The organism is Aeromonas sp. R6-2 (genome assembly GCF_040908155.1).
Lineage (GTDB): Bacteria > Pseudomonadota > Gammaproteobacteria > Enterobacterales > Aeromonadaceae > Aeromonas > Aeromonas schubertii.
The window spans coordinates 1-55,684 of sequence record NZ_JBFODE010000027.1 but is presented as its reverse complement, the minus strand read 5'-3'; the positions used below and the strand labels follow the sequence as shown (position 1 = coordinate 55,684).

Annotated in this window: 58 protein-coding genes and 1 riboswitch (1 of these 59 cut by a window edge); of the genes, 21 read left to right on the top strand and 37 right to left on the bottom strand. The window is 62.0% G+C overall.

The window, feature by feature from the left end:
• From sctN to AB5Y48_RS03915, 10 genes are all read left to right on the top strand, one after another.
• On the top strand, positions 1-507 hold the final stretch of the coding sequence (gene sctN, locus AB5Y48_RS03960; protein WP_136613382.1) for a type III secretion system ATPase SctN. 816 nt of this gene lie to the left of the window's left edge; only the last 507 of its 1,323 coding nucleotides appear in the window; its start codon lies off the left edge, out of view; the stop codon is at positions 505-507.
• Positions 504-971, top strand: coding sequence for a type III secretion protein (locus AB5Y48_RS03955; protein WP_368163795.1), 468 nt, complete (start codon positions 504-506; stop codon positions 969-971). Before sctN ends, AB5Y48_RS03955 begins: the two co-directional genes overlap by 4 nt.
• Positions 968-2,011, top strand: coding sequence for a type III secretion system needle length determinant (locus AB5Y48_RS03950; protein WP_368163794.1), 1,044 nt, complete (start codon positions 968-970; stop codon positions 2,009-2,011). Before AB5Y48_RS03955 ends, AB5Y48_RS03950 begins: the two co-directional genes overlap by 4 nt.
• The gene (gene sctQ / locus AB5Y48_RS03945) at positions 2,011-2,925 is read left to right on the top strand and encodes a type III secretion system cytoplasmic ring protein SctQ (protein ID WP_368163793.1); all 915 of its coding nucleotides are present in this window, start codon (positions 2,011-2,013) and stop codon (positions 2,923-2,925) included. The genes AB5Y48_RS03950 and sctQ overlap by 1 nt, the downstream gene beginning before the upstream one ends.
• Positions 2,922-3,578, top strand: coding sequence for a type III secretion system export apparatus subunit SctR (gene sctR / locus AB5Y48_RS03940; RefSeq protein ID WP_060585684.1), 657 nt, complete (start codon positions 2,922-2,924; stop codon positions 3,576-3,578). The genes sctQ and sctR overlap by 4 nt, the downstream gene beginning before the upstream one ends.
• 1 nt (position 3,579) lies before the next feature.
• Positions 3,580-3,846 (top strand): type III secretion system export apparatus subunit SctS, encoded by a 267-nt coding sequence (gene sctS / locus AB5Y48_RS03935; RefSeq protein ID WP_050666230.1) that lies wholly within the window; start codon positions 3,580-3,582, stop codon positions 3,844-3,846.
• Positions 3,843-4,634, top strand: a complete 792-nt coding sequence (gene sctT, locus AB5Y48_RS03930; protein ID WP_136613378.1) for a type III secretion system export apparatus subunit SctT — start codon at positions 3,843-3,845, stop codon at positions 4,632-4,634. Before sctS ends, sctT begins: the two co-directional genes overlap by 4 nt.
• Positions 4,631-5,689, top strand: coding sequence for a type III secretion system export apparatus subunit SctU (gene sctU / locus AB5Y48_RS03925; protein ID WP_050666232.1), 1,059 nt, complete (start codon positions 4,631-4,633; stop codon positions 5,687-5,689). Before sctT ends, sctU begins: the two co-directional genes overlap by 4 nt.
• 143 nt (positions 5,690-5,832) lie before the next feature.
• Positions 5,833-7,941, top strand: a complete 2,109-nt coding sequence (locus tag AB5Y48_RS03920; protein WP_368163792.1) for a hypothetical protein — start codon at positions 5,833-5,835, stop codon at positions 7,939-7,941.
• Between the two features lie 2 nt (positions 7,942-7,943).
• On the top strand, positions 7,944-8,669 hold the full coding sequence (locus tag AB5Y48_RS03915) for a DUF3142 domain-containing protein (RefSeq protein ID WP_368163791.1): 726 nt from the start codon (positions 7,944-7,946) through the stop codon (positions 8,667-8,669).
• On the opposite strand, the gene AB5Y48_RS03910 is transcribed toward AB5Y48_RS03915, so the two are convergent.
• Complete coding sequence (locus tag AB5Y48_RS03910) at positions 8,666-9,886, bottom strand: MalY/PatB family protein (RefSeq protein ID WP_368163790.1); 1,221 nt, start codon at positions 9,884-9,886, stop codon at positions 8,666-8,668. The two genes, AB5Y48_RS03915 and AB5Y48_RS03910, sit on opposite strands and share 4 nt — an antisense overlap.
• Positions 9,887-9,948: 62 nt before the next feature.
• Entirely contained in the window at positions 9,949-11,535 is a 1,587-nt protein-coding gene (gene malX / locus AB5Y48_RS03905; RefSeq protein WP_368163789.1) for a maltose/glucose-specific PTS transporter subunit IIBC, read from the bottom strand.
• Between the two features lie 248 nt (positions 11,536-11,783).
• Here malX and malI point away from each other — a divergent pair, with 248 nt between their 5' ends.
• The 3 genes from malI (at position 11,784) to AB5Y48_RS03890 (ending at position 13,705) form a co-directional block, all read left to right on the top strand.
• Positions 11,784-12,809 (top strand): Mal regulon transcriptional regulator MalI, encoded by a 1,026-nt coding sequence (gene malI, locus AB5Y48_RS03900; protein ID WP_368163788.1) that lies wholly within the window; start codon positions 11,784-11,786, stop codon positions 12,807-12,809.
• A gap of 126 nt (positions 12,810-12,935) precedes the next feature.
• Positions 12,936-13,199 carry a hypothetical protein gene (locus AB5Y48_RS03895; protein ID WP_368163787.1) on the top strand — a complete coding sequence of 88 codons (264 nt, stop codon included), beginning with the start codon at positions 12,936-12,938 and terminating at the stop codon, positions 13,197-13,199.
• A 38-nt stretch (positions 13,200-13,237) separates the two neighbouring features.
• Positions 13,238-13,705: an ASCH domain-containing protein gene (locus tag AB5Y48_RS03890; protein WP_060585667.1), complete on the top strand. Its 468-nt coding sequence runs from the start codon at positions 13,238-13,240 to the stop codon at positions 13,703-13,705.
• 139 nt (positions 13,706-13,844) lie between these two features.
• Here the strand turns inward: AB5Y48_RS03890 and AB5Y48_RS03885 are convergent, their stop codons facing one another.
• From AB5Y48_RS03885 to AB5Y48_RS03870, 4 genes are all read right to left on the bottom strand, one after another.
• Positions 13,845-14,387 (bottom strand): DUF3332 domain-containing protein, encoded by a 543-nt coding sequence (locus tag AB5Y48_RS03885; RefSeq protein WP_224161176.1) that lies wholly within the window; start codon positions 14,385-14,387, stop codon positions 13,845-13,847.
• A 183-nt stretch (positions 14,388-14,570) separates the two neighbouring features.
• On the bottom strand, positions 14,571-14,849 hold the full coding sequence (locus tag AB5Y48_RS03880) for a SelT/SelW/SelH family protein (protein WP_368163786.1): 279 nt from the start codon (positions 14,847-14,849) through the stop codon (positions 14,571-14,573).
• Positions 14,846-15,967 (bottom strand): adenosylhomocysteinase, encoded by a 1,122-nt coding sequence (locus AB5Y48_RS03875; protein WP_060585665.1) that lies wholly within the window; start codon positions 15,965-15,967, stop codon positions 14,846-14,848. The genes AB5Y48_RS03880 and AB5Y48_RS03875 overlap by 4 nt, the downstream gene beginning before the upstream one ends.
• A 202-nt stretch (positions 15,968-16,169) precedes the next feature.
• Positions 16,170-16,577 (bottom strand): hypothetical protein, encoded by a 408-nt coding sequence (locus AB5Y48_RS03870; protein WP_050666241.1) that lies wholly within the window; start codon positions 16,575-16,577, stop codon positions 16,170-16,172.
• Positions 16,578-16,658: 81 nt separating this feature from the next.
• On the opposite strand from AB5Y48_RS03870, the gene AB5Y48_RS03865 reads away from it, so the two are divergent.
• Complete coding sequence (locus AB5Y48_RS03865) at positions 16,659-18,380, top strand: formate--tetrahydrofolate ligase (protein WP_368163785.1); 1,722 nt, start codon at positions 16,659-16,661, stop codon at positions 18,378-18,380.
• Positions 18,381-18,435: 55 nt separating this feature from the next.
• Here the strand turns inward: AB5Y48_RS03865 and AB5Y48_RS03860 are convergent, their stop codons facing one another.
• The 3 genes from AB5Y48_RS03860 to folE form a co-directional block, all read right to left on the bottom strand.
• On the bottom strand, positions 18,436-20,088 hold the full coding sequence (locus AB5Y48_RS03860) for a methyl-accepting chemotaxis protein (protein WP_050666243.1): 1,653 nt from the start codon (positions 20,086-20,088) through the stop codon (positions 18,436-18,438).
• Positions 20,089-20,283: 195 nt separating this feature from the next.
• Positions 20,284-22,371 carry a methyl-accepting chemotaxis protein gene (locus AB5Y48_RS03855; RefSeq protein WP_368163784.1) on the bottom strand — a complete coding sequence of 696 codons (2,088 nt, stop codon included), beginning with the start codon at positions 22,369-22,371 and terminating at the stop codon, positions 20,284-20,286.
• A gap of 201 nt (positions 22,372-22,572) precedes the next feature.
• Complete coding sequence (gene folE, locus AB5Y48_RS03850) at positions 22,573-23,235, bottom strand: GTP cyclohydrolase I FolE (RefSeq protein ID WP_050666245.1); 663 nt, start codon at positions 23,233-23,235, stop codon at positions 22,573-22,575.
• A gap of 164 nt (positions 23,236-23,399) precedes the next feature.
• Here folE and moeA point away from each other — a divergent pair, with 164 nt between their 5' ends.
• Together moeA and AB5Y48_RS03840 are read left to right on the top strand one after the other, a co-directional pair.
• Positions 23,400-24,638, top strand: coding sequence for a molybdopterin molybdotransferase MoeA (moeA, locus tag AB5Y48_RS03845; protein ID WP_368163783.1), 1,239 nt, complete (start codon positions 23,400-23,402; stop codon positions 24,636-24,638).
• Positions 24,635-25,390, top strand: a complete 756-nt coding sequence (locus tag AB5Y48_RS03840) for a molybdopterin-synthase adenylyltransferase MoeB (RefSeq protein ID WP_368163782.1) — start codon at positions 24,635-24,637, stop codon at positions 25,388-25,390. Before moeA ends, AB5Y48_RS03840 begins: the two co-directional genes overlap by 4 nt.
• Positions 25,391-25,442: 52 nt before the next feature.
• Here AB5Y48_RS03840 and AB5Y48_RS03835 read toward each other — a convergent pair whose 3' ends face one another.
• The 17 genes from AB5Y48_RS03835 to moaA form a co-directional block, all read right to left on the bottom strand.
• Positions 25,443-25,697, bottom strand: a complete 255-nt coding sequence (locus tag AB5Y48_RS03835; protein ID WP_060585652.1) for a hypothetical protein — start codon at positions 25,695-25,697, stop codon at positions 25,443-25,445.
• A 22-nt stretch (positions 25,698-25,719) separates the two neighbouring features.
• Positions 25,720-26,508, bottom strand: a complete 789-nt coding sequence (locus AB5Y48_RS03830) for an alpha/beta fold hydrolase (protein WP_050666249.1) — start codon at positions 26,506-26,508, stop codon at positions 25,720-25,722.
• Positions 26,508-27,560, bottom strand: a complete 1,053-nt coding sequence (gene modC / locus AB5Y48_RS03825) for a molybdenum ABC transporter ATP-binding protein (RefSeq protein WP_153006701.1) — start codon at positions 27,558-27,560, stop codon at positions 26,508-26,510. Before modC ends, AB5Y48_RS03830 begins: the two co-directional genes overlap by 1 nt.
• Positions 27,557-28,240, bottom strand: a complete 684-nt coding sequence (gene modB, locus AB5Y48_RS03820) for a molybdate ABC transporter permease subunit (protein WP_005359422.1) — start codon at positions 28,238-28,240, stop codon at positions 27,557-27,559. The genes modC and modB overlap by 4 nt, the downstream gene beginning before the upstream one ends.
• Before the next feature lie 3 nt (positions 28,241-28,243).
• Positions 28,244-28,969: a molybdate ABC transporter substrate-binding protein gene (gene modA, locus AB5Y48_RS03815; RefSeq protein WP_368163781.1), complete on the bottom strand. Its 726-nt coding sequence runs from the start codon at positions 28,967-28,969 to the stop codon at positions 28,244-28,246.
• Positions 28,970-29,017: 48 nt separating this feature from the next.
• Positions 29,018-29,476, bottom strand: a complete 459-nt coding sequence (moaE, locus tag AB5Y48_RS03810; protein WP_368163780.1) for a molybdopterin synthase catalytic subunit MoaE — start codon at positions 29,474-29,476, stop codon at positions 29,018-29,020.
• Position 29,477: 1 nt separating this feature from the next.
• Complete coding sequence (moaD, locus tag AB5Y48_RS03805; protein ID WP_050666252.1) at positions 29,478-29,723, bottom strand: molybdopterin synthase sulfur carrier subunit; 246 nt, start codon at positions 29,721-29,723, stop codon at positions 29,478-29,480.
• Entirely contained in the window at positions 29,720-30,235 is a 516-nt protein-coding gene (moaC, locus tag AB5Y48_RS03800; RefSeq protein WP_050666253.1) for a cyclic pyranopterin monophosphate synthase MoaC, read from the bottom strand. The genes moaD and moaC overlap by 4 nt, the downstream gene beginning before the upstream one ends.
• Positions 30,232-30,753 carry a molybdenum cofactor biosynthesis protein B gene (moaB, locus tag AB5Y48_RS03795; RefSeq protein ID WP_368163779.1) on the bottom strand — a complete coding sequence of 174 codons (522 nt, stop codon included), beginning with the start codon at positions 30,751-30,753 and terminating at the stop codon, positions 30,232-30,234. Before moaB ends, moaC begins: the two co-directional genes overlap by 4 nt.
• Positions 30,754-30,930: 177 nt before the next feature.
• Entirely contained in the window at positions 30,931-31,521 is a 591-nt protein-coding gene (locus AB5Y48_RS03790; protein ID WP_050666255.1) for a cytochrome c3 family protein, read from the bottom strand.
• A gap of 11 nt (positions 31,522-31,532) precedes the next feature.
• A complete protein-coding gene (locus tag AB5Y48_RS03785) occupies positions 31,533-31,991 on the bottom strand; it encodes a nitrate reductase cytochrome c-type subunit (RefSeq protein ID WP_050666256.1) in 459 nt (152 codons plus the stop codon).
• Positions 31,988-32,872, bottom strand: a complete 885-nt coding sequence (gene napH, locus AB5Y48_RS03780) for a quinol dehydrogenase ferredoxin subunit NapH (protein WP_368163778.1) — start codon at positions 32,870-32,872, stop codon at positions 31,988-31,990. Before napH ends, AB5Y48_RS03785 begins: the two co-directional genes overlap by 4 nt.
• The gene (gene napG / locus AB5Y48_RS03775; protein ID WP_050666258.1) at positions 32,869-33,609 is read right to left on the bottom strand and encodes a ferredoxin-type protein NapG; all 741 of its coding nucleotides are present in this window, start codon (positions 33,607-33,609) and stop codon (positions 32,869-32,871) included. Before napG ends, napH begins: the two co-directional genes overlap by 4 nt.
• Positions 33,610-33,612: 3 nt before the next feature.
• The gene (napA, locus tag AB5Y48_RS03770; protein ID WP_368163777.1) at positions 33,613-36,102 is read right to left on the bottom strand and encodes a nitrate reductase catalytic subunit NapA; all 2,490 of its coding nucleotides are present in this window, start codon (positions 36,100-36,102) and stop codon (positions 33,613-33,615) included.
• Complete coding sequence (locus AB5Y48_RS03765; RefSeq protein WP_050666260.1) at positions 36,099-36,377, bottom strand: chaperone NapD; 279 nt, start codon at positions 36,375-36,377, stop codon at positions 36,099-36,101. The genes napA and AB5Y48_RS03765 overlap by 4 nt, the downstream gene beginning before the upstream one ends.
• Positions 36,367-36,879, bottom strand: coding sequence for a ferredoxin-type protein NapF (gene napF / locus AB5Y48_RS03760; protein WP_082177973.1), 513 nt, complete (start codon positions 36,877-36,879; stop codon positions 36,367-36,369). Before napF ends, AB5Y48_RS03765 begins: the two co-directional genes overlap by 11 nt.
• Positions 36,880-37,107: 228 nt before the next feature.
• Positions 37,108-38,088, bottom strand: a complete 981-nt coding sequence (moaA, locus tag AB5Y48_RS03755; protein WP_050666285.1) for a GTP 3',8-cyclase MoaA — start codon at positions 38,086-38,088, stop codon at positions 37,108-37,110.
• Positions 38,076-38,220: riboswitch (molybdenum cofactor riboswitch) on the bottom strand. Its footprint overlaps the gene before it by 13 nt.
• 76 nt (positions 38,221-38,296) lie before the next feature.
• Here moaA and narQ point away from each other — a divergent pair.
• The 3 genes from narQ to AB5Y48_RS03740 all read left to right on the top strand — a co-directional run bounded on the left by narQ (position 38,297) and on the right by AB5Y48_RS03740 (position 41,329).
• The gene (gene narQ / locus AB5Y48_RS03750; RefSeq protein ID WP_224161162.1) at positions 38,297-40,009 is read left to right on the top strand and encodes a nitrate/nitrite two-component system sensor histidine kinase NarQ; all 1,713 of its coding nucleotides are present in this window, start codon (positions 38,297-38,299) and stop codon (positions 40,007-40,009) included.
• Complete coding sequence (narL, locus tag AB5Y48_RS03745; protein ID WP_050666263.1) at positions 40,009-40,647, top strand: two-component system response regulator NarL; 639 nt, start codon at positions 40,009-40,011, stop codon at positions 40,645-40,647. Before narQ ends, narL begins: the two co-directional genes overlap by 1 nt.
• Positions 40,648-40,753: 106 nt before the next feature.
• Entirely contained in the window at positions 40,754-41,329 is a 576-nt protein-coding gene (locus AB5Y48_RS03740; protein WP_050666264.1) for an LON peptidase substrate-binding domain-containing protein, read from the top strand.
• Between the two features lie 207 nt (positions 41,330-41,536).
• Here the strand turns inward: AB5Y48_RS03740 and AB5Y48_RS03735 are convergent, their stop codons facing one another.
• Complete coding sequence (locus tag AB5Y48_RS03735) at positions 41,537-43,624, bottom strand: ATP-binding protein (RefSeq protein WP_060585622.1); 2,088 nt, start codon at positions 43,622-43,624, stop codon at positions 41,537-41,539.
• A gap of 13 nt (positions 43,625-43,637) precedes the next feature.
• Positions 43,638-44,819 (bottom strand): FIST signal transduction protein, encoded by a 1,182-nt coding sequence (locus AB5Y48_RS03730; RefSeq protein ID WP_050666266.1) that lies wholly within the window; start codon positions 44,817-44,819, stop codon positions 43,638-43,640.
• A 75-nt stretch (positions 44,820-44,894) separates the two neighbouring features.
• On the opposite strand from AB5Y48_RS03730, the gene yvcK reads away from it, so the two are divergent.
• Positions 44,895-45,812: a uridine diphosphate-N-acetylglucosamine-binding protein YvcK gene (gene yvcK, locus AB5Y48_RS03725; RefSeq protein WP_050666267.1), complete on the top strand. Its 918-nt coding sequence runs from the start codon at positions 44,895-44,897 to the stop codon at positions 45,810-45,812.
• Here yvcK and AB5Y48_RS03720 read toward each other — a convergent pair.
• From AB5Y48_RS03720 to AB5Y48_RS03680, 9 genes are all read right to left on the bottom strand, one after another.
• A complete protein-coding gene (locus AB5Y48_RS03720) occupies positions 45,795-46,136 on the bottom strand; it encodes an Hpt domain-containing protein (protein WP_050666268.1) in 342 nt (113 codons plus the stop codon). The two genes, yvcK and AB5Y48_RS03720, sit on opposite strands and share 18 nt — an antisense overlap.
• Positions 46,137-46,320: 184 nt before the next feature.
• Entirely contained in the window at positions 46,321-47,085 is a 765-nt protein-coding gene (locus AB5Y48_RS03715) for a Nif3-like dinuclear metal center hexameric protein (protein WP_368163776.1), read from the bottom strand.
• 73 nt (positions 47,086-47,158) lie between these two features.
• Entirely contained in the window at positions 47,159-48,502 is a 1,344-nt protein-coding gene (locus tag AB5Y48_RS03710) for a sigma-54 dependent transcriptional regulator (RefSeq protein WP_050666270.1), read from the bottom strand.
• Positions 48,499-49,530, bottom strand: a complete 1,032-nt coding sequence (locus AB5Y48_RS03705) for a PAS domain-containing sensor histidine kinase (protein ID WP_050666271.1) — start codon at positions 49,528-49,530, stop codon at positions 48,499-48,501. The genes AB5Y48_RS03710 and AB5Y48_RS03705 overlap by 4 nt, the downstream gene beginning before the upstream one ends.
• Positions 49,531-49,637: 107 nt before the next feature.
• Positions 49,638-51,053 carry a sigma-54 dependent transcriptional regulator gene (locus AB5Y48_RS03700; RefSeq protein ID WP_168929879.1) on the bottom strand — a complete coding sequence of 472 codons (1,416 nt, stop codon included), beginning with the start codon at positions 51,051-51,053 and terminating at the stop codon, positions 49,638-49,640.
• Between the two features lie 139 nt (positions 51,054-51,192).
• Positions 51,193-51,825, bottom strand: coding sequence for a YceH family protein (locus AB5Y48_RS03695; RefSeq protein WP_368163775.1), 633 nt, complete (start codon positions 51,823-51,825; stop codon positions 51,193-51,195).
• A gap of 156 nt (positions 51,826-51,981) precedes the next feature.
• On the bottom strand, positions 51,982-53,604 hold the full coding sequence (locus AB5Y48_RS03690; RefSeq protein WP_368163774.1) for a Wzy polymerase domain-containing protein: 1,623 nt from the start codon (positions 53,602-53,604) through the stop codon (positions 51,982-51,984).
• Positions 53,605-53,737: 133 nt separating this feature from the next.
• Complete coding sequence (locus AB5Y48_RS03685; protein ID WP_368163773.1) at positions 53,738-54,820, bottom strand: LPS O-antigen chain length determinant protein WzzB; 1,083 nt, start codon at positions 54,818-54,820, stop codon at positions 53,738-53,740.
• A 1-nt stretch (position 54,821) separates the two neighbouring features.
• Entirely contained in the window at positions 54,822-55,259 is a 438-nt protein-coding gene (locus tag AB5Y48_RS03680; protein WP_368163807.1) for a dTDP-4-dehydrorhamnose 3,5-epimerase family protein, read from the bottom strand.
• 3 nt (positions 55,260-55,262) lie between these two features.
• On the opposite strand from AB5Y48_RS03680, the gene AB5Y48_RS03675 reads away from it, so the two are divergent.
• Positions 55,263-55,684, top strand: a 422-nt coding sequence (locus AB5Y48_RS03675; RefSeq protein ID WP_368163772.1) for an ISAs1 family transposase, incomplete at its 3' end; no start/stop codon positions are given.

Sequence of the window (55,684 nt, the reverse complement as noted above, 5' to 3'; positions counted from 1 at the left end):
GGTCTGGCGGCCGGTGAGCCGCCCACCCGACGCGGCTATCCCCCCTCCGTCTTCGCCGCCCTGCCACGCCTGATGGAGCGGGCCGGACAGTCGGACAAGGGCTCCATCACCGCCCTCTATACGGTGCTGGTGGAGGGGGATGACATGACAGAGCCGGTGGCCGATGAAACCCGCTCCATCCTCGATGGCCACATCATCCTCTCGCGCAAGCTGGCGGCGGCCAACCACTACCCGGCCATCGACGTACTGCGTTCGGCCAGCCGGGTGATGAATCAGATAGTGAGCGACGAGCACAGGCAGTGGGCCGGCACCTTGCGCCGCTGGCTGGCCAAATACGAAGAGGTGGAGCTGCTGCTGCAGATTGGGGAGTACCAAAAAGGGCAGGATCGGGATGCGGATCTCGCCATCGAGCGGATGGAGGCGATCCGTGCCTGGCTATGCCAGGGGACCCACGATCCCTGTCACTTCGATGAGGCGCTCGCAACCCTCTCGGGCCTCACCCGATGATCCGCCGGCTGCAGCGCATCAAGCAGCTGCGCGTCGAACGCGCCGAGCAGGCCCTGAGCGCCCAGCAGGGGCGGGTACAGGCGGCCCACCGACGGCTCGAGCAGGCTCGCAAGGCGGTGCTCGATTACCACGCCTGGCGCCTCGACGAGGAGGCTCGCCTGTTTGCCCTGTGCCAGGGGACCCCCCTTAACCGCAAGGAGCTCGAGGCCTGGCAGCAGCAGGTTGCACTGCTGCGGGAGAAAGAGGCGGCCCTCGAGCAGGAGGCGGCCCGCATGCAAGAGCTGTTGGCCCAGGAACGCCAGCGCCTGAGTGCCTGTCAGGAGCGCCTCAATCAGGCTCGGCGCCAGGCAGAAAAGTTTAGCGAGCTGGCTCGTCGCGAGCAGGAAGACGAGCAGGCTCAAGCCCAATATCAGGAAGAGCAGGAACAAGAAGAGTTCCGCCAGCATCACAGGAAAGCATCATGACCAAGCCAGTCTCCCTCCTCGAGCCGCAGCGGCCACAGAGCGTTGTCGCCGTGCCGTCGCCCGATGAGCAGACGCGCCGCCAGTTTGACGAGGCGATGAAGAAAAAGAGCGCCCCCGAGCCCCAACGGGAGAGCCGGGAGCCACGCATCCCGCCAAGGCCGGTCGCGGCAAGGCGCCCGCAGACTCGCCAGGGTGATGAGCCAGCCATGGAGCCGGCTCCCCCTCTACAAGGGGAAGCGCAGGAGGAGGCCATCCGAAAACAGGGCAAGGCCGACGATGAGGCGAGCCAGGCTGCGCAGAGCATGATGCCTGCCGCCTCCCTTCCGCCCTGCGCGCTCTCCCTGACGGCGCAGCCTGGCACTGCCATCGGGCAGGCGGCCACCCAGGCCGCAGACCCCGAGCCGTTCGATCGTATCGACGGGCGCGAGCCCCTGCTCAGCCCGGAGCCTGCGCACCGTCAGGCAGAGGGGAGCGCTTCGCGCCTCCCCGACAGCCAATCCGACCAAGGGAGTGAGGCCAGCTCACTCCCTGCCTTTAGCCCTGCCCTCATCACTGCCGACGCCCGTCATGAGAGTGAGCCTGCCGATATGCCGGCCCTGAACGAGGTGGCCGAGGAGCCTGCGGCCCCGCTGCCACCACCACTGCCGCCGCTGACCCCGGGGGATCGCCTGCTCGCCACCCTGCCCCACGCCCCGACCCGGTACAGGGAGGCGCTGGCCAGCGTGATGGAGCGCCTCGAGGCGGTGCTCGAGATCCACCTCAAGGACCCCACTCGCCCGCCCCAGCTGCAGGTACAGCTTCCCACCCTGGGGGCCGTCACCATTCGCGTCAGCGAGGAGGCGGGCCGGCTGCAGGTGACCCTGTTGGCCGGCAAGGAGGCCCTCACCCAGCTCGGCGCCGGCCAGGGGGATCTGCTCGAGCGACTGCAACGTCTCGATCCGGCCCGGCCGGTGAGCCTGGGTTTCGAGCAACATCAGGAGAGCGGCCAGGGTTCACGCCAGCGCCGCCATGTCTATGAAGAGTGGCAGGAGGAGGTGTGATGCATCTGCCCAAGGTAGCCCAGGGCGAGCTTGCCCTGCGCCAACGTCTGAGTCATTACCGCCAGCGCTACACCTGGCCCGGCGGCGATCTCCATATTACCGTCGACCAGCCAGGCACGACGCTGGATCGCGCGATCACCCTGCAGTGGCGGGGAGTCAGCCTCACCGCTTACTGCAACGGAAGCGATCTGGCCCACTGGCTCGCCCCCGAATTGCAGGGCGCCGCCCTCTTCACGCTGCCGGGCGAACTCGCGCTGGCGCTGCTCGAGCGCAGTGCGGCCCCGCTTCCCGGCCTGACCTGCCAGGGGATCACCCCGGCCACGCCACTGGCCCCGAGGGCCAGGCTCACCGTGCGCCTGCAGCGCCCGGATGCGGCCCTCACCCTCTGTCTGGACGAGGGAGAGGCCCTGCTTTCCCTGCTGGCTGCCCGTGGTCAACATGAGCGCCTCCCCCTGGCCCTTCCCCTCTCCCTCTGCTGGGGGGATATCCCTTTAAGCGTCGCCGAGCTGGCCAGCCTGATGCCGGGGGATGTGCTGCTCTACCCGGAGGGGATGACCCCTCAGGCCCCCCTGCGGGGCTGCGCCGCCGGGCGCACCTTTGGACTGTTTCAACTCAATGGGAATCAACTGGAGTGCCTCACCATGGATCACACTGACGCCGACATCGGCCACGACACCGCCCACGACCTCGACACCCTGCCCCTGCCGGTGAGTGTCGAAGTGGGCCGCCAAACCCTGGAGTGGCATACCCTGACCAGCCTGGAGCCGGGCGCCGTGATCGACCTCGACACCCCCGTCGAGGGGGAGGTCAGGCTGCTGGTGCACGGCAGACAGGTCGCCAGCGGGCGCCTGGTGGAGATCCAGGGTCGTCTCGGGGTGCGCATCGAGCGCCTCACCGAGGTGCCGACCCCATGATCCAGTTGCCGGACGAGCTCAGCCTCATCGTCGCCCTGGCGCTGCTGGCCCTGCTCCCCTTTATCGCCGTGATGGCCACCTCGTTTGTGAAGATGGCGGTGGTCTTCTCCTTGCTGCGCAACGCCCTGGGGGTGCAACAGATCCCCCCCAACATGGCCATGTATGGTCTGGCGATCATTCTGAGTCTCTACGTGATGGCGCCGGTCGGCTTCGCCACCCAGGACTATCTGCGCAAGAACGAGGTGAGCCTGGCCAAGGCCGAATCGGTGGAGAAGTTTCTCGATGAGGGCCTCTCACCCTATCGCACCTTCCTCAAGCAGCAGATCCAGCAGCGGGAGCACGACTTCTTCGTCGAGAGCACCCAGCGCCTCTGGCCACGCCAGTATGCAGAGCGGCTCGAGCCCGACAGCCTGCTGATCCTGCTCCCCGCCTTCACGGTGAGCGAGCTGACCCGCGCCTTCGAGATAGGCTTTCTCATCTATCTCCCCTTTATCGCCATCGATCTCATCATCTCCAACATTTTGCTGGCGATGGGGATGATGATGGTCTCCCCCATGACCATCTCGCTCCCCTTCAAGCTGCTGCTGTTCGTGTTGCTCGATGGGTGGACCCGGCTGACCCATGGTCTGGTGATCAGCTACGCGGGAGGTTGAGATGAGCCACGCCGATATCATCCACTTCACCAGCCAGTGCCTCTGGCTGGTGCTGGTGCTCTCTCTCCCTCCCGTGCTGGTGGCGGCACTGGTGGGCACCCTTGTCTCCCTGATCCAGGCCCTCACCCAGATCCAGGAGCAGACCCTGGGCTTCGTGGTCAAGCTGGTGGCGGTCATCATCACCCTGTTTGCCACCGCCGCCTGGCTCGGTAACGAGCTCTACAGTTTCGCCGACATGACGCTGCTCAAGATCCCGGAGATCCGATAATGGCCGACGAGTTGCAAGGGGTTCTGCTCGCCTATACCCTGCTGCTGCCTCGCTTCATGGCCTGCTTCGTGATGCTGCCTGTGCTGGGCAAACAGATGCTGGGGGGGACCCTCATTCGCAACGGGGTGATCTGCTCACTGGCGCTCTACGCCTACCCCACCGTCACGGTGCAACCCGAGCTGCAAAGCGATGCCGTTACCCTGATGCTGCTCATCGGCAAAGAGGTGGTGCTGGGGCTGCTCATCGGCTTTGTGGCCACCATACCGTTTTGGGCCATCGAGGCGGCGGGCTTTCTTATCGACAACCAACGGGGGGCCGCCATGGCCTCTCTGATCAACCCCAGCCTCGGCAGCCAGAGCAGCCCCACCGGCCTGCTGCTGACCCAGGCGCTGGTCACCCTCTTCTTCTCCGGCGGGGCCTTTCTCTCCCTCCTGGCGGCCCTGTTTCACAGCTATGCCACCTGGCCTGTGGCCAGCTTCTTTCCCGAGGTCGGCAGCCAATGGGTGGATTTCTTCTACGGCCAATTCAGCCAAATGTTGCTGCTGGCCGGACTGCTGGCCGCCCCGCTGCTGATCGCCATGTTCCTGGCCGAGTTCGGGCTGGCGCTCATCAGCCGCTTTGCCCCCTCTCTTAACGTCTTCGTGCTGGCCATGCCCATCAAGAGCGCCGTCGCCAGCCTGCTGCTGGTCATCTACTGCGCCCTGATGATGGACCACGCCTACGAGGCGGTACAGCTGGCCATGGAGCCCGTGCTGATCTTAAAACCCGTGCTGGAGATGGGCCGATGAGCGGTGAGAAGACCGAACAGCCCACCCCCAAGAAGCTGCGCGATGCGCGCCAGAAGGGGCAGGTGGCCAAGAGCAAGGAGGTGGTCTCGGCGGCCCTGATCCTCACCATCATGGCGATGCTGATGGGGCTCTCGGATTACTATCTGGAGCACCTGGGCAAGCTGATGCTGATCCCGGAGCAGGCGAGCGCCCTTCCCTTTCAACAGGCCCTGGACGTGATGGGAGAGAACCTGTTTCAGGAGCTGGTCTATCTGTTGCTGCCCCTGCTCTCGGTCGCCGCCCTGATGACCATCCTCTCTCACGTGGGCCAGTACGGATTTTTGCTAAGCGGTGAGTCCGTCAAGCCGGACATCAAGAAGATCAACCCGGTGGAGGGGGCCAAGAAGATCTTCTCCATCAAAAACCTGATGGAGTTTGTCAAATCCCTGCTCAAGGTCTGCCTGCTCAGCCTGCTGGTATGGGTCACCATAGAGGGCAACCTCAAACCCCTGCTGCAACTCCCCCGCTGCGGCGCCCTGTGTATCATGCCCTTAGTCGGTGACATGCTGGGCCAACTGATGGCCGTCTGCGCCCTGGGGTTTGTGGTGATCGCCATCGCCGACTACGCCTTCGAGCACCATCAGCACATCAAGCAGCTCAAGATGAGCAAGGACGAGGTGAAGCGGGAGTACAAGGAGATGGAGGGAAGCCCGGAGATCAAGAGCAAGCGGCGACAGTTCCATCAGGAGCTGCAATCGAGCACCATGCGCGCCGACGTGAAGCGCTCTTCGGTCATCGTCGCCAACCCGACCCATATCGCCATCGGCATCCGCTACGAGAAGGGAGAAACCCCCCTCCCCCTGGTCACCCTCAAGTACACGGATGCCCAGGCCCTGATGGTGCGTCGCATCGCCGAAGAGGAGGGGATCCCCGTGCTGCAGCGTATCCCCCTGGCCCGAGCCCTGCATCGGGATGCCCTGATCGATCACTACATCCCCGCCGAGCAGATAGAAGCCACCGCCGAGGTGCTGCGTTGGCTCGAGCAGTGGCGGCAAAAGGAGGAGGCCGGGTGGTAACCAACCGGCCCCGCCAAGGTCGGCCGTGAGCACATCATGAGGTTGTCGAACGCAGCCTGCTTCCGTACCATGGCCAACCTTATACATTGTGCGCCAGGCCACTGCGGCCTGGACGCTCCACAGGCACTGGGTGACCTTTTTTGATGACACGATTTCACTATGGCTCGCTAGCCGTGTTACTGCTGGCCTCCTCCCCTCTGTTCGCCTCTGGAGATGGCGATGGCTGCAGTTTCTGGCTGACCGAGTGTGCACTCCCCACCTACCCCCTCTTTCTCAACGAGAATGACACGCGCAGTAATCTGATGTTGCTGCTGGCCGATCAGCAGCACCTTCTCCTCCCCTTCGAACTTCCCAAAGATCCCATCAATGAACGAGACATGCCGCTCTTCTCCCTCCAACGCCTGCCGCTGCCCGGTGAGCAGGAGACCTCCGCAGAGCGCCAACAGCTGGAGGCACGTTTGAGCGCCTATGATCCGGCCCTGCCCAAGCTGCTCGAGCCCTACGCGGGTCATGACAGCCTTTATGGTCGCACCATCTCCAATTCCCTCTCCTCCGTCACCCGATTTATTGATGGCCTGGAGCAGAGCGAGTTGGCACAAGACGAGCGGGCCGGCCTCATCAAGGCTCGCCTGCAACTGCTTGGCGATGCTCCAATCACTCCCCCGGCGGCTCCTCACCACACCAAGCCATGGTGGAGCTACCTGGCTGGTGCCAGCCACTTCTACGCAGGCGCCTTCGAGCAGGCTCTGAGCATCTTTGGCCCATTGCAACGTGCCGACGAGCCCTGGGTTGCCGAGAGCGCCACCTATATGGTGATGCGCACTTACCTCAACATGGGAATGGAGAGTGCCAAGGATGAGTATGGGGATACGGATATCACCAAGGGTGACAAGACGCTGCTTGGCAAGGCTCTGGCTCAAGGTGAAGCCTATTTGAATACCTACCCACAGGGTCGTTACGCTGCCTCGACCCGGGGACTCTTTAGACGCATCCACTGGATGTCGGGCAATCGGGATGCCTTGCGCGATGCCTATCAGGACGCCATGGCCATACCTCGACCCGTGGCCGAGCTCGAGGCCCTGGTTAACGAGATCGATCAAACGCTGCTCAGCGCCGATACCACACCACCCTTTAGGGACATGCAGCAACCCGAGCTCCTCTTTATCAACACCCTGCGCGATCTGCGCCTGACTTACGATGAGAAGAAGAGCTGGAACGATGAGGATCTTTCCACCGCCATCACACACCTGCAAAGCATGGGCAAACCGGATCAAGCCAACTATTTGCGCGCCTATGCCCTGTTGCTTGAGAAACAGTTCGAAGCGGCCCTGGCACTGCTGCCAGCAGCAGCGACCCCCGCAACCACGCTGGATTTTAGTCGCCAGATCCTGCGAGTCTGGGCCTTGCAGGGAGTGAAGGCCAACAACCAGGTTGAGAGTGAACTAAAACGGTTGATCGCGGCGCCTCTGACCGAGGTCCAGCAGGCCTTCATACAAAATCTGCTGGCTGATCACTGGGTTCGTAGCGGCAACGTGGCCGCCGTCTTCGCCAAGGGGAGCCCCATCACCCAGTTGCGATTGCGGGCTACCGTGCTCAAGCAGGCAACCCCACCCACAGTGCTGCGCCAGCAGGTCGGCCAGGGAATGAGTCAGATAGAACGGCAACTGGCCCTGCACACCCTGCTGGTTCGGGATCTTATCAGCCAGAACTACACCGCTTTTCTGGAGGACGTCACCCGCATTCCCACCGACTACAAGGAGGTATCACCGCCAGCCGATGCTCCCTGGGAGCCGGTTCCGAACCAGGATATACCTCTGTCACAATTTCAGTGGCATGGTGACGGCACACCCGCCGGGTACTTCTGTCGGGATCTCGCCACCACCCTCGGCACCTTGATTACCCGCCCGGACGATGGCCATGCCCTCAACTGCCTGGGGGAATACATTCGACACAAGGAGCCGCAGATCGATCTTTGGTATGACAGCAGCCTGATCTGGGGTCTGCCCGCAGCTCGGGTCACCACAGCCCCAAGCCGGCTCGCGCTCTATCAGAAGGTGATCGACAACCCCAAGGCAGAGCCTGAGGACAAGAGCTATGCCCTCTATCGAGCCATCAACTGCTATGCCCCGTCAGGCTACAATAGCTGTGACGATCAGGAGATCGCCAAACAGACCCGTCAACAGTGGTTTAACACCCTGAAAAAGCGCTATGGCAACTCGGTATGGGCCCAGTCGCTCAAGTACTACTGGTAACCATGTGCGTTCGCCTCACCGCCATCCTGCTTGCTCTGCAGCTCTCGTTGTTGGCGCCACAGGCCCTGGCCGGAGTCGATGGCGCTGACTACGACGCCTTCTGGCTATGGTCGGGCACCCGCTCGCAGTCCCTGCTCTCCAGGGCCAACATCCTTTATCTTCATCAAGGTGAGATACTGGCAAGACCCTCGGGAGCACGCTTTATCAAACTGGGACGCTCCCCCACCCCACTGTTCGGTAAACGGCTCTGGCTGGTGGTACGGGTCAACGCCCTGCCCCTCTCAGCCGAGCATGAGAAGATGCTGGAACGCCTCTACCGAGCATGGCTCAATCAGGGCGCCCAGGTCATTGGCATTCAGATCGACTTCGATGCGGCCACCCACAGGCTCGATCGCTACGGACATGCCCTGACGCGGCTGCGTCAGGTGCTCCCTAAAGCCTGTCGTTTGAGCGTGACGGGCCTGCTCGACTGGGCCAAGACTGGGGACATAGCGCAGCTTAACCGTCTGCCCGTCGACGAGCTGGTGATCCAGACCTATCAAGGTACCCAAACGGTCAATGACTATGAGGCGTACTTGCCCGCCATGGCGCACCTCACCCTCCCTTTCAAGGTCGGGCTGGTACAGGGAGGGCAATGGGACCGACGCTGGCAGCGACGCCTCGCCGCCTCGCCCTACTACCGGGGGGAAGTGGTGTTTCTGCTCAACCCCCCGCGCCCATCTTCCTAGAGGTGTGCGGGCGTTTCGATGGACAGCCACTCCCCCAGCGCGCCAATCAGGGCATCGAGCCCCTGCTCCAGCTTGTGGCGCGGACAACCGACGTTAAGACGGATAAACCCCTTCCCCTCGGGACCATAGGTGTCACCGCGCATGATGGCGACCCGGTACTTCTCCACCAGCAAGGTTTGCAGCGCATCCATCCGCTCGGCCGAGTCGATGCCAAGGCCGCGCAGATCGATCCAGGCGAGATAGGTCCCCTCCGGTACCCGATAGTCGATGGCGGGGAAGGCGGCGTTGAGCCGCGCCGCCACCAGCGTCAGATTGCCGTGCAGGTAGGCATTGAGGGCGTCGAGCCAGGCATCGCCCTCCCGATAGGCGCTCATATGGGCCAACACCCCGAGGATAGGGGGAGACGAGAGGCCGTGGGCAGCCTTGAGGCGACGCAGATACGCATCCCGGCTCGCCCTCTCGGGAATATATCCATAGCCCCCCCCCAGGGCCGGGATATTGAAAGATTTCGACCCCGAGCTGACCAGGGCCCACCCCTCATCTTGTGCCACCTCGCTCCAGGGAAGATAGGGGGTAAAGCTCACGTCCATATGGATGTCATCCGAGATCACCCTCACCCCGTGACGCCGGCAGATAGTGGCCATGCGGACCAGCTCATCCCGGCGCCAGACCCGCCCCGTGGGGTTGTGGGGACTGCACAGCAGCAGGATGCGGCAATCGGGGCGGGCTGCCTGACGCTCGAAGCCATCCCAGTCGATGTGATAGCTCCCCTCTCCCTTGATAAGTGGAGAGGGAAGCAGGAGCCGGTCGTTGGCGCCCAGCATATTGCCAAAGGCATCATAGGCCGGGGTGTGTACCAACACCCCCTCTCCGGGGGCCGACCAAAGGCTCACCAGCTGGGCGATGATGTAGATGACCGAGGGGCCATAGATGAGGCGCTCGGGGTCGAGGCGTGTCCCGTGGCGACGGGCGAACCAGCCGGTGACGGCCCCCTTGAAGTCGTCGTGGCTCCAGCGGCTGTAGCCAAAGACTCCGTGCTCGAGGCGCCTGGCCAGGCACTCACGAATACAGGGAGCGGTCTCAAAGTCCATGTCGGAGATGGTGAAGGGGAGCAGGTCGGCATGACCAAAGCGGTCGGCCACATAGTCCCACTGGGTGCAATAGGTGCCGTAACGGTCGATGTGGCGATCGAAATCAAACGGGGTTGAGCCTGGCATGGCGTCTCTCTTGAAGTGGTGAAGTAACGAGGGGGCATGACGCCCCCTGCCTCTGTGAGTAGTCAGGTTGCCATCAGGCTCTGTAGCTGGTTCTTCACCAGATGGACCTGGGGCCCTATCACCACCTGCAAGTTGTGCTCGTCGAGCTTGATCACCCCGATGGCACCGTTGGCCTTGAGCACCCTCTCATCGACCCGACTCATGTCCTGCACCGACATGCGCAGGCGGGTAATGCAGTTATCGAGCGCCAGTATGTTGTCGGCCCCCCCCAGGGCATTGAGGATCACCTCGCCGTTGTAGCCACTGCTCCCCGCCTTCTTGCCTGTCGGCTCTGCGGCATCGCTGGCCTCGAGCTCGCGGCTCTCCGTTTCACGGCCCGGAGTTGTCAGGTTGAATCGCACGATGGCAAAACGAAACACGCTGTAGTAGACGGCGAACCAGATCCCCGCCACGACGGGCACCAGATACCACTTGGTGGCGGTGCCCTGCAGCACGCCGAACACCAGGAAATCGATGAGATTGCCATCCGTGTTACCGATGGTGACCCCCAAGAGCCCCATGGTCATAAAGCCAAGGCCGGTCAGGATGGCGTGTACCAGATAGAGTGCGGGCGCGACGAACAGGAACAGAAACTCCAGCGGCTCGGTGATGCCGCCGATGACGCAGGCCACCACGCCGGAGACCAGCAGCGCCTTGATCTTGCCGCGATTCTCCGGCCGGGCACAGTGATACATGGCGAGCGCCGCCCCCGGCAGGCCGCCGAGGAAGGCCGGCATCTTGCCCTGGGAGAGGAAGGAGGTAGCCGACACCGAGAAGTGGGTGGTGTCGGCGCAGGAGAGCTCGGCATAGAAGATATTAAGGGCACCGCTCACCTCGTTGCCGCACACCAGCTGGCTGCCACCGGCCTCGGTGAAACGAATGAGGGCCACCAGAATATGGTGCAGGCCAAGGGGCAGCAGCAGGCGCTCCCCGGTACCAAACAGGAAGGGGCCAAAGGGGCCGGCATGGGAGATGAGCGCGCCTATCCCGTTGATCCCGGCGGCAAACCAGGGCCAGACGAAGGGAACCACCAGACCCGTCACCCCCAGCACCAGGGCCGTGATGATGGGCACGAAGCGGGCACCACCGAAGAAGGCGAGCGCATCGGGCATCTTGCAGGTGTAGAAGCGGGCATGGAGCCTCGCCACTATCACCCCGACGATGATGGCCCCCAGAATACCGGTATCGATTGAGCCGATGCCGAGGACAGACTTCACCCCGTAAGCCTTCTCTGCCGCACCATCGCCGATGACATTGACCACCGTGAGGTAGAAGTTGATAGAGAGGTTGAGCGCGGCGTAACCGACGAAACCGGCGAAGGCCGCCACCCCCTTCTCCTCGCGGGCCAACCCCAATGGAATGGCGACCGCGAACATCACCGGCAGGTAGATAAAGGCTACCAGCCCCACCTTGGTCATCCAGAGAAAGAGTAGCTGCAGTACCCGGTTATCGAGTAAGGGCAGGCTCTCTTTGACCGCATCGCTGGTAAGAGAGCTGCCGACACCGAGCAGGATGCCGGAGAAAGCAAGCAGGGCGACCGGCAACATAAAGGTCTTGCCCAGGCTCTGCAGAAACTCCCACAGAGTCGTTTTCGCGTGGGGCTTGGCCATGGAGTGGCTCCTTGTGCGTGGAGGGGATATCCACCATCCCATGGCAAGCGCGATGGGGTGGTGCTTAGGTTGGCAGGATGATAAAACGTTTTACCAACCATCACTTGCCAACAGGATCACAAAACCGCCCTCCTCACCCCATGGCGCACCAAATCTGTGAGGCAGATCGGCCTGTGGGTGATGTAACGTTTCACTTGCCTCTCCCCGAGGCTATGCTGACCCCCTGCATCCTCTCTGCCCGTGCCCCTATGTCCGCCCCAAAAGCTCCCAAGATCACCGACGTCGCCCGGCAGGCCGGGGTCTCGGTCACCACCGTCTCCCTGGTTCTGCGCGGCAAGGGGCGCATCTCTGCGGCCACCAGCGAGCGAGTGCAGCAAGCCATCAAGGCGCTGGGATACGTGCCCAACGGCGCCGCCGCCAGCCTGCGCAGCCAGCACTCCAACCTGGTGGGGCTGATCCTGCGCGACATCACAGACCCCTTCTACACCGAGGTGACCGCCGGAGTCAGCGAGGTGCTTGAGCAACAGGGTTATCTGCTCTTTTTGACCCAATGCGGTCACAGTCAGGAGCGGCTGCAACAGAGCATGCAGGCCCTCTCGCGCCAGGGGGTGGCGGGCATCATCTTCAATCCGGTGCGGGGTGCCGTCACCCGTCCGGAGCAAGGGGTACCCGGGGCCGAGCTGCCCCTGATCTGCGCCGCCCGCTCCTACTATCGTGACGACGTGGACTTTATCGGCCCCGACAACGGCCACGCCGCCCAGCAGGCAACCACCTACCTTATCGAGCAGGGACATCGCCATATCGCCTATGTCGGGGGACGGACCGACTCCCTGACCCGTGCCGAGCGGATCGGAGGCTACTGCGCCAGCCTGCTGCAATATGGCCTCCCCTTTAAGCCCGAGTGGGTAGTCGAGTGCGAGCGCACCCAAAGAGGTGCCGCCGATGCCATCGCCGCACTGCTCCACCAGCATCCCAAGGTGACGGCCATCCTGTGCCACTACCCCGAGGTGGCCCTCGGCGCCATTTATGGTGTCACGGCAAGCGGGCGCACCGTGGGCAAGGATAACTACATTGACCAGCAGGTAGCCCTGCTTGGCTTCGATGATGTGGCCGAGGCCGAGCTCACCTCCCCGCCCCTCACCTTTGTCACCTCCCCGGCGCGGGAGATAGGTCGCCAGGCGGCAAGGCGGCTGCTTGAGCGTCTGCACCACCCCGAACTCCCCCCCGGCCGTCATATCATCACCCCCAGCCTGCAAAAGCGGGCGTCGGCCTGAAGGATTCGGGATAAACCAGAGGCACCCGGGCAATCACGTGATCCTGATCACTGCCGCGACAAGGAAAAATTGAGAGCCAAGTGGAGAGGTATATGATGGCCGCCCGCTACCTTCAAGGACCCTCCCATGAGCCATCGACAGGATCAGAATCCATCGAGTGAACACCATCACTGCAACCGGTGTGGCGAACGCACCCGTCATATCATCGTGCTGGTGGCGCGCGATCACAGCCAGGACATCATGCCCAAGGATCCTGCCAAGGCCTTCTGGCAAGCCTTTCGCGCCAGCGCGATCACTAACTGGGCCTTTGGCGAGACGCTGGCCTATCAGGCGACCCATGTGCGCCACCTGATCTGCGAGCGCTGTGGCAAGACGTTTCTCGAGTATTGAGTGCGCCGACCGTACCACCCTCTTTCAGGATGACAAGGATGGATAAGACACAGCAGCAGTTTCTCGAACGCTACCTCGCCACCCTGGGGGAAACAGAGCGTGCGCGCGTGCCACAATGGGGTGCCGAGCACTTCTGCGCCGATGAGTTCAATGCCAACGAGTGCGCACGTCTGATTGCCCGGGGCGTGAAACAGGCCTCTTGCAGCCTGCTGGCAGGCTACGAGATGGCGTGTGAGCCCCTCCCTCTGGTGGGACGGCTCACCGTGGTGCTCAACTGGGCTCAGGAGCCGGTCTGTATCATCAGGCTCACCGAGGTCACACTCTGCCCCTTTAATGAAGTGACTCCCGAGTTTGCGGCCCTGGAGGGAGAAGGGGATCTGAGCCACGCCGGGTGGAAGGCGGCTCATCTGCGCTTTTTTAGCCACTATGCCAACACCATAGGAGCCGAATTTAATGAGCACTCCCTGTTGGTGCTGGAGCGCTTTACCAAGGTTTTTCCTCTCTAGGGGCTAAGCCCCTGTGCCAAGGGCTGGCACGGGGAGAGTGGCGCTGTCCCCCCGGGGTAGCCGACACAAAAAGCCCCCGCGAATGCAGGGGCTCGGGGGCGGGAATGCGATTCCCCCAGGCGGGGATCCGCGCCGGCGCCTATGCCTGGCGCGCCGCGATGTCGCTGGCGTAGCGGGCCATCTCCTCCCGGGTCAGAGAGGCCATCTTGCGCCCGTCCAGATAGAGATCCACATAGTGGTCACGACGCACCCCCTCCATCACGGCACGGCGACCATCCTGGTACTCCACCTCCATTCGGGCCCGATCCGGCTGCGGGTAGCTCAGATCGACTTTCTCCACATGGCTGCGGCTGGCCAGGGGTACTCTGTTAAGGCTTGGGTCCAGATGGGGATTGACCTCGATCACCGACTTGATGGGGGTGTCCACCACGGCGGGCCCCTTCCGGGTGATGGGGTTCTTGCCGGTCCAGAACTCTATGGTGTTGAAGACGAAGAGATCGGCGGTCGCCGTGAAGGCATAGACAGGGCTTAACAGCATATAGACGCCGGCACGGCCATAGCGGTTATCGACCGCCTTGAGGTTCGCCTCGGTCAACATCTTCGAGAGCCCCATCTGCCCCATACAACCGGACATGCCCATGACGGCCAGCAGACCCACGGCTACATTTCTTGCCTTAAACACGCACTCTCTCCCAATCAATAAACAGTAACGGGAGGCGAGTCTGAGCACTCGGGAGAAGGGAGACAAGCGGGCGGGGGCAGACGGTACAGCCTGGGTTCAGGCTGACAACCGTTTGATTGTAACTTATTCATTTTAAAGAAAAGAGCGACAGTCTGTGTCGCTCTTTCATGGGAGGAAAAGATTCTATCGAGGCTTGTCACTGTGCCCCAGATCCCGCTCCGGGGCGATCACATCGCGCACCCGCTGCTTGATCTCCTTGGCCTCGGGGAAGCCGTCATCGGCAACCCGCTCCCACACCTGAACGCCGTCGACCAGAATACGAAACTCCCCCTTGCTGGCAGGGACCAGGGCCACCTCCCCCAGCTCACCGGCGAAGGTGGAGAGCAGCTCCTGAGCCAGCCAGGCAGCCCGCAGCATCCAGCGGCAGAGGGTGCAATAACGGATCTCGATTCTCGGCTTCATGAGTTCACCCCGTGAAAATCTCGCAGCCACAGCTTGGCGATATCGCGCATCACCGCAGGCGAAAGCTCGTGCAATCCCTCTCCCAGGCGAGCCCGGGCCAGTTGCCGGGCCCCCTCGATGATCTCTGCCAGCACCAGGTAGACGTACTCGCCTATCACGGCGCCATGGACAAAGTTCACCGCCTCACCCCGGTTGAGCAGATAGATGACGGTGCCATCGGGCCGTGTCAGTTGCAGTACCCGGTGGCAGATCTCCTCGCAGGGCCAGCCCAGCTCGGCCAGGGTAAAGGCAAACTCGTCATCGGCGGAGGTGACCGAGGCGAGCATGGCCCCCGCGCGCAGGGTCAACAGATCCTGACGGCTCAAGACCCCGTTACCCGTAGAGCAGATGATGAGCTCGGCACGGCCGAGGGCCGTCTCCTTGTCGGTGAGATGGAAGCCATGGGAGAGCGCCTCCATCTGCCGCAGGGGACAGGTCTCCACCAGATCGAGCCAGAGATTGCGACTGCGCAGCTCGAAGGCGATGCTGTGTCCCACCTTGCCATAGCCAAACAGGGCGGCCTGACAGGCGTTGAAAGTACGGTTGAGGCTGCGCGCCAGGGACTCGGCAGAGTAGACGACGCTCAGGCCAATCTGCACATCCTCCGCCTGCTTGAGGGGGCTGCGCGCCACCGAGAGCACGGGGGTCGGCAGCGGCCCCTCTTCGTAGCGCTGATGCCCATTCTCGGTCATCTCCACCACCCCGAGAAAACGCGCGCCGAAGTGGGCCTTGAGGGGAGCCAGCACACCGGCAAAATAGCCCCCGATGTCGAGGATGACGAGACGCTCATCCGCCCCGACCAGGGTGTCGAGACGGGCGACGACCTCGCAGGCATCCTGGGTCCAGTGGCGATCCAGCCCCATCACGGGATAGTGAGCCTCGGCCCAGGTCAGGGTCGGCGCATGAATGGATTTTGGTTTGGGAAAGATGGCCCCGACGCGACCGATGCGGGAGAGCGCCTCGATAAAACGGGGACGATCCGGCAGCAAGTGAGTCACCAGAAGAAAGCAGAGTCCCTTGAGTTGCCCCTCGGCAGTGAAATGGTCGAAAAAATGGCGCTCGACACCTTGATTGCGCAACGTCAGCCTCCTTGTGCGCACTATGACAGGAACAACAAACCCGGCATCGCCGGGTTGGTTCCAGATAATACCCCTTTTTTAACTGAAAGAATTTTCTTACTCAATCGCAATCATTCAGGATTATGACAAAGGCGGCAAGAATGACCCCATTTGATGATGAATCATACACTTGCTGTAGCCTTCACCGAGTAATGGCGAGGGGTTAGGGGGAGGCAGGGGGCTGGTTTCGGGCGACCAGCACCCGCTCCTCCACCGAGATCTGCCATTGGGGCAGACGGGTGGAGAGCCCCTGACAGAGAGCCTCGTCGGGTTCCATGGGCAGGGTAATGCGAAGATGATGACAGTCACACAGGGCGGCCAGTTGCAAGATGAGGGTGAGATTGGCCAGATCGGTGCGCTCTTTGCGGATCCGGCGCCGGATCTCTGCCCGCAGCCGGCTCTCGGGATCCTGGGTCAGGGCCGCCCAGCCAAAACCAAACAGGGGGGCCATGGCCGAGAAGATCCCCGCCGCCGTCAGTGTTGCCTTGGGCGGGTGATAGAGCTCGTTGAGATTGAGTTCGACGGGAGTGGTCAGCGATCCGGTATCACGGGATAATATGTTCTTTGTCATAGCATTCTCAGTCATTACGCTCTACTCTTCGCGCACTTCGCAATCGTTTCACACCGGATCATGGATCCCTTAAGGAGCCCGATGCTAAGCGATATCCTCATCTCCCGCCACTCCTCCCGACTCACAGCCGACCAATTGGCTGACCGTCTCGGCATCCCTACCGACTTCGTTATCCCTCACGGTCGCTACAAGGCCAAGCTCGATCCCGCCCTGCTGCGGCAACCGGAAGCGCAGAGAGGCAAGCTGGTGCTGGTCAGCGCCATCACGCCAACCCCCTTTGGCGAGGGGAAGACGGTCACCACCCTGGGGCTCTCCATGGGGCTCAACCGGCTCGGCCACTCCGCCATCGCCTGCATCCGCCAGCCGAGCCTGGGGCCCGTGTTCGGGGTCAAGGGAGGGGCTGCCGGCGGCGGCCATGCCCAGGTCGTCCCCATGGAGGAGATGAACCTGCACCTGACCGGGGACTTTCATGCGGTCACGGCGGCCCACAACCTGGCGGCGGCGGCCATCGATGCCCGCCTCTTTCACGAGCGGCGGCTCGGCGAGGCCTTCACCGAGCGAACCGGGCTCACCCGGCTCAATATCGCCAGGATCCTCTGGCCCCGGGCCATGGATATCAACGATCGGGCACTGCGCCACATCACCCTCGGCCAGGGTGGCGCTGCCGACGGGGTGGAGCGGGAGGGAAGCTTTGTCATCACCGCCGCCTCCGAGCTGATGGCCGTGCTGGCCCTGGCCTCAAGCCTGCGGGATCTGCGTGCCCGAATTGGCCGCATCCGTCTTGCCGAGAGCGAGGAGGGACACCCCATCACCGCCGAGGATCTCGAGGTCGCCGGCGCCATGACGGTGCTGCTCAAGGAGGCCCTGGCCCCGACCCTGATGCAGACGACCGAGCAGACCCCGGTCTTGGTCCACGCCGGCCCCTTCGCCAATATCGCTCATGGCAACTCCTCGGTCATCGCCGATCAGATTGCCCTGCGCCACTGCGACTACGGAGTGACCGAGGCCGGTTTTGGCTCCGACATGGGGCTCGAGAAGTTCTTCAATATCAAGGGACGCCAGAGTGGGCTCTTCCCCGCCTGCGTGGTGCTGGTCGCCACCCTTCGGGGGATCAAGGCCAACAGCGGTGCCTGCCGGATCACCCCGGGACAGCCCCTGCCCGCAGCACTCATCGAGCCCTCCCTCCCCCTGCTCCGGCAAGGTTTCGACAACCTCGCCTGGCATATCCAGAATGCTCGCCGCTACGGGGTGCCTGTGGTGGTGGCCATCAATCGTTTCCCCCAGGATGGGGAGGAGGAGTTGAACTGGCTCAGTGATCGCATCGCCGAGTGCGGGGCCACTGCCGCCCTGAGCGATGCCTTCGCCAAGGGGGGGGCCGGTGCTTGCGATCTGGCGCAGGCCGTAGTGAAGGCCTGCAGCCGGCCGTCCCACCCCACCCTGCTCTACCCCAGCGAGATGCCCCTCGTGGAGAAGCTCGCCACCCTGGCCGAGTGTGGCTATGGGGCGGCCGGCGTGGCCTTGAGCGAGATGGCACGGGCCCAGCTCGAGCGCCTCTCGGCCGAGGGGCTCGACCACCTGCCCCTGTGCATGGCCAAGACCCCCCTCTCCATCAGCCATGACCCTGCTCTCAAGGGGGCCCCCAAAGGCTTCACCCTGCCGGTGGAGTCCCTCACCCCCTGCACCGGCGCGGGCTTCATCTATGCCCTGTGCGGCCCCGTGATGACCATGCCGGGTCTGGGCAGCCTGCCGGCCTATCGGCAGATGGATATCGACGAGCAGGGCGAGATCGTCGGCCTGAGCTGACCCCCAACGAAAGAGGCCCCGTCCATGACGGGGCCTCTTCATTGGCGCGGCGCGTTTAGAGGGTGAAGCGCTGGGCCAGATGATGCAAGGAGGTAGCCAGGCGGCTCAGTTCACCACAGGCCGCCGCTATCTGCTGCGCCCCCTGGGCATTCTCGTCGGCGGCGTTGTGAATGCTGACGATGCTGCGGTTGAGATCCTCGGTCACTGCGTTTTGCTCCTCGGTGGCCGTGGCGATCAGGGTGTTCATGTCGGTGATCTGCACCACGGCCCCGTTGATCGTGTCGATGCTCTGACCCGCATCCCGAGCCAGGGCCACACTCTCTTGCATCTGCTCACGGCTGACCTGCATGGCGCTGCCCGCCTCGGCGGCGCGACTTTGCAACAGCTCGATCATCTTGCTGATCTCGGCGGTAGAGTCCTGGGTTCGCTGGGCCAAAGAGCGCACCTCGTCCGCCACCACCGCGAAACCGCGCCCCTGCTCACCGGCACGGGCCGCCTCGATGGCTGCATTGAGAGCCAACAGGTTGGTCTGCCCCGCGATCTCGCGGATCACATCCAGCACCATGGTGATATTGCCGCTCTCTTGCTCCAGCTGCAGTACCACGGCACCGGCCTGCTCGATCCGATCCGATACCGCCTCGATACTCCCGATGGCGCTACGCACCACCTGGTTGCCGCTGTGCGAGGTCCGCGATGCGCCCTTGGCGGCGGACATGGCATCGGCGGTGTTGCGAGCCACCTCGTTGACGGTGGACTGCATCTCGTTCATGGCGGTGGCCACCTGGGAGATCTCTCCCTGCTGCTGGGCCATCCCCTTGGCGGATTGTTCGGAGATGGCACTCACCTCCTCCACGGCGCTGCTGAGCTGGGCCACCGAGCCCGCAATCTCATTCACCAGCTCGGCGAGCGAGTGCTGCATGCGGTCAACCCCCTGACCGAGTTGGCCCAGTTCATCGCGCTGGAAGCGCCCCTCCTTGAGCCACTGCTGCAGCTCGCCACGCCCCAGCTCGCCGGCGGCGATACGCTGGGTATGACGGGCCAGCATGATGAGAGGATCGCGGATCTGGCGGGTCAGCACCAAAGAGAGCACCACCACCAGGGCCAGGGCCACCAGCAGGGCCACCGACACGCTCCAGCGCGCCGACTCATAGGCATCGATCACCTCGCTGCGTGCCCCCTTGGCATAGCCATGGTTGATCTGCACCAGTTCGCTCACCGAGCTTGCCAGGGCCTTGAACAAAGGGATCCCCTCGTCCAGGAAGAGATCCTCTGCCACCTGAGGCTGCTGACCCACCAACTGTTGCACCCGGGCATAGAGGGCAGAATAGCGCTGCCAGTCGGCCTTGACCGTCTCGAAGACGCGCCGCTCCTCCACATCCGTGGCCCAGATGGTCTTGTCGTGATCGCTCAATTGCCGCTCGATCTGCAGGCGATACTTGTCCGCCTCGGCGCCGTACTCACGGGTCTTTGCTGCGTCGTCCAGCACCAGAAAGAGTCCCAGCTGATAGCGACGCAGATCCCGGATGCTCTCGCCGATGGCGTTGGTGCGGTTCACGGCCGGCAGTATGCTGTCGGTAAAGCGCAGCGCCGCCCCGTTCATGTAGGAGAATTCGTAGAGAGAGAAGCTACCGATGAGGGTAACGATAAGGCCGAGCACGGCGAAGGCAGCCGTGAGCTTCTTGCCGATGGTCATGGAGTGGGTAGTCATGAAATTACCTGAATATGGAACGGGGAAGCCTGTTCGCCATCCTGGCCCTGCCATGACCCTCCTGGTCACGCCCTATGGCCGCAGACGAGGCGGGCTTCATAAGGGGCGCACATTTTATAATCATTGGCGAATAAAAGAAAAGCGGCTAACGCCGCCCGGGATAAAAAAGACCCCGCTTTGAACGGGGTCTGGTGCTTAATAACGGAAGCGAGCCATCTTGCTCATCACATCGGCGGCCAAGGAGTCCATGGTACGCCCCTGCTCATCCTGCTCGCGAGCCAAGGCGGTCGACCGCGCCGCTACATCGTGAATGTTGCTCACGTTGCGGCTGATCTCGGCAGTGACCTGTGACTGCTCTTCCGATGCACTGGCGATCTGGGTCGCCATATCCCCGATACGATCCGCGGCGACCACTATCTGTGCCAGCTCGTGCTCGGCCTGCTCGGCGTCCTTCAATACCCTCTGACTCAGGCTGCGCCCTTCATCCATGGTGCCAACCGCCTCGACCGTGGTCTCTCTGAGCCGATCAATCATGGCCTGGATCTCCTTGGTCGATGCCTGGGTCTTGGAAGCAAGCCCACGAACCTCATCAGCCACCACCGCAAAACCGCGCCCATGCTCACCGGCTCGTGCTGCCTCGATAGCCGCGTTGAGCGCCAGCAGGTTGGTCTGCTCCGAGATGGTACGGATCACATCCAGGATGCTGCCGATGTGCACCCCTTGCTGCTGCAAGGAGGCGATCTGACTCGCCACCTCGGCGAACTGCTCGGTCAGATGACGGATCCCGCCCGCCGCCGCGCCCACCACCTCTTGACCCCGATGCACAGCCTTACGGGTATCTTCCACGGCACCGGCCGTCTGCTGGGCATGGCTCGATACCGAGTCGGCAGTGGACGCCATCTGGTTCACCGCAGTGGCCACCATCTCGATCTCCTGCAGTTGACGCCGGCTATTGTCCAGACTCTGCTGCGCCTGATCTGCAGCACAGGAGGCGCGCGACTGCAGAGTCTGCACGGTCACGGCAGTATCGCTGACTATCTCATGAACCGAGTGAACAAAGCGGTTGATCCCCTCGGCCAGCTTACCGGTCTCATCACGCCGTTTCACATCGAGACGCTGGGTCAGATCGCCACCGGCTGCCGACAAACGCGCCACCATGCGGGCCGTCTGGTCAACCGGTCGCGAGATGGATCCGGCCGCCCAGGCAAGACCCAGCAGCCCCAGCACAGCCATCAGGATCCCCACCAGAAGCTGCATCCAGAGGCCATCGGCAAACTGCTGGGCCCTCACCTCTTCGGCACTGACATGGCTGGCCAACAACGCCTGTAGCGGCACTTCAATGGCAATGCCCCAGGCTTGGGAGACCCGATTGATAGGGATGGGAGCAAAGACACCGAGCAAGCCTTCGCGCTCATATTGCTGCGCCCTGGCCTGGCTCACCATCGCCATCACGCCGCTCTCTTCAAGGCGCTTGCCGATCTGATCTGGCTGGGCCGAGTCAGCCGCCACTATTCCCTTGGGGCTTAGAATGCGCACTCTGGCCTGGCCCTGATAGAGATCCTGACTCAAGCGCTCGGTGAGTTGCTGCAGGTAATTGAGGGAGTAATCGACCCCCACCAGCCCGAGATAACGCCCCTGCTCCAGTACCGGCACCACAAAGGAGGTGAGCAGGGTCGGCTTGCCATCGACCGTATAGACAGAAGGGTCGACGGCGCAAGCAGCCTTGCTCTCCATCGGGCAGAGGTACCATTCGGAGGCGCGGATCCCGGTGGCGGAAGGGGTCTTGCTGTAGTAATCCCCCAGTGGCGCAAGATTGTAACCGTTCTGGGATCGGCTCCAATAGGGGGCAAAATTGCCGCTGGCCTGACTGTGGCGACCATCTTTGGTAAAGGCCGCGTCCTGACCATCGAACGTATCGGCCTCCCAGCCACTGTAAATGCTGAGAAAATCGGGATTGCGTTCGACCACATCCTTGAGCAAGGCGGTTGCCTGTGTCCGGGTGATGGGCTCTGCCTGATGGGTATTCCCACCCAACAGGGCCGCCAAGGTCCCGGCTGTATCCAGGGCCTGCTCAAAACGACGACCTACCTCTCCGGCCTGTTGGCTGGCCAGCGCCTCGAGCCAGCGTCCCGTCTCATGGCGAGCCTGCTCCCGGATCGCCTGCTGGATCTGCTCCTGGGTTGATGAAAGAGAGAGATAGCCATAACCGACCACGCTGAGCACGGTCGCCAGCAAAAGACAGCCACCCCATAGCATGACCTGATGCCTGATGGATCGAAACATGATGTCACCCGAACAGATTTGAATTCGAAAGCGCATCATAGCCGAGGGAAAAACGGCAGAGTAAGTGACAATTCACCCACTAAGTGAAGCTTGGGAGGGCAATCACGAAAATAAAATGTTCGTTAACGAAAGTAGCAGGAATGGTCGATATAGAGGCTTTCGCCGCCCCGAACGCATAGACGGAGGGGCGGCACATGTCGGCTAGCGGCCAACCCGCAGCATGCCGAGGAACTCGGCGCGGGTATCGGGCTGGGTCTTGAAGACCCCACCGAGGGAGGTGGTGGTGGTGGCAGAGGTGGCATCCATCACCCCGCGCGCCTTGACGCAGTAGTGGGTGGCCGTGATGCTGATGGCCACATCCCGGGTACCGAGCAGGGTCTGCAACGCCAGCAGCACCTGCTGGGTGAGGCGCTCCTGCACCTGGGGGCGACGGGCGAAGAACTGGACGATGCGGTTGATCTTCGACAGCCCAATCACCTTGCCACGGGGGATATAGGCCACGTGAGCCATGCCGTCTATGGTGACGAAATGATGCTCGCAGGTGCTGGTCAGGGAGATATCCTTCACCACTATCATCTCGTCCACCTGCATCTTGTTCTCGATCACCGTCACCTTGGGAAAGGTGCTGTAATCGAGGCCGGCGAAGATCTCATTGACGTACATCTTGGCGATGCGGTGGGGCGTCTCGGCCAGGCTGTCATCCTCGAGATCCAGGGAGAGCAGCCCCATGATGGCACGCATGTGCTCTTCGATGCGGGCCTGCTTCTCGGCACGATCCAGGGTGCTCGGCACCATGGGGGTCTCCAGCCCCTGGGCTATCAGGGCATCGCGGACCAGTTTGGCGTGTGTGCTCAGCTCACTCATGCTTCACTCTCTTCAATCGGGGACGTACGCAGCGCATTAGTAAATGCGTAAGTACAGTACATTGCAAGTCAAACCTCGCTACCCCATATGGGGAAACTGCCCATATGACCGCTTTTTTGAAATAATGAGCCTCATTTGCCAGCCTGCCACCCAAAGGAGGCCCCATGGGTCAATCCGCACTGCGTCCCCTGGACGAAGCCCTGCACGAGATGCTCACCACGCTCCCAGCCCTTACCGACACCCTCACGCTGCCCATCGAGCAGGCACTGGGCCGGGTGCTGGCAGTACCGATCATCTCCCCGATGGATGTTCCCCCCTTCGATAACTCGGCGATGGATGGCTATGCCCTGCGCAGCGCCGATCTCGTCGCCGGCGATAGCCTGCTGCTGCAGGGACGTGCCCTGGCGGGCCATCCCCTGGGGTGCGAGGGGGCCTATGGCTCTGTCTGCGAGGCGGGCCACTGCGTGCGTATCATGACGGGTGCCGCCCTGCCCGAGGGGGCCGACTGCGTCATCATGCAGGAGGAGGCGCAGGCCGACGGTAACCGCATCACCTTCACCACCAAGCCAGCCACCGGGCAACACGTGCGCCGCCGGGGAGAAGACATCGCCCGGGGAGCCGAGGTACTGGCCGCCGGCACCCGCCTGACCCCCCGCGAGCTGCCTCTGCTCGCCTCGCTTGGCATCGCCCGCGTCCAGGTGCTGCGCCCCCTCAGGGTGGCCCTGCTCAGCACCGGCGATGAGCTCAAGCCGGTGGGCACCCCCCTTGCTCATGGGGAGATCTATGACTCCAACCGCTACGGGGTGCGTGCCATGCTCGAGCGCCTCCAGGTGGAGATCCTCGATCTCGGCATCATCCCCGATGATCCCGAGCAGCTGCGCGCCGCCTTCCTGCGTGCCCGGCGCGAGGCCGATGCCCTCATCACCTCGGGCGGCGTCTCTGTGGGTGAGGCGGACTACACCAAACAGCTGCTCGAGGAGCTCGGGGAGATCGGCTTTTGGAAGCTGGCTATCAAGCCCGGCAAGCCCTTCGCCTTCGGTCGTCTCGAGCAGACCTGGTTCTTCGGCCTGCCCGGCAATCCTGTCTCGGCCATGGTCACCTTCGATCAGCTGGTGCGCCCGGCCCTGGCCCGCCTCGCCGGCGAGACAGTGCGCCCGCCCCTGCGTCTGACCGCCACCGCCGCCGAAGGGCTCAAGAAGGCGCCCGGTCGTCTCGATTTTCAACGCGGCATCCTCGAGAGCACCCCGACCGGACTGGTGGTGCGCAGCACCGGCTCCCAGGATTCGGGGGTCTTTAGCTCCCTCTCCCGGGCCAACTGCTACATAGTGCTCGAGCGCGAGCGTGGCCAGGTGGCTGCCGGGGAGTCGGTCACCGTCGAGCCCTTCGGGAGCCTGCTGCAATGAGCGAGATCCTGAGCGACGAGGAGCTGCTGCGCTACAACCGCCAGATCATCCTCAAATCCTTCGACTTCGAGGGGCAAGAGGCGCTCAAGCAGGCCCGGGTGCTGGTGATCGGGGCCGGCGGCCTCGGCTGCGCCGCCGCCCAATACCTGGCGGTGGCCGGGGTGGGCCAGCTCACCCTGGTCGACTTCGACACGGTCGAGCGCTCCAATCTGCAGCGCCAAGTGCTCCACTGCGACGCTCGCCTCGGACAGAGCAAGGTGGCCTCTGCCGCCACCGCCCTCGAGAGCCTCAACCCCTATGTCAAGGTGCGCCCCCTCCAGGCCCAGGCGGATGAGGCACTGCTCGAGGCGGAGCTGCCCAGGCACCATCTGGTGCTCGATTGCAGCGACAATCTGCCGACCCGCAACCTGCTCAATCGCCGCGCCCGCGCCCATCGGGTACCGCTGGTCAGCGGCGCCGCCATCCGCTTCGAGGGGCAGGTGTGCAGCTTTCAGTGGCACCCGGAGGAGCCCTGCTACGAGTGCCTGAGTCAACTGTTCGGCGAGCAGGCGCTCACCTGTGTCGAGGCGGGCATCATGGCTCCCGTGGTCGGGATCGTCGGCAGCCTGCAGGCGCTTGAGGCGATCAAGATCCTGAGTGGCTGCGGCGAGCCGCTGACTCACCGCATGCTGCTTATCGACGGTCTGACCGGCCAGTTTCGCCCCCTGCGCCTGCCGAGGCGCCCCGATTGCCCCGGCTGCGCCGAAGACTAAAACGATGAGCCCGGCAACGCCGGGCTCATCGCTACCAGGGGAAGAGAAATCCTCAGGGCTCGCAGTGCACCTGTGCATCGGGCCGATAACTGCCCAAGCTGGCCAGGGTCAGCAACCCCTCCACCGGCCCCTGACGACTCGTCAGATGCAGCGTCTCCCCCTCACCACAGCGCCCGGCAAGATCCTGCGAAGAGGCAGAATTCATGGTCAGCTGGCTCGTCCCCGCCTGCTGATGCAGGGTGACGCTCTGCTGGGCACAGGCCCCTAGGGTGATGACCAGAAGACCGATGATCAGATGATCGTTCATCGCCGTTGTGACTCCCTCTCGCTCAATAGTAATGAATGTCGGTTAAGAAACGCTCCAGCAGCCGGTTACAGGCCGCCGGATCCTCTGCCGGCCAGGCATGGTGGCCGGTCGGGGTGAAGATACGCCCATCGGGCAGGGAGGCAAACTGGGCCACCCGCTGCGCCAGGGGAAGATAATCGTCACTGCTCGATACCAGTGCCACCGGCTGGTGTAGCGTGCTCAGGCGGGCTCGCACACTCCAGCCGGGCAGCGCCTCGAGCAGGGTGCGATAGACTCGCTTGTGGTTACGCACGAAGCGCTGGCGGAAGGTGTGGCGCAGCGCTCGCTGCTCGGGGGCGGGAAACAGGCTGAGCCCCAGCCACCAGGCGAGCGGCCACATCCCGATCCAGCGCAACCACTTGAGCCGTTGCTCGAAGCGGGCACGGTCGGCCTCATTATCGAGAGAAAACTCGGCAAAGCCGTTGATCAGCATCATGCCGTCCACTCGCCCGGGACGGGCCAGGGCCACCTCGAGGGCTATCATGGCCCCGAGCGACAACCCTATCAGCACCACCTGACCCGGCTGCTCGTCGAGCCAGTTCACCACGTCGGCGCACAGTTGCCCCGGATTGAGGGGCCCCTCCAGGGTGCTCAGGCCGTGGCCGCGCAGATCCAGTGCCACACAGCGATAGTGGGGTGAAAAGTACTCGATCTGGGCCTGCCAATCGAGGCTCGACGAGCCCAGTCCATGCAGAAAGAGCAGCAAGGGCCCCTCCCCTGCACTGCGTTGATAGAGCCCCTTGACCCGACTCTCTTTACGTTTTCGGCGCATCACGCCTCCCCCAGCAGACTGACTGCCTTGATATAAGCAAAGACCTCCTGCCCCTGCATCAGTCCCAAACGCTCGCTGGAGCGGCGAGTGATGCGCGCGAGCAGCCGCTGCTCCCCGAGTGCCAGCTGCAACAGGCTCTGACCCGGCAGCGGTGACTGCTGCTCCCGAAGCCGTGTCGTCAGACAGTTGGAGAGGCTGGAGCCCTCGATGGGGCGCGTCGCCACCACCACGTCCCTGGCCGCCACCTTGATACGCACCGGGCCCGGCATATCCGGGGGCAGGGGCATGGTCACAAACAGGGATTGGCCGGCCAGATGCAGCTCGGCCATCTGCTCCTCTTCATGCCAATGCACCAGCTCGGCACAGAGGATCACCCCGGCATCGTCGCGGCTGGCGAGCGGCAGGTCGAGACGGGCAAACAGGGCATCCGGCGCCCCCTGAGCCAGGGCTCGCCCCCCCTCGAGCAGGATCAGCTCGTCACAGAGCATGCCCACCTCCTCCATGGCGTGGGTCACGTAAAGCATGGGCAGGCCGCTCTCTCGCTGCAGGCTCTGCAACTCGTGGATGAGGTGCAGGCGGCTGCGTCGATCGAGGGCCGAGAAGGGCTCATCGAGCAGTAGCAGGCTCGGCTCGGCGAGCAGGGCACGGGCCAGAGCAACCCGCTGGCGCTGGCCACCCGAGAGAGCCGAGGCGCGCTGGCCGAGCAACTCATCGAAGCCAAGCCGCACGGCGAGCTCCCGGGGACGCCAACGCCCCCGCCCCTTGCCGGCGGCGAGCTCGAGGTTGCCCAGTACACTCAGGTGACCGAAGAGGCGCGCATCCTGAAACACCAGGCCGATGCGCCGCCCCTCGGCTGGCAGTGCGGCGAGCTCGCGTCCCTGCCAGCAGAGGCGATCGCAAGGGGCCCGCTCGAGCCCTGCGATGGCCCGCAGCAGGGTGCTCTTGCCACTGCCAGAGGGACCAAACAGGCCGCAGATCCCCTCCCCTCGCCAACTCAGCTCACAGGCGAGATCCCAGGCACCATAGAGACGCCGCAGGGACAGACTCATCATGCGAACATCCTCCGCTGCCGGCGCTGCAACACCCCGTAGACCAGCACCAGCACCACCATGGCAAAGGCGAGCAAGCCGCCGGCGAGCAGGTGAGCGTTGGCATAATCCTGAGCCTCCACATGATCAAACAGGGCAATCGAGAGCACCTGGGTCTCACCGGGTATGTTGCCCCCAATCATCAGCACCACACCGAACTCCCCCAGGGTGTGAGCAAAGCCCAGAGCCGCGGCCATCACGAAGCTCGGCAACGTCATGGGCAGCACGATGCGAAAGAAGCGCTCGACCGGCCCCAGTCCCAGGGTGGCCGCCGCCTCCAGCTCCCGGTTCCCCAGGTTGACGAAGGCCGAGGTGAGCGGCTGCACCACGAAGGGGAGCGAATAGATGAGCGAGGCGAGCAGCAGGCCGCTGAAGCTGAACGCCAACTGGCGATCGAACAGGGCCCGCCACCCCTGCCCCAGGGCCGTCTCGGGGGAGAAGGCGATGAGCAGGTAGAAGCCCAGCACGGTCGGCGGCAGCACCAGGGGCAGGGCCACCAGCGCCTCCACCACGGGACGCAGCCAGTGACGGCTGCGGGCCAGCCACCAGGCCAGCGGCGGCGAGAGCAGCAGCAGGATCCCCGTGGTGCAGGCGGCGAGCTTGAGGGTCAGGCCAATGGCCAGCAGATCGGCAGGACTCGGCATGGTTTAACCGGCGCCGGGCAGGCCGTAACCGGCGGCGGCAATCATGGTGCGCCCTTGCTCACTGCCCAGCCAGCCGACCAGCGCCTCGGCGACTACCCCGGATTTGAGCACGATTCCCTGCTGCTCGATGGGGGGATAGAGCTCGGCCGGCACGGCCCAGGCCTCTGCCGTCTTGCCCGCCTCCACCAGATTGGCCCAGGCGACGAAGCCAAGCTCGGCGTTGCCGCTGTGCACAAACTGCCAGGTCTGGCCTATGTTGGTACCGGTCAGGAGGCGATACCGGGCAGGATCGAGCTTGAGGTGGGTCAGGGTCGCCATGGCGGCGGCACCATAGGGGGCGGTGCGGGGGTTGGCGATGGCCAGATTCCCGCGCCAGCTGCGCAAGAAGGCCTCGTCAGGGGCAGGACCACCCCGATGCCACAGCCCCAGCTTGCCGATGGCATAGGTAAAACGCCCCTCCCCCTTGCCCTCGCGCTCGAGCTTCTCGGGGGTGGCCGCATCGGCGGAGAGGAAGAGATCGAAGGGAGCCCCGTGACTTATCTGGGTGTAGAGCACCCCGGTCGCCGCCGCGCTGATGGTGACAGTGTGACCGGTCTGTGCCGTGAACGCCTCGGCAATCTTGCCGAGTGTCCCCTTGAAGTTGGCGGCCACCGCCACTCGCACCTCGTCGGCCTGCGCGGCCGGCACGGTCAGCATCAGGGCAAGCGCCCATCCCCATTGACGATTCATCCATACACTCCTTGCCTGAAAACGGACCCCGGGGTCCAGGGACGCGGTCTACTCGTGCCAGCGAGCGGCCGCCTCGTTATCACTCTCTTTGGCCTCGACCCAGTAGCGGCGCCCATCGGTGCTGAGCTCGCGCTTCCAGAAGGGGGCCCGGGTCTTTAAGTAATCCATGATGAAGTGGCAGGCGGCGAAGGCCGCCTCCCGGTGTGCCGAGCTCACCGCCACCAGCACGATCTGATCCCGAAGCTGCAGATCCCCCACCCGGTGGATCAGGGTACACCCCTGCAGCGGCCAACGGGTCTTGGCCTCGTCCACGATGGCGGCGAGCGCCTTCTCGGTCATGCCCGGATAGTACTCCAGCGACAGGCCGGCCACCTGCTCCCCCTGGTTCATGTCGCGCACCTTGCCAACGAAGGTGACGATGGCCCCGCAGGCGGGATCCCCAGAGAGGCGTTCATACTCGGCGGCGAGGCTGAAATCCTCCCGCTGCACCCGAATCATCGGCTCCATCTCAGCCCCCCGTAACCGGCGGGAAGAAGGCCACCTCGTCCCCCCCCTTGATGGGGGTATCGAGGGGCACCAGGGTCTGGTTGACCGCCACCAGCAGCTTGCCGGGCTCGAGCGCCAGGGCCCACTTGTCGCCGCGCAGGGCAAGCGCCGCACGCAGCGCCTCGGCGGTGGCGAACTCGTCGTTCATGGCCAGGGCATCGCAGCCGACCAGCTCGCGCACCTGGGCAAAAAACAGCACCTGGATCATGGCTGCTCTCCTTCAATGGGTTGATCGTTCTTCATATCGGCCTGGAAATGGCCCGACTTGCCGCCGCGCTTCTCGAGAAGGCGCACCGGGCCGATGACCATGTCCTTTTGCACCGCCTTGCACATGTCGTAGATGGTGAGGGCGGCTACCGAGGCGGCGGTGAGCGCCTCCATCTCCACCCCGGTCTTGCCCGAGAGCTTGCACACCGTCTCGATACGCACCCGATGTTGCGCCGTCTCGGGGGTGATCTCCACCTCGACCCGAGTCAGGGCCAGCGGGTGGCACAGGGGGATGAGATCGGCGGTCTTCTTGGCCGCCATGATGCCGGCGATGCGGGCGGTGGCAAACACGTCCCCCTTGTGGTGAGCACCGGAGAGGATGAGGCCCAGGGTCTCGGGGGCCATGGAGACAAAAGCCTCGGCACGCGCCTCGCGTTCGGTGACGGCCTTGGTGGTCACATCCACCATATGGGCCTCGCCCCGGCCATTGAGATGGGTCAGTTCAACGCTCATCGGGACTCCTCGCCAAGATGGCTGACAAAGTTACAGGGTCGGGTGGTCGCGTCGAGCTGGGGGGCGATCAGTTGCTCCCAGCCGAGGCGGCAGGCACCGGTTGAACCGGGCAGACAGAAGATGGCGGTGCGGTTGGCAAGACCGGCCAGGGCGCGGCTCTGCAGGCTGGCCGCGCCGAGCTCGGCAAACGAGAGTTGGCGAAACAGCTCGCCAAACCCCTCGATGGGACGATCGAACAGGACCGACAGCGCCTCGGGGGTGCAGTTGTGCGCGTAGAAGCCGGTGCCGCCGTTGACCAGCACCACCTCGATGGCGGGATCGGCGATCCAGGCCGAGACCTGGGCCCGCAGCCGGTAGCGATCGTTGGGCAACAGGGCCCGCTCGGCGAGGCGATGACCCGTCTTGATCAATGCATCCGCCAGATAACTCCCCGAGCTGTCCTCATCGAGGGTGCGCGAGTCGGTCACCGTCAGCAGCGCGATGGCGAGGGGACGAAAAGGGGCAACACACTTGGCCATGGCAGTTCCTCACAGAAGGCGACATCAGGCAAAACCGGCCGTCATCCCCGATGAGGGGGCGGCCAAAGCAGGGGGCTATTCTACCAGAGAGAGAACATAACTGCTTGTTCTGACTGGGTGCGGCAGGGCGATGAACGCTCGCCCAAAAAGAAGGCCGGCTTGCGCCGGCCTGACTTGTCAGAAGCCCGGAACTCCGGACATCTCGGGGAGCTGGTGCGCTATCCCCTTGTGGCAATCGATACAGGTGTTCTCGCCGCTGGCCAGGTTGGTGGAGTGCATCTTGGATGCACGCTGACCTTGCAAGGAGAAGTCCATGTACTCGAAGTTGTGACAGTTACGGCACTCGCGCGAGTCGTTGTCCTTCATCCGTTTCCACTCCCGCTCGGCCATCTCGCGGCGGTGTGACTCGAACTTCTCTCGGGTATCGACCTTGCCGGTCATCTTGCCCCACAGCTCCTTGGAGGCCTGTACCTTACGAATGATCTTGTAGGTCCACTCGTGGGGAACATGGCAATCCGGGCAGCTGGCGCGCACGCCGGAGCGGTTGGCGTAGTGGATGGTGTCGCGATACTCCTGGAACACGTTGTCACGCATCTCGTGGCAGCTGGTACAGAAGGCCTCGGTGTTGGAGGCCTCCATGGCGGTGTTGAAGCCACCCCAGAAGATGACGCCACCGAAGAAGCCGAGCATCAGGATCACCCAGAGCGCCGCCTTGGAAGGGGACTTGAAGGTGACCCAGAGTCGCTGGATAAAACCGGGTAATTTCATCGTCTCGCTCCTTACTCCAGGGACTCAACCGGCTTGAAGGTGTTCTCCACCAGCGGTTTGGCATCGGCCTGGGGCACGTGGCACTGCAGACAGAAGTAACGACGCGGGGAGACTTCGCCAAGGGTCATGCCGTCGCGGGTCTCGAAGTGGGTCGGGCTTATCTTGGGTGCCTTCATCTTGCTCGCATTCTTGAAGCTGTGGCAAGAGAGGCACTTGTTGACCTTGGTATCCACCTCATAGTTGCGGACATCGTGCGGGATCAGGGGCGGTTGGTGCATGTACTGACGATCGTACGGCTCCCCATCCTTGCGATAATTCTTGAAGGGCGCCGGGGTCGCCTCGCTCCCCAGATCCGTGGTCCCGCGCTCGGAACGGACACCACCGGTGTCCGTGTTGAACTCGGGGGTTTCGGCGGCCATCAGACCACCCGCCAGCAGGCAGGCCAGCATTGCTCCAATCAGCTTTTTCATTGTTGTTTCTCCGACATGTTGTCTGCCTTCACGGCAAATCCTACCGAAATGGTAAACACCTGTTCCGCGCACACATCGATGCAGCGGCCACAGTTAAGGCACTCCTGTGCCGAGATGAGCGGCCCGTGTCCACGCCTTGCCCCGTGCACCGGTCCCTTGAGGATCGGCCGTTCGGGGCAGACGGCATAACAGTCCATACAGTTGCTGCAACGATCGCGACCACTGGCAGAAATCTTGATAAACCCGATCCGGTTTACCAGCGCCCAGAAGGCCCCGACCGGACAGAGATGACCACACCAGCCTCGCTCCACCACAAACAGATCAAACAGGAAGAGTGCCAGCAAGAGACTCCAACCGGCTCCCATACCAAACAGCAGACCCCGCAGGGCCAACGGCACCGGATTGACCCACTCCCACACCAGCACGCCCGTCGCCACCGGCAGCACCAGAACCATGGCAAGCAGCCAGTAACGGGCCGAGCGAGAGAGGGAGCTGCCGGCGCGAAGACCAAGGCGCATCCTAAGCCAGGCCGCCGCATCGGTGATGAGGTTGACCGGGCAGACCCAGGAGCAGAACACCCTTCCTCCGACCAGCCAGTAACCCGCCAGCACGATGGCACTGCCCACCCAGAGAGTGGTCAGCGGCCAGTGGCCGGCAGCCAGGCTCTGCAGCAACACCAGGGGATCGGAGAGCGGCACCAGATCGAGCAGCAATGAGCTCGAGAGGTTCCCCTTCATCACCCACAAGCCCGCCAATGGGCCAAGCAGAAACAGGGCCACCACCGACAGCTGGGTCAGGCGACGCAGCAGCAGGAAGCGGTGGGTATGCCACCACCCCAGCTTCTCGCGCGCCTCGTGCCCGGGGATACGCACCTTGCTCATAGCCCCTCCGGTTTGCGTACAGGAAGGGTCAGCTTGTCTCCGATGAGAGACTTGCCGGCCTTCTCCTTCTCTTCCCAACCGAGCCGGTAGTGATGTCCCAACTCCCCCTTGGCAAGCTGGCGCGGCAGCACCTTGATCGCCGCCTCTTCCAGCACGCAGGCATGCTCGCACTTGCCGCAGCCGGTGCAGATATCGCTGTGCACCGTAGGCAGAAAGATGGCGTGCTTGCCGGTACGGGCGTTGTGCTGCAGATCCAGGGTGATCGCCTTGTCGATCAGCGGACAGACCCGATAGCAGACGTCGCAGCGCAGCCCGAGGGCATTGAGGCAGGTCTCGTGATCGATGAGCACGGCCACCCCCATGCGGGCGTCGTCGATCTCCGTCAGGGCCGGATCCAGCGCCCCGGTCGGACAGGCGACCACACAGGGAATGTCATCACACATCTCGCACGGCACCTGACGCGCCGAGAACCAGGGGGTTCCCGTGGTCACCGGCTCGAACCAGCGAGCCAGCTTCAGGGTGTCGTACGGACATGCCTCGACACAGAGCCCGCAGCGCACGCAGGCGCCGAGGAACTCCCCCTCCACCAGGGCACCGGGCGGACGCAGGGCCTGGGCCGGCAACCCGTCGGCCTGCTGGCGTGCCAGGGCCCCGAGGCCGAGGCCAAGCAGCCCCACCCCGCAGGCCCCTTTGGCCATCTCACCGATAAACTGTCGCCGGGTCACCGCTCTGCTCATGGCTTAGGCCTTCATCACCTTGACGGCGCACTTCTTGAAATCCGTCTCTTTCGAGAGGGGATCGGTGGCATCCAGGGTCAGCTTGTTGACCAGTTGGCTGGCATCGAAGAAGGGCATGAAGACCAGTCCCTTGGGCGGCTTGTTACGGCCCCGGGTCTCGATACGGGTCTGCACCTCACCGCGGCGAGAGACTACCTTCACCTCGTCACCCCGGCGCAGATTACGCGCCTTGGCGTCGTCCGGGTGCATGAAGAGCACCGCATCGGGGAAGGCGCGATAGAGCTCGGGCACGCGACGGGTCATGGTGCCGGTGTGCCAGTGCTCGAGCACGCGACCGGTAGAGAGCCACAGGTCGTACTCGGCATCGGGCACTTCCGCAGCCGGCTCGAAGGGCAGCGCGAAGATCACCGCCTTGCCGTCGGGCTTACCGTAGAAACGCACCCCCTCCCCGGCCTTGACGTAGGGGTCGAACCCTTCGCGATAGCGCCACAGGGTCTCTTTGCCATCCACCACGGGCCAGCGCAGACCGCGGGCTTCATGATAGGTGTCGAAGGGGGCCAGATCGTGACCATGGCCGCGACCGAAGCTGGCATACTCTTCAAACAGCCCCTTCTGGACGTAGAAACCGAAGTGCTCGGCTTCATCGTTGAGGGGGCCCTTGCACTCCTCTTTCTTGAACTTGTTGATGGCACCGTTGGCATAGAGCACATCGAACAGGGTCTTGCCCTTGAGCTCGGGCATCTTGGCGATGAGATCGGCGGGCCACACCTCTTCCACGGTGAAACGCTTGGAAAACTCCATCAACTGCCACAGGTCAGACTTGGCTCCTTCCGGAGATTTCACCTGCTGATGCCAGAACTGGGTGCGGCGCTCGGCGTTACCATAGGCCCCCTCTTTCTCGACCCACATGGCGGTGGGCAGGATGAGGTCGGCCGCCTGGGCGGTCACGGTCGGATAGGGGTCGGAGACCACCACGAAGTTGCGCGGATCCCGGTAGCCAGGCAGACGCTCCTCGTTGATGTTGGGGCCGGCCTGCATGTTGTTGTTGCACATCACCCAGTAGGCGTTGAGCTTGCCATCCTTGAGCATGCGATCTTGCAGCACGGCGTGGAAACCGGGCTTCTCGGGGATGGTGCCGTCGGGGATCTGCCAGATCTTCTCGGTCACGGCGCGGTGCTTGGGATCGGTCACCACCATGTCCGCCGGCAGGCGGTGGGCGAAGGTACCCACTTCACGGGCGGTGCCGCACGCAGAGGGCTGGCCGGTCAGGGAGAAGGGACCGTTGCCCGGCTCGGAGATCTTGCCGGTCAGCAGATGGATGTTATAGCAGAGGTTGTTGGCCCAGACGCCACGGGTGTGCTGGTTAAAGCCCATGGTCCAGTAGGAGACCACCTTCTTGGTGGGGTCGGCGTAGATCTGGGCCAGCTTCTCGAGCTTGTCCACCGGTACACCGGACATCTTGGAGACCTTCTCCACGTCGTAATCGGCCACGAACTTGGCGAACTCGTCGAAGCTCATGGGAGTGGCGTCGCCCGCGTCGGGGTTCTTGGCCTTCTGCTGCAACGGGTGAGTCGGACGCAGGCCATAGCCGATGTCGGTGACCCCCTTCTTGAACACAGTGTGCTTGCTGACGAACTCCTTGTTCACCTTGTCGTTCTGGATGATGTAGTTGGCGATGTAGTTGAGGATCGCCAGATCAGCCTGCGGGGTGAAGATCATCGGGTTGTCGGCCAGCTCGAAGCTGCGGTGCTCGAAGGTCGAGAGCACATGAACCTGCACATCCGGCTTGGAGAGACGGCGATCCGAGATACGCGACCAGAGGATGGGGTGCATCTCGGCCATGTTGGAGCCCCACAGTACGAAGGCGTCGGCCTGCTCGATGTCGTCGTAGCAGCCCATGGGCTCGTCCATGCCGAAGGTGCGCATGAAGCCGACGACCGCAGAGGCCATGCAGTGACGGGCGTTGGGATCGATATTATTGGAGCGGAAACCGGCCTTGAACAACTTGGCGGCGGCATAACCTTCCCAGACGGTCCACTGGCCGGAGCCAAACATGCCGACGGCGGTGGGCCCCTTCTCTTTCAGGGTCGCCTTGAACTTCTCGGCCATGATGTCGAAGGCCTGATCCCAGCTGATGGGAGCAAACTCGCCCTCTTTGTCGAATTGGCCATTTTTCATCCGCAGCAGCGGCTGGGTCAGGCGGTCTTCCCCGTACATGATCTTGGAGAGGAAGTAGCCTTTGATACAGTTGAGGCCACGGTTGACCGGCGCATCCGGATCCCCCTGGGTCGCGACCACACGGCCTTCCTGGGTTCCCACCAGCACAGAGCAACCGGTACCGCAGAAGCGGCAGGGGGCCTTGTCCCAGTGAATGGCGGTCTTCTCCGTACTGGTGATCAGATTGGCCGCCAGGGAGGGGGCACTGATCCCGGCCGCTGCAGCGGCTGCCGCCACCGCATTGGCCTTCATAAAGTCACGTCGACTCAGCTTCATGACAGGTCCTCACATTGTTTTTGTTCGTCGAATTGATGGTAGATCAGCGCCGCCGAGATGACGGCCGGTATGGCATTGATCCGGTCAATGGCTTCAATGATCTGGCGCTGGCGACTCCCCTCCAGGGTCACCACCAGCTTGCCCTCGTCGCTGACGGCATGGACCTCGGCCCCCTCGATCAGGGCCACCGCCTCCGCCACCTCGTGGCGTCTGACGGGCTGGGTCAATACCAGCAGACTGGAGACATGGTACTCCCCACTCTTCTCATGCTTCATGGGATGCGTCCTTACTATCGATTACCCTGATGGCCTGTGCCGGACAGGCGGCCACACAGGCGCCACAACCGGTACAATCGGCCACGGTCAGAGTGGGAACGGGAATGCCGCGCGGGGCGGGGCTAAAACGGATGGCGCGTGGCTCGCAAGAGTCCTGGCAGGATTGGCAGAAGACCTGACCGAAGGCCAGACACCCCTCACCGATGCGGGCGACCAGTTGCCATGGAGTCTGTTCACGGGGAAGAAACAGGGGTTCATTGCAGGCATCGACGCAGGCACCACAGAAGGTGCATTCGCCATGCTGAAAATTGAGGGTGGGGAAACCGCCGTCCCCCTGAACGATGATCCCTTCGGGGCAGGCAGCGAGGCAATCACCGCAACGGCTGCAGCCGGCGACGAAGTCGCTCCATGGTATTGCCCATGGCAGGGGTAGTGCTTTGGCCGGGCTCCGCAATCGACCGCGCAGCAGTGCGCGACGAGTCGGATCGACTCCCTGTGACATGCGTGTTCCTCTCTCGCCCCAGAAGGCCACCCTAAGGATGGCTAAATGTGCTTTAAGATGCACATATTGTTGTTATGGCTATAGTGCAGGGGAGAGAAAAGGGGGCATATACCACCAGGGGGATAAATCGCTGGGGTTATTGCGTTAGATCAAAAAGTTAACTGAGTCACCCAGAGCCAGGTGACTATTTCAATACCGATTAATGACTATTTGGCGCGGCCGGCGCCCTCATCCCCCCAGAGAGGCGAGATGGGGCGTGGTACCACTATTGCCCTCATGAAGACGATGGGCCGCCAGTTTGTGGCCAAGTGCTTGCTGCACCCGAGCCATCAACGCCTCCTGGTGATCGTCATCGCCCAGCAGGTCCCGCAGCATCACCCCATCGTCACCAAACAGGCAGAGATGAAGCTTGCCGAGTGAGGAGACCCGCAGCCGGTTGCACCCGGCACAGAAGTCCTTGCTGTAGGGCATGATGAGGCCGACCCCTCCCCGGTAGTCGGGGTGACAGAAGACCTGGGCTGGGCCCGCATCCTGGGCTCGCAGCTGTTGCACCCAGCCGGCATCGAGCAGCTGCGCCTTGATCGCCTCACCACTGGCATGGTGGCGGGCAAACAGGGAGTCCATCTCGCCGGTTTGCATCAGCTCGATGAAGCGCAGCTCAATGGGTTGATCCTTGATCCAGGCGAGGAAGGTGGCGAGATCACGGTCGTTGAGTCCCTTGAGCAGCACCGCATTGACCTTGACCCGCTCAAAACCGGCGGCGAGGGCGGCGTCGATGCCAGCCATCACCTCGGCAAGCTTGTCCTCTCCGGTGATGCGATGGAACTGACGGGCATCGAGACTGTCCACACTCACGTTGAGGCTGGTGAGCCCGGCCTCACGCCACTCGGCGACACGCTCCTTGAGACGATAGCCGTTGGTGGTCATGGCCACCTGGGAGATCCCCGGGGTCTGTGCCACGGCCCGAATGATGTCGGTAAAGTCACGACGCAAGGAGGGCTCGCCCCCGGTCAGACGCACCTTGCGAGTCCCCATGGCCGCAAAGGCATGGGTCACCCGGCGGATCTCGTCGAGAGTCAGGAAGTGGTTGCGCCCCTGGGGCTGATAACCGTCCGGCAGGCAGTAGGTGCAACGAAAGTTGCACACCTCGGTAACCGACAGGCGCAAATAGTGAAAACGACGGGCATGACCGTCCACAAGCAGCGACATAAACACCTTTCCAAATACGGGAGGCCAGGGCATTTCTTTCCTGACCCTTAACACGCCGGCAACCCGGGTGTTCGGCCGGCCTCCCCTATCCAGACAAGGACTTAGGCAAGACGGCTCGGAGTTCAATAGTGTGCCGATGCTAGCACAAGATGAGTTACTATGCCCACGTTACCAAAGGGGTATTTCTTGAATGTGGTTGCAATTTCCGATGAAAAAGTGGTTTGAGGTGCGCTCGGTGAGCAGTGCCATCGGCCGATCCATGTTGCTGATCCTCTTTATGGCGAGCCTCATCGCCCTGGTCGCCATGGTGACGCTCTTCTATTCGGTGCCTGACGCCAAGGCCATCAACCTCTCCGGCTCCCTGCGCATGCAGGCCTACCGAATGGCCTATGAGATCTCCCGGGAGCAACCGGTCTACTCGAGACTCAACCAGTTCGAACAGACGCTCCATGCCGCCGAGCTGCAGGAGACCCAACGCTGGATCACTCCGGCTTCCCTGCGCCGCACCTATAGCCGGGTGCTGAGCGAATGGGCCGTGATGCGCCAGCACATCGAAAACGACACCCCCGAACGCTACTCGGCCAACACAGAGCAGTTTGTCTCGGCCATCGACGAGTTCGTCAACGAGATGCAGTATCACGTGGAGTTCAAGGTGCGGATGCTGGCGCTGGCCGAGGGGTTGGGTTTGCTCGCCATCATCGTCATCGCCTGGTTCACGGTGCGTTTCACCCGCCGCCAGGTGGTGGCCCCCCTCAATCAGCTGGTGGCCTGCGCCCGACAGATTGAGCAGCGCAACTTCCATCTCTACCTTCCCCCCCGCTGGCCCAATGAGCTGGGTGAACTCTCGGGGGCATTTGCGACCATGGCCAGCGAACTCGACAAGCTCTATCGGGATCTCGAAGGCAAAGTAGAAGAGAAGACCGCCAAGCTGCAGCAGGCCAACGATACCCTCTCATTTCTCTACAGCACGGCCCAGAAGCTGCACGAGGCCCCCCTCAGTAGCCGCACCCTGGCCAAGTTGCTCGACAGAGCCGCCGCCCACCAGCGCATCGCCCATATTCGTCTCACCCGTTTCGAGCGTAACGCCATGCCGGTCTATATCACGGGGCGAACCGGCTGGCCGGGGGATCTCGAGGGTGTTGAGCACTTTTATCTGCAGATGGACGAGCAGGAGTATGGCCGCCTCGATCTCATCAGCGACTTCCCCATCGATCAGCGCCTGATGAAGAACTTCGCCATGCTGCTGGCCCAGGTGCTGCACAAGGATCAATCCCTGCTGCAACACCAGCGGCTGCTGCTGATGGAGGAGCGTGCCGTCATCGCCCGTGAACTGCACGACTCCCTGGCCCAGGCCCTCTCCTACCTGAAGATCCAGGCGACCCTGCTCAAACGCTCCTTTGCCAAGGGGCAGAGCGAGAAGGCCGAGCAGGCCATGCAACAGATCGATGAGGGGCTCGGTAATGCCTATACCCAGTTGCGGGAGCTGCTGGGCACCTTCCGCCTCACCATAGGGGATGCGGATCTTGGGGAAGCGATTGCGGTGATGCTTGATCAGCTCAAGCCCCAAACCCAGGCCGATATCGAGCTCGACTACCGCCTGTCGAGCAGCGATCTCGAGGCAGGACAACACATTCACATACTGCAACTCATCCGTGAGGCAGTTCTCAATGCGATTAAACATGCCAACGCCCGGGTGATTGATGTTAGGTGCGAAACCCTCTCCGATGGTACTATCCGGGTTCAAGTGACCGATGATGGTGTGGGCATAGGCTCATCCAAATCCGCAGTCAATCACTATGGTCTGAGCATCATGAACGAGCGGGCGAGCAAGCTGCGTGGACAGTTAAGCATCAGCGATCGCACTCCCCAGGGAACCTGTGTGGACCTTATTTTTCCCGTTATTCAGACAAGAGAAACCTGATGGACGACTTCAAATATTCCATTCTGGTCGTAGATGACCATCCCCTGATGCGCAAAGGGATTGTGCAACTGCTCTCACTGGAAGAGAACGTCGAGGTGACCGGCGAGGCCGCCAACGGCGCCGATGCCATCGCCATGGCCCGCGAATCCGAGCCCGACCTCATCCTGCTCGATCTCAACATGAAGGGCCTCTCCGGTCTCGATACCCTGCGAGCCCTGCGCGCCGAGGAGATCACCTCCCGGGTGGTGATCCTCACCGTCTCCGACTCACGCCAGGATGTGGTCGCCCTGCTCAAGGCGGGTGCCGACGGCTATCTGCTCAAGGACACCGAACCCGAGCTGCTGCTGGCGCAACTGGAAGAGGTGATGAGTGGCAAGCAGATCCTGAGCGAACCCCTGCGCCCCTACTTGGAGAACCTCTACGAGACCGACCATCTGCAAGAGAAGCTGGAAAGCCTGACGCGTCGCGAAATGCAAATCCTTCGCGAAATTGCAAAGGGTCTCTCCAACAAGCAGGTTGCCTCCGTCCTCCATATTTCAGAAGGCACGGTCAAGGTTCACGTCAAGAGCCTGCTCAAGAAACTCGAGGCCCAGAGCCGTGTCGAGGCGGCGGTAATGTATCTCGAGCAGCGCCAATAAGCGCACGATAAGTGAGCTGAAAACGGGCCTCGTGCCCGTTTTTTTATTATTGGCATGCCAACTGCAAAGTCCTGTTTGAGACAGCTTCAGACAGGGAGACCGTATCATGGCACAACAATCAATCGCCCTATTCCCCCTGCCCTCGCACATATTGCCGGGGGGAAAACTGCCGCTGCGGCTGTTCGAACCCAATCATATTGAGATGCTCAAGGAGTCACTGATAGGCGACTGCGGCTTTGGCATCGTGATGGAAGAGAACACCGCCACCGGCCTCTGTGGCCGTATTCTTCCGGTGGGGACCCGGGTGAAGGTCATCGACTTCTACACCCTCAATGACGGGCTGCTGGGTGTCACCGTCCTCGGCATGGAGCGCTTCTATATTCATGAGCTACACACCGATGAGCACGGCATCAAGCGTGCCCGGGTCGAGTCGCTGCCCAACTGGCCCAGACTCAGTTCAGACAACAGCGATGAAGTACTGGTCACCCGGCTGCAGGATATCTTCGCCCAGTACCCGGAACTCGATGAGCTCTATCCGGAGAAGCGCTATGAGGATGCCGCCTGGATCTGCCAACGTTGGCTCGAGCTGTTACCCATGCCGGTACAGGAGAAACAGGGGCTCATCGCCAAACAAAACAGTGACGCCGCCAGACAGTTTTTGCACAAGTTGATTACCCCGTGAGGGGATGCAAAATGCAATTATCGCATTTTGCATAAGGACAAATTCGCAATATGCAAAGAATCGCTCACAATAACGACAAAACAACGGGAAAAAACAAACGAAAAAGTTGGCACGACTTTTTCATATAGTAGGAACAACCCGATTTATCCCGTGCTCTCTTCAGTTATGCTGAAGAATTGGTCAACCTGATCCAGGTTGACCTTTTTTTTATCCACCGAGGCCTGGAAAGAAGGTATCGATGCAACCCCTGAGTTGGGAGAGACTGATCGGCTTGGCCAGGAAGTGATCCATCCCGGCAGCCAGGCAAGCATCCCTGTCATCGGACATGGCATTGGCCGTCAAGGCGACGATAACGCCATCATAACCCAGACGACGCAACCGACGGGTTGCCTCAAGGCCATCCATCTGCGGCATCCGCATGTCCATGAAGATAAGGTCGGGGCGCGTCAATACAACCTGCTCTATCGCCTCTACACCGCTGTCACACACGCGCACCCCGCTGACCAGCTTCTGCAGCATCAGGGAGACCACCAACTGATTGACACGGTTATCTTCAACCACCAGGACATCGAGCGGACGCACCGGCCCCTCAGGGCTGGGCTCGCTGGCGTGCTGCTCGCAGGAGAGCGACAAACCGGGTAGCTCGAACCAGAAGCGGCTTCCCCGCCCAGGCTGGCTCTGTACACCTATCTCCCCCCCCATCTGGTGCACCAGCCGCTTGCAGATAGCCAGACCCAGTCCAGCTCCCTCATAGCTGCGTGACGAGGAGTTGTCCCCCTGAACAAAGGGCTCAAACAGGCGCTCGACCTGCGCCTCGTCAATGCCGATCCCGCTGTCGTCCACCGTCACATAGAGACGCTCCTGGTGCCACTCCAGCGTGATGGAGACGTGGCCCTGCTCGGTAAACTTCAAGGCGTTGCCAACCAGGTTGCCGATAATTTGTGAGAGCCTGACCGGATCACCGAAGAGACGCTCGGGTACATGGGGAGCAACCGTGAGGGCAATGTCGACCCCCTTCTCCCGCCCCTGCTGGTAGAGCGACGCCAGGTTGAGTTGGCACAAGGCCCGGATATCCATCTCCTCACAGTGGATCTGCAAGGTCCCCGACTCAATCTTGGAGAGATCGAGCACATCGTCGATGATGGTCTGCAGCAGCCTGGCCGAGTGAGTTGCATGGCCAAGCAGGGCTCGTTGCTCCTCGGCGAGGGGGGCACTGTGCAGCAGATCCAGCATGCCGAGCACGGCGTTCATGGGGGAGCGGATCTCGTGGGTCATCATGGCCAGGAAACGGGACTTGGCCAGGCTCGCCGCCTGGGCCGAGTCACGGGCCGCCGAGAGCTCCTGCTCACGGCGGATCTGGGGGCTGATATCCCTGGCTGTGCCGCGGTAGCCGACAAAGCGGCCACCCTCGTCAAAACCGGGCTGCGCATTGAGCTCGAGCCAAACCAGCCCTTCCCTGCGCCGCATGGCAGCCCGCAAACCGCGCACCGGCTCGAGACGAACCAATTGCTGCTGATAGTCCTGCTCCCCTTCATGGAGGATCAGGGGCAGCTCCAGCAGGCTCATTCCCATCAGGTTCTGGCTCAGGGCCGGCTCTTTTTGATCGGGCGTCGAGATATAGCGCAGCCTGTGCTCGGCATCGCACTCCCAAAACCAGTCCGATGCCATGCCGGCAAAATTGCGGAAACGGGCCTTGCTGGCCTGCAGCGCCTGGGTCTTGAGACGCACCTGCTCTTGCAGGCGGCTGCGATAGGCGATGTTGACCAGCGCCTGGGAAATCAAGGGACGGCAGCGCTGCAGCGCGGCCTTGCTCTTGAGGTCGAGCGCTCCGGGCCGGCTGTGGCGACAGAGCAGCAGCCCCTCGAAACCGGGGACCGAGAGACCGGTCACCAGTACGCTGCGCCATCTGGGGTCCTCTGCAACAGGCAGAAAATCAGGCAGCAGCGCCGGCTCGTAGAGCACCAGGGTCTCGCCCCCCAGCGCCCGCTCGAAGGCCCGTCCCAGCGGCCAGTACGCGGGAGAGTGCTCACCATCGGAGCCGAAGATGGGGGTGCAAACGCTCGGCCCGACAGTCAGTACGATTGCCGCCTCAAAACCGATAAAGGGTTGCAACACCCCGATAAGACCGGCCAATACCGCATCCTGATCCTGCGCATCGGCCAGGGCGGCGATCCCCCTGAGCAGGGTCTCAGACTCGCTTCGATAATGGGACTCTCTATCCTGAGTCCGCGCCAACTCTGCCAAGGTTGCCTGTAACCGCTCCCCCAGCATTTCTTGTGAATCGTGATGGGTCATCCGCTCCTCGGCGTTACGCTCCGCGGCAAAATATCACGCTCGAGATCATCAGATTCCCGTGCACCAACTCCCCTTGTGGCATCCGGCCCTGTTCGCCGAAGGTAAAGGGAATGAGATAAGGCACCCCCCCGAGGCGCTCATTATAGTGACCGATGATCTCGTCCACCCGACCGGCCAGGGCATAACGATAGCCGGCACAGAAGATAATGAGCGCACCGATGGGGTGCAGTTTCTCGGGCATACCATACGCCGGCTCGATGCGCGCGGCCAGCAAACTGCGCTCGAGCACCCCGGTTTCACTTCCCTGCATCAATACGAGCCGCTCCCCTTCATGGATATCGGTAAAGAGACGAACGCCATGACGCGCCGTCACCGACTCGGGATGGGAGAGCTTGAAACAGGGCATGCCATACATCTCTCCGGCGTGCCGGGCCAGAGGGAAGAAGGTAGTCTCGTGCAACACGGGGCCTTCGGGCCAGACCTGGCCAACCCACTCTCCATAGACCTCGGCGGCGGGTCGCTCGTCGAGGTTTATCACCTCACGCCCCTCGGCCCGGGTGACGATGGCGGAGTGCCCGGTGGGGCGATAGCCCGCATGAAACTGGAAAACCAGCTCACAATCGGGGTAAAACACCGCCAGCACGCTACCCTCGGTCAGGGTCTGCTGCTGCCAGCAGAGCCGCCACTGGCCGCTCAGCGTATCATCCCCCGCCGAGCCGCCGATGACAGGAACGGCGCCACCCAACTCCTCGTCGAGTTCGGCGAGCAGTGCCTCCTCCCCCCCCGGGGTGGTATGCAGCAGCACCATCTGGGGCAGCTCACCGGGTCGCCCGCAGGCCGCCATCGCCTGACGCAGCCATCGCCTCACATCCCCTTCACCGCTACTGCCACCGGCGACCCCGTAGGCCCCTTGCGGATCATAGATGGCCGCCAACGCAACCGGCACCTCGCCGGGCAAGGCGGTACGCACCGCCTGACAGGAGCTGCAACCGACCAGCGGTGTATCGGGAAAAGCCTGGCGCAAGGCTCGGCGCAGCAAGTCTGCCTCATAACGCTCGGAAAAATAGAGCATCAACAGGGTCGGCGCCGCCGCGCTATGGGCCAAGAGTTGCTCGATGAGGTGCCGGGCAGCGGCCGTTGAGCTGTCCAGATTTGATTGCGCGGTAAAATAATCCACAATAGACCCCTCAAGCATAAACGCCGGACCAAGCAATTATTATTCCCTTTTTCCCTATCATTGCACTCATATCCCTGAGCAGAGAGAAGTCCGATGTCAATCGAAGCGCTAACTCAGTTTAAAAAGGTGGTCGCCCTGGGGGGCGGTCATGGCATGGGCCGCGTACTCTCGGCCCTCTCCTTCCTTGGGCCACGCCTCACCGGTATCGTCACCACCACGGATAACGGTGGCTCGACCGGGCGGCTTCGCAAGAGCCAATCCTGCATCGCCTGGGGCGATCTGCGTAACTGTCTCAATCAGCTGGTCACCACCCCCGGCACGGGCAGTCTGCTGTTCGAATACCGCTTCACCGGTAACGGTGAGCTCGCCGGACACAACCTGGGCAACCTGATGCTACTGGCCCTCGATAACCTCTGCGTGCGACCTCTCGACGCTATCGAGCTTATCAGCGACATGCTGCACATCGAGCCCAGACTGCTCCCCATGTCGGAGCACCCCACGGATCTCTGTGCCCGCACCCCGTGTGGCAGCCACATCATCGGCGAGGTGTCGGTAGACCAACTCGAGACCCCACCCCACTCCCTGTTTCTGCACCCTCCGGTGCCCGCCATCCGTGAGGCCCTCGATGCCGTCGAGCAAGCGGATCTTATCCTGCTCGGCCCCGGGAGTTTTTTCACCTCCATCATGCCGCCACTGCTGATGCCTGAACTGGCCCGAGCCATCGAGCAGAGCCGGGCTCCGCTCGTCTTCATCACCAACCTGGTCAATGAGGCGGGGCCTGCGGGCCACTTGAGTCTTGAGGCTCAGTGTCACTGGCTCGAATCGTTGCTGGGGCGCGGACGTCTCGACGCCGTGCTGGCGCCACCGGGTAGCCGTCGCGGCGACTGGCCCGGCACCGTTATCGAGACCGAGCTGGGAGAGGCCGGCCTCCCCCATCGTCACGATCGGGAGAAGCTCAGAGACGCCCTCGAGCAGTGGCTACAGATACCCCCATCAGGCCACCAGCTCTGAGAGCTGACTCAACACTTCCGCCAGTGAGCGCTCGAGGGCATCCACCTCGCTTTCGAGGGCTGCCACGGATTCGCCGCTCCGGCAGCGCTGCTCTATCTGGGCGGCCTGCTGTTGACTCAGCTCGGCGCCATAGCTGCCACAGGATGATTTGATGCTGTGAGCGAGGCGGCCCAATGCCACCACCTCCCCTGCCGCCAGCAGCGCCCCCAGTTGTGAGCGCTGCTGACCGACCTCCTCGAGAAAAACCCGGATCACCACAGGCAGCATATCGCTGCCAATGTCTCTTTCCAGCTGTTGCAACGTCCCGCGATTAAGCAATTCCATTCACTCTCCCCCAGCCTCGAGTGTGAGCCCGCTCAAACTCCAGACACTTGCCGGACAAAACAAATCGACACCCGTATACACAAAAGAAACAAACCATTAACATCAAGCCTATCAACTGATGTAATCCCTTTGCCTCTATGGCTGCTGCGAAGAACCAGGACAGGCTTTCTGTCCTGGTCTTTTTTTATACCGGATTGTCGATGTCAACAAAGATAACATCGAGTCCGTGAGCCTGCTTGAGCCACTCTCCCAATGCCTGCACCCCATAACGCTCGGTGGCGTGATGGCCAGCGGCAAAGAAGTGCATGCCCATCTCACGGGCGGTATGCACCGTCTGCTCCGAGGCCTCTCCCGTTATAAAGGCATCGATCCCCTGCTCTGCGGCCTGAGCAATATAGCTCTGCCCACCTCCGCTACAGAGGGCGATGGAGCGAATAAGCTCGGGGCCACTCTCGCCCACATGGAGCACGGCACGCCCTAGGGTGGCCTCGACACGGCGGGCGAATGCCTCACCCGTGACCGGCTCATCGAGTTTGCCTACCATGGCAACACTTTTGCTGTTCCAGGGCTCCAGGCCGCGGCGCAGGGTGATCCCGAGCCGCTCGGCCAACTGGGCGTTGTTACCGAGCTCGGGATGAATGTCGAGGGGAAGATGATAGGCGTAGAGGTTGATATCGTGGGCAAGCAGGGTCTTGATCCGCCGCTGCTTCATGCCCTTGAGCACCGCCGGCTCACCGCTCCAGAAATAACCGTGGTGCACCAGGATGGCATCGGCCTCGAGCTCAACGGCGCGGTCGATAAGGGCCTGGCAGGCGGTAACACCGGTGACGACGCGGCGGATCCGCGCACGTCCCTCAACCTGCAGACCATTGGGGCAGTAGTCCTTGACGGCATGAGCCTCAAGTAACTGATTAAGAAGATTTTCGAGTTTGTTGTTGCTGATCATCATGGCTCCCTCGGGCCCGGGCGACACCGGACACCTTGCTTGAGAGAGCCATGATAAAACAGGGTGACAAGAGGAGCTAGGCCGGCAGCTCTATCCCCGCATCACGCATCTTGGCCAACTTGTAGCGCAGGGTTCGGGGGCTTATCCCCAGCTTCTCGGCCACCGCCTTGCGACTCCCCTGACACTGGTTGAGGGTATCGAGGATGATCTGATGCTCCTGTTGCTTCAGCTCGTTGCCGAGCCTCTCGAGACCCGGCTGCCGCTCCCGCAGCAGGGATGTCTCACCTCCCATCTCCTCCTCCTCGAGGATCAAATCCCCCTCGCGAACCCACTCCCCATCACAGAGGATCAGGGCGCGCTGCATCACGTTCGCCAGCTCTCGCACATTGCCGGGCCAACCGTATTCGAGCAGCAGGTCGGCGGCGGCCGGCTCAATGGTCGGCAGGGGGAGTCCCTGCTCGGCGGCATAGAGGGCGAGCAGATGCTCGGCCAGGGGCACAATATCGCCGGGGCGCTCGCACAAGGCGCTCCAGCGCAAGGGGAAGACATTGAGGCGATAGTAGAGATCCTCGCGAAAGGTCCCCTCCTGCACCGCCCGTTTGAGATCACGGTTACTGGTGGCCAGTACACGCACATCCAAGGGGATCATCTTGCGACTGCCCAGCCGCTCGACCTCTTTCTCCTGCAAGACCCGCAGCAGCTTGGCCTGCAGACCCAGATCCATCTCGGTGATCTCGTCGAGCAGCAGGGTCCCCCCCTGGGCCTGTTCAAACTTGCCGGGGCACCCCTGAACCGCGCCGGTAAAGGCTCCCTTCTCATAACCAAAGAGGGTCGCCTCCAGCATGTTCTCCGGGATGGCGGCACAGTTGATGGCGATAAAGGGCTGCTCGGCACGACTCGATTGATCGTGGATGTAGCGTGCCAACACCTCTTTCCCCGCCCCGCTCGGCCCCGAGATCATCACGGTGGCATCGCTGCGCGCGACCCGGGCGGCCAGCGCAAAGAGCTCGATACTGCGTGCATCACCACACACGACGGTGCGTTTTTCGACCCGTTGGGCCGGCACATAACGGCTCACCTGATTGAGCAGCACCTCGGGTGAGAAGGGCTTGGCCAGATAGTCGATGGCGCCCTCCCGCATGGCCCGCACCGCTCCGTCGATGTTGGCATAGGCCGTCATCAGCAGCACGGGCGTCTGGGGATGCTGCTGACGTATGGTCTGCAGCAGGGTAAGGCCATCCATGCCCCCCATCTGGATATCGGAGATCACCATGTCGAAGGGTTGACGCGAGAGCATCAGCAGCGCCTGCTCACCACTGTCGGCCTCACGGCACTCATATCCCCCCAGGAGCAAGGTATCGACCAGCGCCTCGCGCAGACCGCCATCATCCTCCACCACCAAAATGCGTGCCTGGCTCATGCCACACCTCCAAGACGACCGACTGCACTCTCATGCAGTGGCAAAGACAGGGTAAAACAGCTCCCTTCGCCAGGGGCAGAGGCAAGGCTCACCTCCCCCTGATGAGAGCGCACGACAGACTGCACCACGGCAAGGCCAAGCCCGGTCCCCTGGCTTCGCGTGGTGAAAAAAGGCTCGAAGATGCGCGCCTGCTGATCGGCGGCAATGCCTCGACCGTTATCGATGATGCGCAGCTCCAGCCGGTTGGCGCGAGCCGTTGCCACCACCATGATGCGGGTGGCACCGGCCTGTTGGCCGTTGGCGATCAGATTGTTGATGGCACCGACCAGGGCATTGCCGTTGGCCATCAGCTGCAGCGGCATATCTGGCGCCTGGATCTCGAGTTCACAGCCGTGCTGCTGGCAATAGGCCTCTGCAGCCGAGGCAACCTGACTGAGCAGCTCATCGAGGGAGAGTGCGCACACCACCTGACTCTCCCCATTGCGGGCGAAGAGCAGGATGTCGTTGATCTGCTTTTCGAGATCTTGCAGCCTGTCCATCAGCTTTTGCTGAAACTGGCTGCGCGATTCGGGCTTGAGCGTGCGATTACCGAGGTTGGCGGCATAGAGCATGGCTGCCGAGAGTGGGGTTCTGATCTGGTGAGCCAGTGAGGCCGCCATATTACCGAGTGCCGAGAGGCGCTTCATATGGTTGAGCCTGTCTTGCAGGCGGCGGGTCTCGGTGAGGTCGTTGATAAAGATGAGCTGACCGGGTTGATCATGCAGGGGCTGGGTCGAGAGCTGGACCCTGCGCCCGTCGCGCAGGGAGATCTCATGACCGTCATCCTCTCTGGGCTCAAAGCAGCGCTGGATCACGGCGCGCCACAACTCCCCCTCCAGGGGCTCCCCCAGCAGCCCGACGGCGGCAGGATTGGCGCGGCGAATGACCCCGCCGTCATCGAGCACCAATACCCCAGTGGGCAAGGCAGCAAAGATGGCATCGAGCTGGCGATAGGCCGGGGTCATATCGGCGTGGATCTGCATGGTCATAAACCTGACTCAAGATTCAACATGAGTCAGGTTTATTCAATTACCATGCCAAGCTAAATTACAGTTAATAATCAAACAATTAGCTGCAACACGTCAAGAGTTTGACCCTAGCCTTCCTTCGTCATTCCGTACTTTTTCATCTTCTCGACCAGGGTGGTGCGACGCATGCCGAGCATATCGGCCGCCCGGGCAACGACCCCGTCCTGGGACTCCAGAGCCTGACGGATCAGCTCGATCTCCAGCTCGGCGAGCATCTCCTTGAGGTTGATCCCCTCCTGGGGTAACTGCATCGGATTGGGCGCCGCCGTCGGCTCGAGCAGCGGGGTATCCTGAAAGACAGAGGCCAGTGCCTCACGCTCTTCCCAGTCGCTGACATCCGGAGTCGTCCCCTCACAGGGAAGCAGACGGTAGCGGGAGGGAAGATCCGCCACATCGACGATGCGATTGGGATAGAGGATGAGCAAGCGCTCGATCAAGTTGGAGAGCTCCCGCACGTTACCCGGCCAATGGTATTGCATCAGCGATTCGGTCGCACGTTGGGTCAGGCGGATCCAGGCCTTGTGTTGCTCCGTGTGGCGAGCCAGCAACTCCTGCAGCAGCAAGGGGATGTCATCGACCCGATCGCGCAGGGGCGGGGTCTCGATGGGGAAGACGTTGAGACGGTAGTAGAGATCCTCACGAAAGCTCTGCTGGCGGATCATTGCCTCCAGATCCCTGTGGGTTGCAGCGATGACGCGCACATCGGCGTCGATCACCTTGCCGCCACCGACTCGCTCGTACTGACGCTCCTGCAGCACGCGCAGCAGCTTGACCTGCATCGGCAAGGGCATGTCACCGATCTCGTCCAGGAAGAGGGTGCCGCCCTGGGCCAGCTCGAAGCGGCCTCGGCGGGCGGCAATGGCGCCGGTGAAGGCCCCCTTCTCGTGGCCAAAGAGTTCGCTCTCGAGCAACTCGGCGGGAATAGCACCGCAGTTGATGGGTACGAAGGGCCCCTTGGCACGGGAGGAGAGCTCGTGGATGGCACGGGCCACCACCTCCTTGCCGGTTCCGGACTCACCGAGGATCAACACATTGGCTTCGGTCTCGGCCACCTGACCGATGAGGCGGCGCACCTCCTGTATCCCCTTCCCCTTGCCGACCAGCAGACGAAGGAGCGTCTGCCCCTTGTCGTGTTGCTGGCCTCTGGGGTGGAACGAGGCAAATGCCTGGAAGAAGTGAAGCGCCCGGGTGAGCGACTCATAGTCGAAAGGAGTCTCTAGCGTACCGATATAGTTGCGCTGCTCCCCCTGCCCCGGCAGAAGGGAGAGAAAAGGCAATCTTGGGTAACGCTCCAACAGGGCATCCAGGGTGTGGGACTTGAGCTCGCCAACGATGATCCCCTGCGCCGGTGCCGCCTCAATGGCGACCTCCAGATCCTCCTCATCGACTTGCTGCCAGGCAACCCCTATAAAAGTGAGCAGACCCGACAACTGGCGACAGCGCTCGGCGCTCTCGTCAACGATTAAAATAGAAAGATCCAGCATGATAAGTTCATCCTTCCGATGGGCGTTACGACAACTTCTGCCGGAAGTCTAATCCCTGAAGATCCGCTGAACAAGGGCAAAACGCCAAATTAATGACAGTGCCAGCAAAAAAGAAGCCCCTCGAAAGGGGCTTGTTAACTTATTGATGAGATTGAAAATCTGCGAGCAGTCGCTGCAACCTTTCCACCTCGGCACGCAGGGCTGCATTGTCGGCCTCCAACTCGGCAAGCCGATCACCGGAGGGCTCGCCCGCGACGCCAGCCTCGGGGGCACCGCTGAAGAGATGGGTATACCTGGACTCGCGCTTGCCGGCCTCACGCGGCAACTTGACCACATAGGGGCCACGCTCGGTGAGCGCCTGAAGCACAGCCTCAACCTGGCCCACGTCGTCAAACTCGCACAGGCGTGCCGTGCGAGAGCGCAGCTCACCCGGCGTCTGAGCCCCACGCAGCAGCAGTTCACAGACGACGCCCAACTCACGGGGGGAGAACTTCAGATCACCAAACTCGGTGTTGCAGAAGCGATGCTGATAACGGGCGACCCGGGCACTGAAATTGGCCACATTGCTCACCAGACGGCGAGCGATCAGCAGATCGAGGGCTGACTGTACTTCTCGCTCAGAGAGAGAGAGCACGGGTTCACGATTGCTCTTCTGATTACAGGCATTGACCAGCGCATTGAGGGAGAGAGGATAGTGATCGGGAGTCGAGATCTCCTTCTCGATAAGGCAACCGATGATGCGAGCCTCGAGGGGGCTGAGCAAGGATTCCATGCATTTTTTCCTTTTAAAAATCTGCCCTTATCCTAGTGCTACCGGGCTGGAGACACCAGCCCGGCCCCCCGATTTTGCGACTCCCCTCCCCCGACAGCGGCTTGATTGCCCAGCTTTTCATCACTGTGAGCAAACCACAAGGAGGAGGGCCCGGGATTAAGGATGAGACTCCACGCTCAGGCGCCTGGACAAGGCGCCCAGTTGGGGATCATCAGGATAGAGCAGGCGAGCCTGAGACAAGATCGCCCGCGCAGCGTCACCTTCACCCAAGGCCAGGGTTGCCTCAATCATACCGGCGTAAATATTGACCCTCGGAGTGTGGCGAACGAAGTCCCGTGCCCAGGCGATGTAGGCCTCAAGCTCCTGGCGGTTCTTCGTTTGCAGCCCAACGGCCAGTCGTACCCCATTGACGTCGAACTCCACCCGGGTCAACCAGGCCACCGGATTGACCACCTTGAGCAGCAGATCGGGCTCCTTGAAACCACCCCGCTCATACTTGGTGACGACCCAGGCAGTGTGCAGCGCCGTCGCCATGAAGGGGACAACCAGCAGAGGGATGGCCAGTGCCAAAAAGCGCAGCAGCAGGCGATGGGGATAGACCAGGGTGCGGATCCCGGGCCTTGTCATCTCCTCACACTCCTCATCGATAAACCAGATGAGGGTCAAAAAGAGAAACCAGTGAACGATGGAGTGATAGAAGGGGTACTCGGTCTGGGTGTGCAAGGCCATCGGCGTCACCAGCGCCAGCAACGCCAGGGCTCGGGGCCAGCGTTGGCCACGCAAACGCCAAAGCAACATACCGGCCATGGCGATCAGGAGCAATATAGGCAGGAGTCCTCCCTCAACACCCCAATAGAGAAGCTCGTTGTGGGGGTGATCGAGATTGTATTCGATCTGAACCATGGAGGGGTTGAGTGCCTTCTCGGCCATGTAGCTGTGAAGAAAAAGAGACTCAAAGCCGCCATAGCCCCAGCCCAACCACGGCTTTTGCAAGATAAGCTGCCAGGCATAGGGCCAATAGATGGAGCGCATGCCACCGGATTGGTAGATCTCCATCCCACGCCTTGCCCCTTCCACCAGATAGAGTGCAGCAAAACCGACCACTATTCCCAACGCAACCAAGAGCAGGGGCTGGCGCCATGCCCTGTTTTGCGAAAGCATGGGGAGCATCATCAAAACCACCGCCCCGCCCCCCAACTGACCGACTCGAGATTGCAACACCACTAAAAGAAGCGGGGTGCCAAAGAGCAGATAGGCTCGCAGCCAACTTGCACCGCGCGAAAAAGATGCGCTGGCTTCCTGCCACAAAGCCACGGCCAAGCCCGTTGCCATAAAGCTGGCCATCACATTGGGCTGCTGAAAGATGCCATAGGGTCGATTGACCGCGGTGTCATAACCAATCCAGTTACCCGGGGTGAGCAAGACAAACTGCACCAGCCCCAGGGTTAACTCGATGGCTACCGCCCCCAGCAGCAGGTTTAGTAACCAGTGCCGACCATCGTCACGGGTAAGAGACTGATAGAGCGAAAAGAGAAAGAGCACCCCTCCCATCAGGCCTAGCAACCTTGGTAAGGCATAGTCGCGCAAATTGGCATCTCCCCACAGCATGGGCAGCCAGAGCAGTGACGCCATGACACCCAGCCCGAGCCAAAGGCGAGAGAGGCGCACCACTCCTTTTTGGGTGCAAACCCAGAGCCCAAGCCCCATCAGCACGGAAGCGAATACCCAGCCAATGGCATTAAAGGGCAGATAGAGCCCCGCCCCACCCGGATTGTGCATAAAGAAATGCATTCCCAGCAAAAGCCAGAGGGCCCATAACCACTTCTCAAGTCTGAATGTCATCATCTATCGACCCCAGATACAAAAAAGAGAGGCAGCGCCTCTCTTTTCACCAAACGGATTACCTCTTGTATCACGCTTTCTCACCACGCCCAAAGGCGTGACGCACCAGCACAATACCGGCACCCAACATGGCACCGAGCAGAGTCGCCAGGACCACCACCAGGGGGCGCTTGGGCTTGTCACGACTAATCGGCTCCTCGGGGGAAGCCATCATCTGGAAGGAGGTGAACTCGATATCCTTCAGATCCAGCGCTTTAAGACTACCCAGTTGGAGACGGATCTTGGCGAGCTCGGGATTGATCACTTCAGGATTTTTTATCTCCTCCAGAATACGCAGCTTCTCGGCCAAGCCTTTGCTGCCCAACTGAATATTAAAGACATCTTGACTGTCCATATTTTCCAACGGACGTTCTGCCCCGGCGGCCTGGCTGATACGAAGGCTATATTGAGTGCGGCGGATGGCATCTTCACGCATTAAGAGGGTATCTTTGCGGGCACTATCATATTGCTGCTGCAGAGTTTGAATACGGTTGTTCCAGACCGACAGCAATTCATCGTTTTTCTTTTTCCGCTGTTTTTCCTGTACGAAATCGATGTACTTCTCAAGGCGAGACTTTGCAAGTTCGGCAGTGGATGCAGAGAAAGAGAGGGCCATGTCTTGGCCGGTTTTGTCGACAGGTTTGGCGGCAATGCCCTCCGATAAGGCCTTCAAAAGCGCTCTCTCTGCTCGGCTATCCGAGACATTCTTAAGCTTGGCTTCTTCTGCCAATATCCCTCCCTGAATCAAGAACGTCTGCTTCGTATTCATGGCATTGAAGTCGGAGATATAGCTCTGATAGAGCTGTTCTTGCCCAAATGCAGCCACATCAACCGAGCCAGAACTGTTCAACAATTGTTCAACTTTAAGACGAAGTCCCTTGGTTTGCTCAACAGATGCCATCGAGACCTCGGCAGTACTCGTCCAAACCTGGGGCGCAAGCAGGGCATAGGCAATACCTGCTATCGCAAAAGTGAGTGTAACAATCAGGACTAATAACTTCTGTCTCCAGAGGACCAATAGAAGCTCACGCAAATCGATCTCGTCTTGGGCGGTGGCCTGCCAGCCCTGCGGAACCGGCGTGGTAGATGGCTGTATTTTACTGTTCTCAGTCATGTTAGCTCTGCTTGTTCAAGGAGAAATCAAAGAAAGGAGCCTGGTTGTCTTTATCAGACAACAAAGGCGGTACATTTTCTACTAAAGGCCAGTCGATAGCCAGAGTCGGATCGGCCCAGTGAATGGCCCTGTCATACTCTGAACAATAGTAATCGGTACATTGATAAAAAAGGGTTGCAGATTCACTCGTCACATAGAAACCGTGTGCAAATCCGGGAGGGATCCAGAGCGATGAGGGTCGCGTTGCCGAGAGCCGTGTCCCCACCCAACGGCCGAATGATGCACTGTCAGGGCGAAGATCAACCACAACGTCAAAAACACAGCCTGCCAGTACATGAATAAGCTTACCAGGGCGAGATCGCGAACGCTTTTTGAGCGAACCATTGGGTTTGACCGCCGTCCCGGGCTGTGATCTTATGCTCTCTTTTCGGAGAGCCACTTCATGCCCATCGACGCCTTCTCTAAGCACTTTGCCGAGCTCCAAGACCCAAGGCAAACCGCCAAAGTGGCTTATCCCTTATTTGATGTGCTGTTTCTGACGCTCTGTGCTGTTATCGGTGGTGCTGAAGGATGGCAGGATATTGAGGACTTTGGTGACGCCCATCTAGACTGGTTCCAGAAGCGCCAGCTCTTCCTCAATGGCATGCCGGTTGATGACACGATTGCCCGCGTCATTTCCCGGCTCGACCCATTGCAGTTTCAGCATTGTTTTCTCAGCTGGATGACATCGGTAAGTCAGTGCAGTAACGGCGACGTTATCGCCTTGGATGGAAAGGTGTTGCGAGGCTCCTATCACCGTGATGACAGGGCTTCAGCCATCCATATGGTCAGTGCGTTTGCCTGTGCCAATGGTGTCGTGCTAGG

Excerpts from the sequence above, each read along its gene's own strand:
- modC (WP_153006701.1), bottom strand. The coding sequence starts at position 27,560 with ATGATGAGTCTGTCCCTGCGGCGTCTCTATGGTGCCTGGGATCTCGCC.
- moeA (WP_368163783.1), top strand. The coding sequence starts at position 23,400 with ATGGGTCAATCCGCACTGCGTCCCCTGGACGAAGCCCTGCACGAGATG.
- moaB (WP_368163779.1), bottom strand. The coding sequence starts at position 30,753 with ATGGCCAAGTGTGTTGCCCCTTTTCGTCCCCTCGCCATCGCGCTGCTG.
- AB5Y48_RS03840 (WP_368163782.1), top strand. The coding sequence starts at position 24,635 with ATGAGCGAGATCCTGAGCGACGAGGAGCTGCTGCGCTACAACCGCCAG.
- AB5Y48_RS03910 (WP_368163790.1), bottom strand. The coding sequence starts at position 9,886 with ATGCCAGGCTCAACCCCGTTTGATTTCGATCGCCACATCGACCGTTAC.
- AB5Y48_RS03890 (WP_060585667.1), top strand. The coding sequence starts at position 13,238 with ATGGATAAGACACAGCAGCAGTTTCTCGAACGCTACCTCGCCACCCTG.
- narL (WP_050666263.1), top strand. The coding sequence starts at position 40,009 with ATGGACGACTTCAAATATTCCATTCTGGTCGTAGATGACCATCCCCTG.
- malX (WP_368163789.1), bottom strand. The coding sequence starts at position 11,535 with ATGGCCAAGCCCCACGCGAAAACGACTCTGTGGGAGTTTCTGCAGAGC.
- AB5Y48_RS03695 (WP_368163775.1), bottom strand. The coding sequence starts at position 51,825 with ATGGAATCCTTGCTCAGCCCCCTCGAGGCTCGCATCATCGGTTGCCTT.
- napH (WP_368163778.1), bottom strand. The coding sequence starts at position 32,872 with ATGAGCAAGGTGCGTATCCCCGGGCACGAGGCGCGCGAGAAGCTGGGG.
- folE (WP_050666245.1), bottom strand. The coding sequence starts at position 23,235 with ATGAGTGAGCTGAGCACACACGCCAAACTGGTCCGCGATGCCCTGATA.
- narQ (WP_224161162.1), top strand. The coding sequence starts at position 38,297 with ATGAAAAAGTGGTTTGAGGTGCGCTCGGTGAGCAGTGCCATCGGCCGA.
- moaE (WP_368163780.1), bottom strand. The coding sequence starts at position 29,476 with ATGGAGCCGATGATTCGGGTGCAGCGGGAGGATTTCAGCCTCGCCGCC.
- AB5Y48_RS03720 (WP_050666268.1), bottom strand. The coding sequence starts at position 46,136 with ATGGAATTGCTTAATCGCGGGACGTTGCAACAGCTGGAAAGAGACATT.
- AB5Y48_RS03870 (WP_050666241.1), bottom strand. The coding sequence starts at position 16,577 with ATGACAAAGAACATATTATCCCGTGATACCGGATCGCTGACCACTCCC.
- AB5Y48_RS03880 (WP_368163786.1), bottom strand. The coding sequence starts at position 14,849 with ATGAAGCCGAGAATCGAGATCCGTTATTGCACCCTCTGCCGCTGGATG.
- AB5Y48_RS03710 (WP_050666270.1), bottom strand. The coding sequence starts at position 48,502 with ATGAGCCAGGCACGCATTTTGGTGGTGGAGGATGATGGCGGTCTGCGC.
- moaD (WP_050666252.1), bottom strand. The coding sequence starts at position 29,723 with ATGATCCAGGTGCTGTTTTTTGCCCAGGTGCGCGAGCTGGTCGGCTGC.
- AB5Y48_RS03855 (WP_368163784.1), bottom strand. The coding sequence starts at position 22,371 with ATGTTTCGATCCATCAGGCATCAGGTCATGCTATGGGGTGGCTGTCTT.
- AB5Y48_RS03730 (WP_050666266.1), bottom strand. The coding sequence starts at position 44,819 with ATGCTTGAGGGGTCTATTGTGGATTATTTTACCGCGCAATCAAATCTG.
- AB5Y48_RS03740 (WP_050666264.1), top strand. The coding sequence starts at position 40,754 with ATGGCACAACAATCAATCGCCCTATTCCCCCTGCCCTCGCACATATTG.
- AB5Y48_RS03690 (WP_368163774.1), bottom strand. The coding sequence starts at position 53,604 with ATGCACAATCCGGGTGGGGCGGGGCTCTATCTGCCCTTTAATGCCATT.
- sctU (WP_050666232.1), top strand. The coding sequence starts at position 4,631 with ATGAGCGGTGAGAAGACCGAACAGCCCACCCCCAAGAAGCTGCGCGAT.
- AB5Y48_RS03685 (WP_368163773.1), bottom strand. The coding sequence starts at position 54,820 with ATGACTGAGAACAGTAAAATACAGCCATCTACCACGCCGGTTCCGCAG.
- AB5Y48_RS03830 (WP_050666249.1), bottom strand. The coding sequence starts at position 26,508 with ATGCGCCGAAAACGTAAAGAGAGTCGGGTCAAGGGGCTCTATCAACGC.
- yvcK (WP_050666267.1), top strand. The coding sequence starts at position 44,895 with ATGTCAATCGAAGCGCTAACTCAGTTTAAAAAGGTGGTCGCCCTGGGG.
- AB5Y48_RS03950 (WP_368163794.1), top strand. The coding sequence starts at position 968 with ATGACCAAGCCAGTCTCCCTCCTCGAGCCGCAGCGGCCACAGAGCGTT.
- malI (WP_368163788.1), top strand. The coding sequence starts at position 11,784 with ATGTCCGCCCCAAAAGCTCCCAAGATCACCGACGTCGCCCGGCAGGCC.
- napA (WP_368163777.1), bottom strand. The coding sequence starts at position 36,102 with ATGAAGCTGAGTCGACGTGACTTTATGAAGGCCAATGCGGTGGCGGCA.
- modA (WP_368163781.1), bottom strand. The coding sequence starts at position 28,969 with ATGAATCGTCAATGGGGATGGGCGCTTGCCCTGATGCTGACCGTGCCG.
- AB5Y48_RS03865 (WP_368163785.1), top strand. The coding sequence starts at position 16,659 with ATGCTAAGCGATATCCTCATCTCCCGCCACTCCTCCCGACTCACAGCC.
- moaA (WP_050666285.1), bottom strand. The coding sequence starts at position 38,088 with ATGTCGCTGCTTGTGGACGGTCATGCCCGTCGTTTTCACTATTTGCGC.
- AB5Y48_RS03700 (WP_168929879.1), bottom strand. The coding sequence starts at position 51,053 with ATGCTGGATCTTTCTATTTTAATCGTTGACGAGAGCGCCGAGCGCTGT.
- AB5Y48_RS03785 (WP_050666256.1), bottom strand. The coding sequence starts at position 31,991 with ATGAAAAAGCTGATTGGAGCAATGCTGGCCTGCCTGCTGGCGGGTGGT.
- AB5Y48_RS03715 (WP_368163776.1), bottom strand. The coding sequence starts at position 47,085 with ATGATGATCAGCAACAACAAACTCGAAAATCTTCTTAATCAGTTACTT.
- modB (WP_005359422.1), bottom strand. The coding sequence starts at position 28,240 with ATGCCGAGTCCTGCCGATCTGCTGGCCATTGGCCTGACCCTCAAGCTC.
- AB5Y48_RS03835 (WP_060585652.1), bottom strand. The coding sequence starts at position 25,697 with ATGAACGATCATCTGATCATCGGTCTTCTGGTCATCACCCTAGGGGCC.
- napF (WP_082177973.1), bottom strand. The coding sequence starts at position 36,879 with ATGTCACAGGGAGTCGATCCGACTCGTCGCGCACTGCTGCGCGGTCGA.
- AB5Y48_RS03895 (WP_368163787.1), top strand. The coding sequence starts at position 12,936 with ATGAGCCATCGACAGGATCAGAATCCATCGAGTGAACACCATCACTGC.
- AB5Y48_RS03860 (WP_050666243.1), bottom strand. The coding sequence starts at position 20,088 with ATGACTACCCACTCCATGACCATCGGCAAGAAGCTCACGGCTGCCTTC.
- AB5Y48_RS03915 (WP_368163791.1), top strand. The coding sequence starts at position 7,944 with ATGTGCGTTCGCCTCACCGCCATCCTGCTTGCTCTGCAGCTCTCGTTG.
- AB5Y48_RS03705 (WP_050666271.1), bottom strand. The coding sequence starts at position 49,530 with ATGACCATGCAGATCCACGCCGATATGACCCCGGCCTATCGCCAGCTC.
- AB5Y48_RS03790 (WP_050666255.1), bottom strand. The coding sequence starts at position 31,521 with ATGAAATTACCCGGTTTTATCCAGCGACTCTGGGTCACCTTCAAGTCC.
- sctR (WP_060585684.1), top strand. The coding sequence starts at position 2,922 with ATGATCCAGTTGCCGGACGAGCTCAGCCTCATCGTCGCCCTGGCGCTG.
- AB5Y48_RS03765 (WP_050666260.1), bottom strand. The coding sequence starts at position 36,377 with ATGAAGCATGAGAAGAGTGGGGAGTACCATGTCTCCAGTCTGCTGGTA.
- AB5Y48_RS03920 (WP_368163792.1), top strand. The coding sequence starts at position 5,833 with ATGACACGATTTCACTATGGCTCGCTAGCCGTGTTACTGCTGGCCTCC.
- sctS (WP_050666230.1), top strand. The coding sequence starts at position 3,580 with ATGAGCCACGCCGATATCATCCACTTCACCAGCCAGTGCCTCTGGCTG.
- AB5Y48_RS03955 (WP_368163795.1), top strand. The coding sequence starts at position 504 with ATGATCCGCCGGCTGCAGCGCATCAAGCAGCTGCGCGTCGAACGCGCC.
- AB5Y48_RS03735 (WP_060585622.1), bottom strand. The coding sequence starts at position 43,624 with ATGACCCATCACGATTCACAAGAAATGCTGGGGGAGCGGTTACAGGCA.
- sctQ (WP_368163793.1), top strand. The coding sequence starts at position 2,011 with ATGCATCTGCCCAAGGTAGCCCAGGGCGAGCTTGCCCTGCGCCAACGT.
- napG (WP_050666258.1), bottom strand. The coding sequence starts at position 33,609 with ATGAGCAGAGCGGTGACCCGGCGACAGTTTATCGGTGAGATGGCCAAA.
- moaC (WP_050666253.1), bottom strand. The coding sequence starts at position 30,235 with ATGAGCGTTGAACTGACCCATCTCAATGGCCGGGGCGAGGCCCATATG.